Source organism: Streptomyces sp. NBC_00029 (assembly GCF_045160505.1).
In the GTDB taxonomy this organism is placed as follows: Bacteria; Actinomycetota; Actinomycetes; order Streptomycetales; family Streptomycetaceae; genus Streptomyces.
Window position 1 is genome coordinate 5,234,507 of sequence record NZ_CP108292.1, and the last position, 55,727, is coordinate 5,290,233.

Annotated in this window: 55 protein-coding genes (2 of these 55 running past the window's edge); 28 read left to right on the plus strand and 27 right to left on the minus strand. The window is 72.3% G+C overall.

The genetic code is table 11. The features are described 5' to 3' along the window. The 13 genes from OG753_RS24525 to OG753_RS24585 form a co-directional block, all read right to left on the minus strand. Positions 1 to 93: the start of a PAAR domain-containing protein gene (locus OG753_RS24525; protein WP_327263841.1), read on the minus strand. It extends 225 nt beyond the left edge of the window; only the first 93 of its 318 coding nucleotides appear in the window; it begins with the start codon at positions 91 to 93; its stop codon lies beyond the left edge, outside the window. A 78-nt stretch (positions 94 to 171) separates the two neighbouring features. Beyond that, positions 172 to 1,989, minus strand: coding sequence for a VgrG-related protein (locus OG753_RS24530; RefSeq protein WP_405790149.1), 1,818 nt, complete (start codon positions 1,987 to 1,989; stop codon positions 172 to 174). Continuing rightward, a complete protein-coding gene (locus tag OG753_RS24535; RefSeq protein WP_327263843.1) occupies positions 1,986 to 2,711 on the minus strand; it encodes a LysM peptidoglycan-binding domain-containing protein in 726 nt (241 codons plus the stop codon). The genes OG753_RS24530 and OG753_RS24535 overlap by 4 nt, the downstream gene beginning before the upstream one ends. A gap of 77 nt (positions 2,712 to 2,788) precedes the next feature. Next, positions 2,789 to 3,214, minus strand: a complete 426-nt coding sequence (locus OG753_RS24540) for a phage tail protein (protein ID WP_327266887.1) — start codon at positions 3,212 to 3,214, stop codon at positions 2,789 to 2,791. A 34-nt stretch (positions 3,215 to 3,248) separates the two neighbouring features. Further along, positions 3,249 to 6,344: a hypothetical protein gene (locus tag OG753_RS24545; protein ID WP_405790151.1), complete on the minus strand. Its 3,096-nt coding sequence runs from the start codon at positions 6,342 to 6,344 to the stop codon at positions 3,249 to 3,251. 4 nt (positions 6,345 to 6,348) lie between these two features. Beyond that, positions 6,349 to 6,507, minus strand: coding sequence for a DUF6760 family protein (locus OG753_RS24550; protein ID WP_405790153.1), 159 nt, complete (start codon positions 6,505 to 6,507; stop codon positions 6,349 to 6,351). Beyond that, entirely contained in the window at positions 6,504 to 7,001 is a 498-nt protein-coding gene (locus OG753_RS24555; protein WP_327263845.1) for a hypothetical protein, read from the minus strand. The genes OG753_RS24550 and OG753_RS24555 overlap by 4 nt, the downstream gene beginning before the upstream one ends. After that, positions 6,998 to 7,438 (minus strand): phage tail protein, encoded by a 441-nt coding sequence (locus tag OG753_RS24560; RefSeq protein ID WP_030388073.1) that lies wholly within the window; start codon positions 7,436 to 7,438, stop codon positions 6,998 to 7,000. The genes OG753_RS24555 and OG753_RS24560 overlap by 4 nt, the downstream gene beginning before the upstream one ends. Positions 7,439 to 7,476: 38 nt before the next feature. Next, the gene (locus tag OG753_RS24565) at positions 7,477 to 9,039 is read right to left on the minus strand and encodes a phage tail sheath subtilisin-like domain-containing protein (RefSeq protein ID WP_405790154.1); all 1,563 of its coding nucleotides are present in this window, start codon (positions 9,037 to 9,039) and stop codon (positions 7,477 to 7,479) included. A 178-nt stretch (positions 9,040 to 9,217) separates the two neighbouring features. Continuing rightward, positions 9,218 to 11,341: an ATP-binding protein gene (locus OG753_RS24570; RefSeq protein WP_405792791.1), complete on the minus strand. Its 2,124-nt coding sequence runs from the start codon at positions 11,339 to 11,341 to the stop codon at positions 9,218 to 9,220. 116 nt (positions 11,342 to 11,457) lie between these two features. Further along, the gene (locus OG753_RS24575) at positions 11,458 to 12,213 is read right to left on the minus strand and encodes a DUF4255 domain-containing protein (protein ID WP_405790155.1); all 756 of its coding nucleotides are present in this window, start codon (positions 12,211 to 12,213) and stop codon (positions 11,458 to 11,460) included. Further along, the gene (locus OG753_RS24580) at positions 12,210 to 15,395 is read right to left on the minus strand and encodes a hypothetical protein (protein WP_405790156.1); all 3,186 of its coding nucleotides are present in this window, start codon (positions 15,393 to 15,395) and stop codon (positions 12,210 to 12,212) included. The genes OG753_RS24575 and OG753_RS24580 overlap by 4 nt, the downstream gene beginning before the upstream one ends. Before the next feature lie 151 nt (positions 15,396 to 15,546). Next, positions 15,547 to 16,212 (minus strand): response regulator transcription factor, encoded by a 666-nt coding sequence (locus OG753_RS24585; protein WP_327263850.1) that lies wholly within the window; start codon positions 16,210 to 16,212, stop codon positions 15,547 to 15,549. 170 nt (positions 16,213 to 16,382) lie between these two features. On the opposite strand from OG753_RS24585, the gene OG753_RS24590 reads away from it, so the two are divergent. Continuing rightward, positions 16,383 to 17,798: a hydrolytic protein gene (locus tag OG753_RS24590; RefSeq protein WP_405790157.1), complete on the plus strand. Its 1,416-nt coding sequence runs from the start codon at positions 16,383 to 16,385 to the stop codon at positions 17,796 to 17,798. Positions 17,799 to 18,255: 457 nt separating this feature from the next. On the opposite strand, the gene OG753_RS24595 is transcribed toward OG753_RS24590, so the two are convergent. Beyond that, a complete protein-coding gene (locus OG753_RS24595) occupies positions 18,256 to 18,855 on the minus strand; it encodes a hypothetical protein (RefSeq protein ID WP_327263852.1) in 600 nt (199 codons plus the stop codon). A gap of 133 nt (positions 18,856 to 18,988) precedes the next feature. Between OG753_RS24595 and hemL the strand changes: the two genes are divergently transcribed. The 8 genes from hemL (at position 18,989) to OG753_RS24635 (ending at position 27,252) form a co-directional block, all read left to right on the plus strand. Continuing rightward, complete coding sequence (gene hemL / locus OG753_RS24600) at positions 18,989 to 20,311, plus strand: glutamate-1-semialdehyde 2,1-aminomutase (RefSeq protein ID WP_327263853.1); 1,323 nt, start codon at positions 18,989 to 18,991, stop codon at positions 20,309 to 20,311. After that, complete coding sequence (locus OG753_RS24605; RefSeq protein ID WP_327263854.1) at positions 20,308 to 21,006, plus strand: histidine phosphatase family protein; 699 nt, start codon at positions 20,308 to 20,310, stop codon at positions 21,004 to 21,006. Before hemL ends, OG753_RS24605 begins: the two co-directional genes overlap by 4 nt. A gap of 155 nt (positions 21,007 to 21,161) precedes the next feature. Continuing rightward, entirely contained in the window at positions 21,162 to 22,388 is a 1,227-nt protein-coding gene (locus OG753_RS24610; RefSeq protein WP_405792793.1) for a hypothetical protein, read from the plus strand. A gap of 89 nt (positions 22,389 to 22,477) precedes the next feature. Then, positions 22,478 to 23,110, plus strand: coding sequence for a TlpA disulfide reductase family protein (locus OG753_RS24615; RefSeq protein ID WP_327263855.1), 633 nt, complete (start codon positions 22,478 to 22,480; stop codon positions 23,108 to 23,110). Between the two features lie 4 nt (positions 23,111 to 23,114). Beyond that, on the plus strand, positions 23,115 to 23,888 hold the full coding sequence (locus tag OG753_RS24620; protein WP_327263856.1) for a cytochrome c biogenesis protein CcdA: 774 nt from the start codon (positions 23,115 to 23,117) through the stop codon (positions 23,886 to 23,888). A 13-nt stretch (positions 23,889 to 23,901) separates the two neighbouring features. Then, entirely contained in the window at positions 23,902 to 25,614 is a 1,713-nt protein-coding gene (locus tag OG753_RS24625; protein ID WP_405790158.1) for a cytochrome c biogenesis protein ResB, read from the plus strand. After that, on the plus strand, positions 25,611 to 26,723 hold the full coding sequence (gene ccsB / locus OG753_RS24630; RefSeq protein WP_405790159.1) for a c-type cytochrome biogenesis protein CcsB: 1,113 nt from the start codon (positions 25,611 to 25,613) through the stop codon (positions 26,721 to 26,723). The genes OG753_RS24625 and ccsB overlap by 4 nt, the downstream gene beginning before the upstream one ends. Positions 26,724 to 26,748: 25 nt before the next feature. Next, a complete protein-coding gene (locus OG753_RS24635; RefSeq protein ID WP_405790160.1) occupies positions 26,749 to 27,252 on the plus strand; it encodes an SRPBCC domain-containing protein in 504 nt (167 codons plus the stop codon). Positions 27,253 to 27,268: 16 nt separating this feature from the next. Here OG753_RS24635 and OG753_RS24640 read toward each other — a convergent pair whose 3' ends face one another. Continuing rightward, positions 27,269 to 27,733 (minus strand): MarR family winged helix-turn-helix transcriptional regulator, encoded by a 465-nt coding sequence (locus tag OG753_RS24640; RefSeq protein ID WP_383200952.1) that lies wholly within the window; start codon positions 27,731 to 27,733, stop codon positions 27,269 to 27,271. A gap of 112 nt (positions 27,734 to 27,845) precedes the next feature. On the opposite strand from OG753_RS24640, the gene OG753_RS24645 reads away from it, so the two are divergent. Together OG753_RS24645 and OG753_RS24650 are read left to right on the plus strand one after the other, a co-directional pair. After that, a complete protein-coding gene (locus tag OG753_RS24645) occupies positions 27,846 to 28,211 on the plus strand; it encodes a cupin domain-containing protein (protein WP_405790161.1) in 366 nt (121 codons plus the stop codon). 118 nt (positions 28,212 to 28,329) lie between these two features. Further along, positions 28,330 to 28,767, plus strand: coding sequence for a hypothetical protein (locus OG753_RS24650; RefSeq protein ID WP_327263861.1), 438 nt, complete (start codon positions 28,330 to 28,332; stop codon positions 28,765 to 28,767). A 28-nt stretch (positions 28,768 to 28,795) separates the two neighbouring features. On the opposite strand, the gene OG753_RS24655 is transcribed toward OG753_RS24650, so the two are convergent. Next, positions 28,796 to 29,089 (minus strand): PLD nuclease N-terminal domain-containing protein, encoded by a 294-nt coding sequence (locus OG753_RS24655; protein WP_327263862.1) that lies wholly within the window; start codon positions 29,087 to 29,089, stop codon positions 28,796 to 28,798. A 90-nt stretch (positions 29,090 to 29,179) separates the two neighbouring features. Between OG753_RS24655 and OG753_RS24660 the strand changes: the two genes are divergently transcribed. From OG753_RS24660 to mqnP, 3 genes are read left to right on the plus strand one after another with little or no spacing between them, the layout of a single operon-like run. Next, positions 29,180 to 30,634, plus strand: coding sequence for a menaquinone biosynthesis decarboxylase (locus OG753_RS24660; protein ID WP_327263863.1), 1,455 nt, complete (start codon positions 29,180 to 29,182; stop codon positions 30,632 to 30,634). Beyond that, the gene (locus OG753_RS24665) at positions 30,631 to 31,101 is read left to right on the plus strand and encodes a hypothetical protein (RefSeq protein ID WP_327263864.1); all 471 of its coding nucleotides are present in this window, start codon (positions 30,631 to 30,633) and stop codon (positions 31,099 to 31,101) included. The genes OG753_RS24660 and OG753_RS24665 overlap by 4 nt, the downstream gene beginning before the upstream one ends. Next, positions 31,098 to 32,018, plus strand: coding sequence for a menaquinone biosynthesis prenyltransferase MqnP (mqnP, locus tag OG753_RS24670; protein ID WP_327263865.1), 921 nt, complete (start codon positions 31,098 to 31,100; stop codon positions 32,016 to 32,018). Before OG753_RS24665 ends, mqnP begins: the two co-directional genes overlap by 4 nt. On the opposite strand, the gene OG753_RS24675 is transcribed toward mqnP, so the two are convergent. Next, positions 32,015 to 32,611 (minus strand): rhomboid family intramembrane serine protease, encoded by a 597-nt coding sequence (locus OG753_RS24675; protein ID WP_327263866.1) that lies wholly within the window; start codon positions 32,609 to 32,611, stop codon positions 32,015 to 32,017. The two genes, mqnP and OG753_RS24675, sit on opposite strands and share 4 nt — an antisense overlap. Before the next feature lie 90 nt (positions 32,612 to 32,701). Here OG753_RS24675 and OG753_RS24680 point away from each other — a divergent pair, with 90 nt between their 5' ends. Continuing rightward, a complete protein-coding gene (locus tag OG753_RS24680; protein ID WP_405790164.1) occupies positions 32,702 to 33,394 on the plus strand; it encodes a UbiX family flavin prenyltransferase in 693 nt (230 codons plus the stop codon). On the opposite strand, the gene OG753_RS24685 is transcribed toward OG753_RS24680, so the two are convergent. Next, positions 33,391 to 33,528 carry a hypothetical protein gene (locus OG753_RS24685; protein ID WP_189733807.1) on the minus strand — a complete coding sequence of 46 codons (138 nt, stop codon included), beginning with the start codon at positions 33,526 to 33,528 and terminating at the stop codon, positions 33,391 to 33,393. The two genes, OG753_RS24680 and OG753_RS24685, sit on opposite strands and share 4 nt — an antisense overlap. Before the next feature lie 123 nt (positions 33,529 to 33,651). Here OG753_RS24685 and OG753_RS24690 point away from each other — a divergent pair, with 123 nt between their 5' ends. From OG753_RS24690 to OG753_RS24710, 5 genes are all read left to right on the plus strand, one after another. Next, complete coding sequence (locus tag OG753_RS24690; RefSeq protein ID WP_030710106.1) at positions 33,652 to 34,107, plus strand: Lrp/AsnC family transcriptional regulator; 456 nt, start codon at positions 33,652 to 33,654, stop codon at positions 34,105 to 34,107. A gap of 60 nt (positions 34,108 to 34,167) precedes the next feature. Further along, entirely contained in the window at positions 34,168 to 35,331 is a 1,164-nt protein-coding gene (mqnE, locus tag OG753_RS24695) for an aminofutalosine synthase MqnE (protein ID WP_327263868.1), read from the plus strand. Positions 35,332 to 35,431: 100 nt separating this feature from the next. Next, entirely contained in the window at positions 35,432 to 35,956 is a 525-nt protein-coding gene (locus OG753_RS24700) for a GNAT family N-acetyltransferase (RefSeq protein ID WP_327263869.1), read from the plus strand. A 161-nt stretch (positions 35,957 to 36,117) separates the two neighbouring features. Further along, complete coding sequence (locus tag OG753_RS24705; protein WP_327266890.1) at positions 36,118 to 36,390, plus strand: DUF4229 domain-containing protein; 273 nt, start codon at positions 36,118 to 36,120, stop codon at positions 36,388 to 36,390. A 371-nt stretch (positions 36,391 to 36,761) separates the two neighbouring features. Next, a complete protein-coding gene (locus tag OG753_RS24710) occupies positions 36,762 to 38,081 on the plus strand; it encodes a dicarboxylate/amino acid:cation symporter (protein WP_327263870.1) in 1,320 nt (439 codons plus the stop codon). 119 nt (positions 38,082 to 38,200) lie between these two features. Here the strand turns inward: OG753_RS24710 and OG753_RS24715 are convergent, their stop codons facing one another. The 4 genes from OG753_RS24715 to OG753_RS24730 are packed head-to-tail and all read right to left on the minus strand — an operon-like array spanning position 38,201 to position 40,669. Further along, a complete protein-coding gene (locus OG753_RS24715) occupies positions 38,201 to 38,515 on the minus strand; it encodes a hypothetical protein (RefSeq protein ID WP_327263871.1) in 315 nt (104 codons plus the stop codon). Beyond that, complete coding sequence (locus tag OG753_RS24720) at positions 38,512 to 38,832, minus strand: hypothetical protein (RefSeq protein ID WP_405790167.1); 321 nt, start codon at positions 38,830 to 38,832, stop codon at positions 38,512 to 38,514. The genes OG753_RS24715 and OG753_RS24720 overlap by 4 nt, the downstream gene beginning before the upstream one ends. Beyond that, positions 38,829 to 40,229 (minus strand): hypothetical protein, encoded by a 1,401-nt coding sequence (locus OG753_RS24725; RefSeq protein WP_405790168.1) that lies wholly within the window; start codon positions 40,227 to 40,229, stop codon positions 38,829 to 38,831. The genes OG753_RS24720 and OG753_RS24725 overlap by 4 nt, the downstream gene beginning before the upstream one ends. Beyond that, positions 40,226 to 40,669 (minus strand): hypothetical protein, encoded by a 444-nt coding sequence (locus OG753_RS24730; RefSeq protein ID WP_405790170.1) that lies wholly within the window; start codon positions 40,667 to 40,669, stop codon positions 40,226 to 40,228. The genes OG753_RS24725 and OG753_RS24730 overlap by 4 nt, the downstream gene beginning before the upstream one ends. Positions 40,670 to 41,124: 455 nt before the next feature. Here OG753_RS24730 and OG753_RS24735 point away from each other — a divergent pair, with 455 nt between their 5' ends. Next, positions 41,125 to 42,051, plus strand: a complete 927-nt coding sequence (locus OG753_RS24735) for a helix-turn-helix domain-containing protein (RefSeq protein WP_405790172.1) — start codon at positions 41,125 to 41,127, stop codon at positions 42,049 to 42,051. Between the two features lie 49 nt (positions 42,052 to 42,100). On the opposite strand, the gene OG753_RS24740 is transcribed toward OG753_RS24735, so the two are convergent. After that, the gene (locus tag OG753_RS24740) at positions 42,101 to 42,919 is read right to left on the minus strand and encodes a DUF4190 domain-containing protein (protein ID WP_405790174.1); all 819 of its coding nucleotides are present in this window, start codon (positions 42,917 to 42,919) and stop codon (positions 42,101 to 42,103) included. 333 nt (positions 42,920 to 43,252) lie between these two features. Between OG753_RS24740 and OG753_RS24745 the strand changes: the two genes are divergently transcribed. Continuing rightward, on the plus strand, positions 43,253 to 45,226 hold the full coding sequence (locus tag OG753_RS24745) for an AMP-dependent synthetase/ligase (protein ID WP_405792795.1): 1,974 nt from the start codon (positions 43,253 to 43,255) through the stop codon (positions 45,224 to 45,226). A gap of 56 nt (positions 45,227 to 45,282) precedes the next feature. On the opposite strand, the gene OG753_RS24750 is transcribed toward OG753_RS24745, so the two are convergent. Beyond that, on the minus strand, positions 45,283 to 45,879 hold the full coding sequence (locus OG753_RS24750) for a dihydrofolate reductase family protein (protein WP_327263877.1): 597 nt from the start codon (positions 45,877 to 45,879) through the stop codon (positions 45,283 to 45,285). A 409-nt stretch (positions 45,880 to 46,288) separates the two neighbouring features. Here OG753_RS24750 and OG753_RS24755 point away from each other — a divergent pair, with 409 nt between their 5' ends. Further along, complete coding sequence (locus tag OG753_RS24755) at positions 46,289 to 47,977, plus strand: lytic transglycosylase domain-containing protein (RefSeq protein ID WP_405790176.1); 1,689 nt, start codon at positions 46,289 to 46,291, stop codon at positions 47,975 to 47,977. A 181-nt stretch (positions 47,978 to 48,158) separates the two neighbouring features. Here the strand turns inward: OG753_RS24755 and OG753_RS24760 are convergent, their stop codons facing one another. After that, positions 48,159 to 48,362 carry a cold-shock protein gene (locus tag OG753_RS24760; RefSeq protein ID WP_030012116.1) on the minus strand — a complete coding sequence of 68 codons (204 nt, stop codon included), beginning with the start codon at positions 48,360 to 48,362 and terminating at the stop codon, positions 48,159 to 48,161. A gap of 237 nt (positions 48,363 to 48,599) precedes the next feature. Between OG753_RS24760 and OG753_RS24765 the strand changes: the two genes are divergently transcribed. From OG753_RS24765 to OG753_RS24780, 4 genes are all read left to right on the plus strand, one after another. After that, a complete protein-coding gene (locus OG753_RS24765; RefSeq protein ID WP_405790178.1) occupies positions 48,600 to 49,463 on the plus strand; it encodes a menaquinone biosynthetic enzyme MqnA/MqnD family protein in 864 nt (287 codons plus the stop codon). A gap of 204 nt (positions 49,464 to 49,667) precedes the next feature. After that, entirely contained in the window at positions 49,668 to 51,509 is a 1,842-nt protein-coding gene (locus OG753_RS24770; protein WP_327263880.1) for a serine/threonine-protein kinase, read from the plus strand. 78 nt (positions 51,510 to 51,587) lie between these two features. Then, entirely contained in the window at positions 51,588 to 52,787 is a 1,200-nt protein-coding gene (mqnC, locus tag OG753_RS24775; RefSeq protein ID WP_327263881.1) for a cyclic dehypoxanthinyl futalosine synthase, read from the plus strand. A 15-nt stretch (positions 52,788 to 52,802) separates the two neighbouring features. Next, positions 52,803 to 53,453: an imidazolonepropionase-like domain-containing protein gene (locus OG753_RS24780; protein ID WP_327263882.1), complete on the plus strand. Its 651-nt coding sequence runs from the start codon at positions 52,803 to 52,805 to the stop codon at positions 53,451 to 53,453. Here the strand turns inward: OG753_RS24780 and OG753_RS24785 are convergent. Next, positions 53,419 to 53,841 (minus strand): response regulator transcription factor, encoded by a 423-nt coding sequence (locus tag OG753_RS24785; RefSeq protein WP_405790181.1) that lies wholly within the window; start codon positions 53,839 to 53,841, stop codon positions 53,419 to 53,421. The two genes, OG753_RS24780 and OG753_RS24785, sit on opposite strands and share 35 nt — an antisense overlap. Before the next feature lie 47 nt (positions 53,842 to 53,888). Beyond that, positions 53,889 to 54,782 (minus strand): DUF3152 domain-containing protein, encoded by an 894-nt coding sequence (locus OG753_RS24790; protein ID WP_405790183.1) that lies wholly within the window; start codon positions 54,780 to 54,782, stop codon positions 53,889 to 53,891. A 266-nt stretch (positions 54,783 to 55,048) separates the two neighbouring features. On the opposite strand from OG753_RS24790, the gene OG753_RS24795 reads away from it, so the two are divergent. Then, on the plus strand, positions 55,049 to 55,727 hold the 5' portion of the coding sequence (locus OG753_RS24795) for a demethylmenaquinone methyltransferase (RefSeq protein WP_327263885.1). 14 nt of this gene lie beyond the right edge of the window; 679 of the gene's 693 nt are visible here — the first part of the coding sequence; it begins with the start codon at positions 55,049 to 55,051; its stop codon lies beyond the right edge, outside the window.

Sequence of the window (55,727 nt, forward strand, 5' to 3'; positions counted from 1 at the left end):
CACCGTCGCGACCGCCGCGGCGGCGCCGGGCGGCGGCGTGGCGATCCGGCCGGCGTGGTTGGTGGGGTCACCGGTACGGGCTGCGGCTGGCATCGGGGCTCCTGGGCGAGGGGGAAAGGGTCGTGGTGGGCAGGCGTGGTGGGCGGGCGTGGTGGACGGGCCGTGGGGGCCTCAGTTGATCCGGATGAGCCGGGCCTTGAGGACGGCGAGCAGGCCGCCGTTGACGGTGACGTCCGCCGTCCCGGACACCTTCACCGAGCGGCCGCCGATGCTGACCCCGGCGGTGCCGTCGATGTCCACCTGACGGCCGGAGACCTTCACGGTGCCCCGGCCGGCGTCCAGGGTGATGCCGGCCCTGTCCAGGACGACGGAGGTCAGCGGACGCTTGGGCCCCGCGTACACGGTGAGCTCGATACGGTCCCGGCGGTCGTCCATGCGTACTTCCAGCCGCTCGTCCCCGGTCACCAGCCGCAGCCCGGAGGGTCCCGGCGCCGCCGCGTCCAGCAGCTCCACACGGTGCCCCGAACGCGACACCACGGAGCGGCGGTTGACCTTTCCGCTGGTCCTGTCGATCAGCGGGACGTCGTGCGGGGAGGGCTGGTCCACACCGTTGTAGAGCCCGCCGATGACGTACGGGCTGTCGAGCAGGCCCTGTTCGAACCCCACGAGCACCTCGTCGTTGACCTCGGGGCTCACCACACCGCCGCCGCCCTTGCCGCCCCACTGGACGGTGCGCACCCAGTCGGTGACGTACGTGTCGTCCAGCCAGGGGAACTTCAGTCGGACCGCGCCTCGTTCGGAGCCGTTCGGCTCGCGCACGTCCGTCACCACGCCGATCGCGAGCCCCGGGATGCGCGGGCCGCGCCCCGGCGCGTTGGCGCCGGTCACCAGGCCGGCCAGGGAGCGGTCCGGGCTGGAGCTGACCCACACGGTGGTGCGGTAGCCGCCGTGCGGCTCCAGGACGTGCTGCACGGCCGTCGCCGTGTACCGGCCGGAGAAAGCCTGCCCCACGTTGCCGAGGGCCACCGCCTTGCCGGCCCGCAGTAGCGGGTTCCCCTCGGCCACCGCCTCCAGCTCGCCGAAACCGGAGCCGATCCGGTCCGCCGTCGCCTTCGCGACCGCCGTGGTCTCGGCCTGCGTACGGTACGGAGTGTCGGTGACGGCCACGGCCGACTTCCCGAAGCGGGTGGCGAGTGACGGGCTGAGGCCCGGCACCACCGTGTCGCTCACCACCGACGGCTGCTCGGCGACCAGCGGCCGTTTGGTGGTCACGTCCCAGCCGCGCACCTGCACGGTCGAGGAGCCGTCGGCGGCCGACAGCGCGGCCCGCAGGGCGAGCAGGTTCCTCCCGTACTCCAGGACCATCGGATCGCGCACGGCCGACGTCGACGGGGCGGGAGCCCCGGACGCCTTCACGGGCCGGGTGAACTGCAGCAGCCCCTGGTCGTCGACGCGCACCTGCGCGCCGCTCTCGCCCGCGAGGTACTGCAGGAAGTCCCAGTCGGAGACGTTCGCCTGGGACAGCTGCTTGTACGTGACCGGCGCCGCCTCCACCTTCCCGACGGCCAGGCCCGCTCCGGCGGCCACCTTGCGGACGATCGCCGCGGCCGTCATGTTCCGGTACGCCACGACCCTGCGGCCGCGCTGGAGACGGTGCGCCTTGGAGTAGGCGCGGACGACGGTGAACGAGCCGGTGCGGTCCCGGTCGATCTCCAGGGCCGTGACCTCGCCGTTGAACAGCCGCTCCCGCGCCTGGCCCTTCACGGTCGCCACCGACACCCGCAGCGGGGAGCCGATGGTGATGCCGGTGGCGCGCAGGAACTCGTGGTCGGGGTCGCGGTAGGTGAGCACCGCCGTGTCCGGCAGCCCCACGTTCTCGTCGACCACGCAGCTCACCAGCTGGGCCGCCCAGATCTGCGGCAGTTCGCCCGGGGACTCCACGATCGGGTCGGCCGCGAACGACCGGCCGCCGGGTTCGGTTCCGCTCACCGCTGCTCCTCCTCGCCGTGCCGGTCCTGTGTGCCGGGCACCACGATCTCGGTGCCGGGGACGAGGGCCATCGGGTCGTCTATGCCGTTGGCCTCCGCGATGGCCCGCCAGGCCGTCGCGTCGCCGTATTCGCGCCAGGCGAGCATCGCCAGGCTGTCGCCCGCCACCACGATGTGCGTGCTGCGGGCGGTCCGTGAGCCTGAGGTCGGGTTCTGGCCCGGCGGGTCGACACTCGCCTCCTCGATGGACAGCGAGCAGGTGGCGCGCAGCGGTTTGCCGTCCACGTCGAAGAGCGTGTACGACACCGAGAGGTTCGACAGGACCCCGTCGAACGAAGTCGTCCGCGCGCTGCCCCACTCGAAGCGCACCCAGGGGCTCGCCGGCTTCTTGCGGCCGAGGCTGGCCGGGGTCGGCACACACGCCTTCATCAGCTTTTCCACGGCCTGTTCGACCGAGTTGTCGTGGGTGGCGGTCGCGTCGAGGAACACCTCCAGGCTCAGGGTGCGCGGACCGCTGCCCACGAACTCGGGCAGCGCCGACTGGCCGGCCATCCGGGAGGGGGAGCGCCGCCACTCGGTGGTCTTGCCCAGCTGCAGGGTCGACGGGTTGAACTGGAGGTCGAGCTTCGCGATCACCCCGCCCGGCTTGGCCCCGACCGAAGCAGGGGGTTCCTTGAGGGTGAGCTGGGCCCTGGCGCGGCTGGCGCGTGCCGATGAGGCCATGGCGTGGATCCCTTCGGGGGCGGGCGATCGGGGGGCGGCGGGGGCAGCGGGGCAGTGAGGCGGCGCGCGGCGGGTGGTCAGGAGGGCAGCAGCCCCTGGTGCGCGATCTCCAACGTCTCCACCGCCGCGGCGGAGTTGGCGGGGTCGAAGGACGGCCCCTGCCACCGGACCGGGACGATCCCGAACACCTGCCAGCTGATGATCCGGCTCAGATCGGGCCGCAGCGCCACGATCTCCCCGTCCTTGGGCTCGACCCGCCGCAGCGTCTCGTCCAGCCAGCGGCCGATCTTTGCCGTGTCCGTGGTGACGGGCCGGGTGAGGGTGATGTTCGACCAGGTCACGCGGCCCGGCAGCTGCCAGGTGAAGCCGTTGTTGCCGCCCTCCGCGTAGGTCTCCATTTCGACCTCGGCGCCCATGCCGGAGCAGGTGTGGAAGGCGCCCAGGTCGTTGCCGCCGATCGCCAGCCTGAAGAACACGCTGGTGGCGAAGATGTTGTCCGTCATCGGTCCGTCGTCCGTTTCTCGTTCGTACGCGTTCTCAGCGGCGGCCGTCGAAGGGCCGGCCCGCGCGTTCCCGGCCGCGCCGCAACTCGGTGCGCAGCAGGCGGGAGACCGGATCCAGCAGGCGGCGTGCGAGATCGTCCAGGTCGGAGTCGGGCACCTGCGGTGCCGCGTGCCGGCCGGCAGGGGCCGGCTCGGCGGCGCCCCCGGCCGGCCGGGGGCCGCTCCGCGGCCCGGCCACGGTCCCGCCCGGCGCGCGCTGCACCGGCGGCGGAGGCGGAGGTGGCGGCGGCGCGGTGGCGGGGGCTGGGGCGGGGGCTCCGGTGGCCCTGGGGCGCACGACGGGTACGGGCTGCGCAGGCGACGCGGCCGGCGCCGGCTGGACCACGAGCGGCGGTGCGTGCGGGACGGCCACGGGGAGCGGCGCCGCGGCGGCCGCGGGACGCACGGCGCGTACGGCATGCACGGCGGGCGGCGGGGTCGCTCCCGCGGCCCGCCGCACCTGCGGCGGTGCGGCGGCCGGGGAGTACGGAGCGGGCCGGCGGGCCGGCACCACGGGACCGCCCGCCGGGAGGGCGGCGGGGGCGGCAGCACTCCCCATGTCACGGGTACCGAGGGCCAGGGGCCGGGCCGCCAGCAGCTGGAGGGTGCGGTGCGGGGCCGCGCTCCGGCCGGCGACCGGCGGGACGACGACCGGCGGGACGGCGGGCCGGACGAGCGGGGGAGCACCGGCCGCGCCGCCGCCGGCCCGGGGTGCGGCGGGCGCGGCGGGTACGGCGGTACGGGGCTTCGCCGCGCCCTCCGCGCCCAGCAGCGGCGATCCCGGCGCGGCCGCCGGGCGGGATCGGGGCGAGGCGGAAGAGGGCAGCGCCGCGCTCGCCGGGAGCGCGGGCAGCGGTGCCCCCAGGCCGGTGCGCACACGGGGTGCGGTCCGTCCCGGGCCGGACGCGCGGGTTGCACCGGACCCGACGCCGCCCTCGGCAGAAGGCTCCGCCCGGCGCTGCAGGACGGGCATGGCCGGGGTTGCGGTGGCGGGGAGTTCGGAGAGGGGGGCGCCGAGCGGTGCGCGGCCACGCGCGCGCTGCACGGGCGCGGGTTCCCCGCGGCCGGGAGCGGCACGGTCCTGGAGCACGGGCAGCTCGGGTACGGAAGCCGTGGTGGCGGGGTCCGGGCCGGCTGCGGGTCCGGTCCGGCGCTGGACCACGGGCCCGGCGGGAGCGGGCTCTGCCGCCGCGGGGTCCGAGGCCGCCGGGGTGGCAGGGCGCCCGGTGGGGGGCGTGCCGAGGGGCGGCCGGTTCTGCGCGCGCGGCGCGGGTACGTCCGGGCCCGCTGCGGGTTCCGCCCGGCGCTGGACCACGGGCCGGGCCGGAGCGGCCGAGGGCACGGGGGTGGCGGGGGTGGCGGGGGCGCCGCTCCCGGCGGACGACTCCGCCGGGTGCCGGAGCACGGGCAGGGCGGGTGCGGGGGCTGCCGCCGGGTGCTCCGACGGCCGTTCCGTGGAGGGGACTTCGGCTGTCCGGGCGCCGAGCGGCGGACGGTCTTCCGCGCGCTGTACGGAGTGAGTGCGGTCCGCGGCGGGTGCGGATCCGCCGCCGGTGGCGGGGAGTGCTGCCGAGTGCTCCAACGGTCCTGCCTCGGAGCGGGGATCGGTGTCCGGGGAACCGAGCGGCGGACGGCTTTCCGAGCGCGGCACGGACGTCCCGCGCGCGGCATCGGGCTCCGGCCGGCGCTGGACCACGGGCAGGGCCGGGGTGGCGGCGGGAGCCGGCGCGGCGGTGGCGGGGAGGCCGGAGAGGGGGGCGCCGAGCGGTGGACGGCTCTCCGCAGGGCGCTGTGCGGGGGGTGTGGCGCCGCCGTGGTCGGCGGAGGGCTCGGCCTGGCGCTGGACCACGGGCAGGGCGGGAGCGGGTGCGGGCGCTGCTGCCGGGTGCTCCGACGGCCCGGCGGTGGGCGGGCCGCCGAGCGGCGGACGGTTGTCCGCGCGCTGTACGGAGGTCTTGTGGTCGGCGGCGGGTTCCGCCTGGCGCTGGACGACGGGCAGGGCCGGCGTGGGTGCGGGCGCTGCCGCGTGGTCCGACGGCCCTGCGGGGGAGGGGAGTCCGGTGGCCGGGGTCCCGAGCGGCGGATGGGTTTCCGTACGGGGTGCGGGGCCCTCGACCTCGACGGCGGGTTCCGCACGGCGCTGCAGTACGGGCAGGGCCGGGTCGGGACCGGGAGTGGCTGCCGGGTGCGCCGACGGGGCTTCGGTGGGCGGGAGTTCGGTGCGGTGCGCGCCGAGCGGTGCGCGCTGCACGGGCGTCTGCGGCACGGCCGGGGCCGTCCGTACCGGTGCGGGGCGGACGACGGACACGCGGCGCCCGGGCGTGACGGGGACCCGCGCGACGGTCAGCGTACGGCCGACGGAGCGCGGTCGGACCACGGCGGTGCCGGGCGTATCGCGGGCGGGCGGACCTGCGGGGGACGCTCCACGCGTGGTCGCCGACGCGTCGGGCACCACTGCGACACGGCGGACCAGCGGGAAGCGCGCAGGCGTCGGCGCACGGCCGGGCGCGGCAGGGGGAACGGCCCGCTGTGCGACGGGCGCGGCCGCAGAGTGCGCGGACGACGCGTCCCCGTGGGGCGGTGCCGGCGGCGCAGAGGTCGGACCGGGCGCGGCCGGTCCCGACCCCACCGGAGCCGGGGCCGGGGTCACGTCGGGCCGCACCCGGCGCGGGGTCTGCTCAGCGTGCGGGGCGCCCGGCGCCGCCTGTGGTTCCGCGTCGTCCGGTCGGCGCAGCGCCCGCAGCAGCAGTGGGCCCCCGCCGCCGGTGGCGGACCGCGGGCCGGCGGGGCGGGTGACCCCGCGGACGAGGCCCGCCGGGGCGGACGGCAGGACGGCGTGGGCGAGCCCGGTGTCGAACGACGGGTTGCGCCACGCGGCCAGACCGGCCCGGAAGGCGAGCCCGTCGCTGACGCCCATCGCCGCCCGGGACACGGTCAGTGCGGGCGGCGCCGTCACGCGCCAGCCGCCGTCCCAGTCGCCGGGCACGGCCACGTCCCGCCGCGCGGCCGCCGGGGCGGCGGAAACCGGCGCCGCGGCCGGGGCGTCCGGCACGGCGGCGGCACGCCGACGCAGCCTGTCCCGCCATGCCATGTGTTCAACCGCCTTCGTTCACAAGGGTGTTGATACGAGCTATCTCGGAGACCCACTCCTGGCGCTCGCCGTGGGTCAGGTCGAGGATCTCGTCGCGTTGCCAGTGGAAGTGGTAGGCGATGTACGCGATCTCCTCCCTGAGCCGGGGGAGGGCGTACGTCACGATTCCCCCAGGCGCCCACCGGAGAGGTCGACCTCGAAACCGCCTTCGCAGTGCGGGCAGGTGACCGCCGCACGCGTGTGTCCCTCGCTGTTGACGCGCCGGTAGAAGTCCTGGAGGAACGCGACGTCGGTCGCGTACATCCGTTCCACGATCCCGGCGTGCACATCGGTGACGGTGCCGAGCCGGGTGATCACCTGGCTGAGCAGCACCACGCTCAGGTACGCCGGGTTCTCCTTGACCCGCAGGTCGATCAGGGGCCGCAGTTCGTCGCGGGCGGTGGCCAGGCGCATCGAGCCGTGCCGGTGCACCGTGCCCGCTTCGTCGACGTAACCGCGCGGCAGCTCGAACTCGAACTCCGTCCGCAGCCCGTGTTCCTCGCGCGCCGCCGGAGCGGCGGCGGACGGGGGCGCCGCCGCCTGCTCCGGGGCCGCCGCGGGCGCAGTGACCTGGAGGATCTCCTCCAGGCTGCCCGCCGTCACCGTACGGCGCCTCATTCGACGATGATCTCCTCGAACACGATGGTCACGGACTCGGTGGCCGCGGCGGACTCGCCGGCCTTGAGGGAGGGTCCCTCCCACTTGGAGGCCCAGCCCTGCATCAACTGGATGCGGCGGACGGTGGCTCCCGTGGAGTCCTTGATCTCGATGGTGAGGTTCTGTCGTGCGGTGTCGACGGCGCCGTTGTTGAGGGTCTCCTTGATCCACTTGGTGAACTCGCTGCTCTTGTCGAGTCCCCGGGTGATCGTGACCTCGCCCGCCTGGCGTGCGCCGGGCTGCTTGCGGATGATCTGCTTGCCCTCCGCACTGACCTGGCGGACCTCGACGACCTCTTCCTCGACGGTCAGGCCGCTGATCTCCTGGATCGATTCGACCAGGTAGCCGCCGAGCTGGACGCCGAAGATATGGGTGGAAAGAGCATCGCCCTCTGCCATGACTGTCCTTCACCTTTCCTTGCTGCTGCCCCGGAGGGTCACTCGTCGATGAGGCTGGTGCTGTCGGAGAACTGGGCCAGCCGGAACACCACGAACTCCGCGGGCTTGACGGGCGACACGCCGATCTCACAGACCACGCGGCCCTGGTCGATCGACTCCTGCGGGTTGTTGTCCCGGTCGCACTTGACGTAGAACGCCTCCGCCGCGGTGCGGCCGAACAGCGCGCCGCGTCGCCATTCCTCGGTGAGGAACGCGGTGACGTTGCGCCGGATGCTCGACCAGAGCCGGTCGTCGTTCGGCTCGAAGACCACCCACTGGGTGCCCAGGAGGATGGACTCCTCCAGGTAGTTGAAGAGACGGCGCACGTTCAGGTAGCGCCAGGCCGGGTCCGAGGAGAGCGTGCGGGCGCCCCAGATCCGGATGCCCCGGCCGGGGAAGGCCCGTACGCAGTTCACGCCGATCGGGTTGAGCAGGTCCTGCTCGCCCTTGCTCAGGCGCAGTTCCAGGTCCACCGCGCCGCGGATCACCTCGTTGGCGGGGGCCTTGTGCACACCGCGCTCGGCGTCGCTGCGCGCCCACACGCCGGCGACGTGGCCGCTCGGCGGGACGGTCGTGTTGCGCCCGGCGGCCGGGTCGAAGACCCGCACCCAGGGGTAGTAGAGGGTGGCGTAGCGGGAGTCGTAGCCCGCCTCGTCGTTGCGCCAGGTGCGCACCTGCTGCGCGGAGAGCCCGGGCGGGGTGTCCAGGACGGCCACCCGGTCGCCCATCTGCTCGCAGTGCGAGATCACCGCGAGCTGTACGGTGCGCACGCCCTCGGAGTCGATGTCACCGCGCTCGTAGGCGCTCATCAGGTCCGGCACCGCGACCATGGTGATCTCGTCGATGGTCTCCAGGCCGGCGAACCCGGTGCGGGCGGCGGAGTCACCCACGTACTCGGCCGGATCGAGCCGGGCCACGCCGCTGCTGCCGCCGGCCGGGGCGGGCGAGGAGGCGGGGGCGTCGGGCAGGACGACGGTCCCGCCGGCGGGCCGGGTCTGGGTCGCGCCCCGCTGCTCGGTGACCTCGATCAGCTTCGAGGCGCGGGCCTGGGTGACGAGGTAGCCCTTGACGTTCTTGCGGGCGGAGGCCTCGTAGCTCTCGGCGATCTGCTCACCCTGGCGGACGAGGACCTTGAAGCGGTCCTCCGGCGGGTTCTCGCCCTCCGCGTCGGCGATCTCCACGGAGACCCCGGTGACGCCCGGCCGGGCGGCGACCAGGAATCCGCCGAGTTCGGCCGGCTCCGCGGCACGGGTCCGGGGGACCGCACCCGCGGCGGCCGGAGCGGAGGAGTCCCGGGCCGGCCCGCCGATGCGGACGACGTACGCGGCGCCGCCGCCGTTGGCGAAGTACCCGTAGACGGCGTGCGGCAGGTAGGTGCCCTCGGTGAAGCCGCCGAAGTGCTGGGAGTACTGGTCCCAGCTGGTGACCAGCGTCGGCTCGTGGAAGGGGCCGTTCTGGGCGAAGCCCACGAATGCGGCGACGGCGGTGCCGACCCCTTCGATCGGGCGAGCACCGGACTGCACCTCCTCCACGTACACGCCCGGGGTGAGGTACGTCGGCATGCTCGCTCCTTCTGGTCACAGCTGCGCAGTCGCAATCAGGTCTGATCACAGCCTTTCCGGCGGCCGCCGCCCGGGACAAGGGCGTTCGGACCTGGGCGGGGGCAAGTGCGCTGCCCTCCCGGTCGCCCCCGCCGGACCGGCCAGGCACCGGGCGCCGCCCGTCGGCCGCCGCACCGGCTCACACGCCGGTGACCTGGCTCAGGTACGGCCCGAACTCGCCCTCCAGGACCAGCCGGCCGAGCTTGCGGTACTCCTGGGCGACCGCCGTCACCACCTGGCTCATGGTCAGCGGTGCACCCGACGCGGCCGCGAGGTAGGCGGCCGTCACGGCGCAGGACCGGATCGAGCCCCCGGCCAGTTCGAACCGGTCCGCGCAGAAGCCGAGATCGAGGTCCCCGGCCCGGGGCAGCGGATCGCCCAGGCACCGTTCCCACAGGGCCAGGCGCTGGGCGGCGTCGGGCACCGGGAAGTCGGCGACCACGTCGAGGCGGCGGGTGAACGCCTCGTCGAGGTTGGCCCGCAGATTGGTGGTGAGGACGGCGATGCCGTCGAAGGACTCCATCCGCTGGAGCAGGTAGGCCGACTCCATGTTGGCGTGCTTGTCGTGGGCGTCCTTCACCTCCGAGCGCTTGCCGAAGATCGCGTCGGCCTCGTCGAACAGCAGCACCGCGTTGACGGCGGACGCCTCGGTGAAGATCCGCTCCAGGTTCTTCTCGGTCTCGCCGACGTACTTGTCGACGACCGTGGACAGGTCCACCACGTACAGGTCCATGCCCAGGTCGGCGGCCACCACCTCGGCGGACATCGTCTTGCCCGTGCCGGAGGACCCGGCGAACAGGGCGATGACCCCGCGCCCGCGCCCGCCGCCCGGCCGCATGCCCCACTGCCCGAGCACCTGGTCGCGGTGGCGGGCGCGTACGGCCAGTTCGCGCAGCCGGCGGAGGGTGGGGGCGGGCAGCACCAGGTCGTCCCAGCCCACCGCGGGCTCCACCCGGCGGGCGAGGCGGGCGAGCCCCGCACCGTTCTGGGCCCGTACGGCGGCGCGCAGGCCTTCGGGGGAGAGCGGGCCGCCGCCGAGCGCGGCGGTGCGCACCGCGCTGTCGGCAGCGCGCCGCAGCTGCCCGGCGTCGAGGCGGTGCGCGGACACGGACCGGGCGAGCGCGTCGGCGCCGCCGCCGTGCTCCCCGCCGGCCCCCTCCAGCGCGTGCCGCCAGCGGGTGACGTTCCGGTCGGGGGTGGGGGCCTCGACGGTCAGGGTGACGGGGGTGTCGGCCGCCCAGGAGGGTTCCCAGCCGCTCGTTCCGTAGGTGAAGAGGGGGATGCCGCGCAGCGCGGTGCACAGCGTGCGCAGGACGCGGGCCCGCTCGTCGGGTGCGCCGGGCAGTTCCTCCAGCGGACCCAGCAGCACACCGGCGCCCGTGAGGCGGGCCTCGCGGGCGGTGGCGCGGGCGAGTTCGGGCACGGCGCGGGCGTGCTGGGCCAGCGCCGCCGCGTCCAGGGCCAGGGGGTCCGGCCCGGACGCGTACAGCGCGGCGGCGGCCAGGCCCTCCGGGTCGCCGCCGCGGGACCGCAGGTGGACGTGGCGGGAGCCGCTGCCGGCCGCGGCGCGGGCCCGGCGCAGCTCGGCCGGGTCGACGGCCGGGTCGGCGTGGGCCCGGCCGAGCACCACGGCCAGCCGCGGGTCGGGCGAGGCGTCGCCGAGCAGATGGGCCGTGACCCGGTCCGGGACGGTCAGCACCCTGGACAGGGGCGGCCGCTCCGGCTCGGTGACCTCCAGCAGACCGCCCGCGACGAGCGGCGCCGTGGGGGAGAGCCGCAGCCGGGAGGCCGCCGATCCGGTGCGGCCGCACAGTTCGAGGGCGAGGCCGACGGTGGGCCGGCGGCGCGTCAGGTCGTCGTTGAGGTAGCCGTAGAGCCGCTCGAAGCGGGCGTCGAGGTCCGGCGCGATGGCCACCAGGAGCAGGTCCACGTCCAGCGGATCCAGTGCGAAGCGCGCGGAGAGGACGTCGAGCGGCGAGCCGGGGGGTGCTTCGGCCGGTGCGAGCGCGGGCAGGCCGGGGCCGTGCGGCGCGTCCAGGATGCGGGCGACGGCCTCGGGCGTGAGGTACTGGCCCCGGTAGGGGTCGTGCGGGTCGGGGTCGACGGCCCGCCGGAGCGCCACGGCCTGCCGTACCCGCTCCTCGACGAGCCGGAGGCGGGCCCAGAGGTAGGGGAGGGGACCTGGGGCGGGACCTGAGGCGGGGCCGGTGTCCGGGTCCGGGTCTGGGGCTGGGCCGGGAACGAATCCGTCCGCGGCCCCGATGCCGTCCGCCTCCGTGCCGCCCCGCGTGGTGCCGTCCGGCTGCGTGCCGTCCCGCGTCGTGCCGGCCGGCTCCGCGTGCCGTGGGGCGGGCGGTGCCGCCGGGTCGACGGTGTACGTCACGGCTGTCGTTCCCCTCGTCTGCGGCGCGCGGGGACCGCACGCCGCTCCCGGGGCCCGCCGAAGCCCTCGGGACCCGGCTCGCCCCCTTGCGTGTAGCGCAGTCGGCGCGCGCCGTCCTCCTCGCCGGAGGGCCGCTCCCGCCCGCTCTCCGCCCGGCCCGGCGCACCCGGCTCGGTGCCCGACCGGTGCGGTACCGATCGCACGACGAGCCCGTCGGTGACCGGCGGGGCCGTGACCGTGCTGAGGCCCGCCAGCGGCGCCTTCACCCGTAGCCCGAGGGACGGCTTCAGCTCGCCGCCGAGCGCCGACCACACGTCGGAGGCGGCCGGTGCGTCCTTGCCGGTCCCGCCCGCGTCCACGTCCACGAGCAGGCCGAGTTCGGCGAGCGTGCCGGTGAGCAGGCGCGGGGGCAGCGTGTCGGTGTTCACGAGGCAGGTGAGCACCTGGGACAGGAGCCGGTGCTCGTCCTGCGGCCGGCTCGCCCACGCGGTGACCAGGTACGTCAGCTCGAACCAGCGCGGCGGGGTGCGGCGCGCGACGACGAACCCGTCCGCGTCGAACACCTCGCCCGCGCCGCTGCCGCGCCGGACGTGGTCCTCGCGGATGTCGTACAGGAAGACGCAGACCGTGGGCGCGCTGCGGCGCGCCGCCCAGTCACGCGTCGGGGCGTCGAAGACCACCTCGACGCCCGACGCCTCCAGGCCGGACTCCGCCAGCAGCCGGCGGAGCCCCTCGTCGACCTCGTGGATCACCGGCGGCTCACCTCGTCGGGGGGCTGCACCGAGCCGTTGACCACGAGGAAGTCGGTCTGCACCGGCGAGAAGCCGGGGCCGCTCGCGGTGATGATCCGCGGGCCCGTCTGGTCCTTGGCCAGGATCAGCAGCTGGCCGATGAACGTGCCGTCGCGCCGGGGGAGGGTCGGTGCGGCCGCCGCCGTGATGCCCGGCTTCCACGCGAACCGCACGGGCACGCCGGGCGGGAAGTCCTCGCCGCGCACGGAGGTGACGAAGCCGGGCTTGCCGATCGGCGGCACGGCGACGATCCGCGGCTGGAGGACGCGCAGTTGCTGCCGGGCGGTGTTGTCACCGGGGTCGGCGTCCGTGCCGGTCGTGGTCAGGCTGCCGGTCACCTGGGCGGTGAGCGCCTTGTCCGGGCTGAGGACGACCCGCAGGACGGTCCGTGCGCCCGGCGCCAGGTCCGGCAGCACGCACTCCCAGCTCTGGTCGCAGCCCGGCGGCGGTCCGCCGTTCGGTACCCCCTGCGGGAGGCCGATGCGCAGCCGCAGGCCGGTGGCCAGGGCGCTCCGGCCGTTGCGGACGGTGTACGTGACGACGACGCGGCCGCCCACGTAGCCCGGGTTCGGCTGGGCCGTGAGGCCGAGTGCGGGCCCGGCCGGCGGCGCGGGCGGCTCCGGCTGCGGCGCCGGCCGGGTCGTGGGCGGGTTCGTGGGCGGAGTCGGCGGTGCTGGTGTCGGCGTCGGCGGGGTGGGGGTCGGCTTCGGGGGTACGGGTGCTTCGCGCACCGGCACCACGGTCCGCCCGGAGTTGTCGCTCGGGCGGGGGTCGAGCACGGTGCCGGTGACCGACCAGTCCACCGGCTGGTCCCCGGGGGTGACGCCGGTGAGGGTGACGGTCACCGGGACGGTGGCGCCGGGGGGCAGTACGCCCAGGGCGCAGGTCAGCGCCGCCGCGTCGCACGTGGCGCCGGGTGCGGTCAGCGCGGTGACGCCCACGCCGAGCGGGGGCGCGACGGTCAGCCGGGTGCCGGGCGAGGCCGCCGGGCCCTGGTTGACGACGTCGACCCGGACGGTGGCGGATCCGCCGACGGTCAGCGGCGCGGACTTCTCGGGCGCCCGCACCGCGAGGTCGACCGACTGCTGGACGCCGGGCTCCTTCTGACGGCCCGGCAGGCCCGTGACGAGCAGGCCGTGGTCGCCGGAGGCCACGTCCACCAGCTTCAGTTTCTCCGGGCTGTTGGGGGCCCGTGATCCGCGGGCGCTCAGGACCAGGCTCTTGCCGTCGGCGGTCCAGGCGGCGTCGCGGGGCTGGAACGGACCCTTGGCCGTGGGTTCGGGCAGTTCCCGGCCGCAGGCCCCCGGCACGTCACGGGCGGCGTCGGGCAGCAGGACCCGGCAGGCGCCGCCGCCGGCCGCGGAGGCGAGCAGGATGCCGCTGCGCTCGTCGACGCGGCCGCCGCCGTTTTTGCGGTTGAAGGCGATGGTGGCGCCGTCGGGCGAGAACGCCGGGCTGTCGTCGATGACTTCGCAGGCACCGGGGCAGAGGGTGGCGCTCAGGTCGCGCTGGCGGTCCAGGTGGTCCATGGGCACGGTCCAGATGTGCTTGTTGCCGCCGTTGCCGTTGATCACGAGGTTGCGGGTGAAGGCCAGGGTCGTGCCGTCGGGGGACCAGGTGGGCTGGGCGTCGCCGAGCCGGTCCCGGCCGGCGGGCGGGGTGACCTCGCCGCGGATCGCGCCGGTGGTGGCGTCCGCGATCAGGATGCGCGGGATGCCGGTGTCCCCGCCGGTGCCACCGGGCGAGGTCCGGGTGAAGGCCAGGAACCTGCCGTCGGGGGAGAACGCCGGGTCGGTGTCCCAGTCCTTGGGGCCGCGGCCCGCGAGCGGCAGGGCGGCGGCGTGGGTGCCGTCGGCGTCCGCGAGCCAGATCCGTTCGATCCGGCCGGCCTCGCTGTCCTCGAAGCGGGTCAGCACGATCCGGCGCCCGTCGGGCGTGTAGTTCTGCCGCTCGGTCCACGGGTCGAAGCCGGCGGCGGGCCGGAACAGCGGGTCCTTGGCCGGGTCGGTGTTGGTGTCGGCCGCCGGGTCCTCCTTGAGGATGGTCAGGCCGAGGTCGCGGGGGTCGGAGCCGTCCATCCGGGCGTCCTGCAGGGTCACCACGTGGGGTCCGGCCGCCGAGGTCCGCTCGACCACGACTCCGCCGCCGTTCTGCGGACCGAGCCAGGTGGCCGAGCCGACCTCGCGGTCCTCGCTGAGGACCAGCTCGGGCGTGTCCGCCGCGTGTGCGGGCACCCGGAAGACGTGGTCCCAGTCGCCCTTGCAGTCACAGGTGCGGTCCGGGCTGAGGAAGAGCACACCGTTCCCGTCGGGCAGCCACGCTGCCCCGTGGGTGCGCCAGCCCGCCTGGGCGCCCGCCAGCAGCGGACCGTCGGCGCGCCCGTCGGTCCAGCGCAGGCGGGGCCCGGCCGTTCCGGTGGCGGTGTAGGCGATGACGTCCCGGTTCGCCTTGTCGTCCACGGGGTTCCACACCGGCTCGGTGGCCGTGCCGTTGGCGGGATCGGTGACGCGGGTGGCGGCCCCGCCCCGCAGGGGACGTACGTGGACCTGCCGCCCGGCGGTCCGGTCGCCGTCGGAGGAGTACGCGAGACGACCGCCCTCCGGCGAGACCGTGGGGTGCTCCTCGTTCGCGGGAGTGTCGGTCAGCCGGGTGAGGCCGGTGCCGTCGGTGCGCACCAGCCACAGGTCGCGCTGGGTGCCGCCGGATCCGGCGGACTGGGCGGAGTCGAAGACGACGGACCGGCCGTCCGGGGTCAGCCGGGGGTTCGCCGCGTCCAGGCCGCTGGTCAGGCGGCGCACCGAGCCGTTCGCGGAGCGCAGGTAGACCTGCGGGGTCCGCTCGTCGCGGCGGCCGGCGAAGACCAGCTGGTCGCCCAGTGCGGCGGGCTGGGTGTCCAGGTGCGCCGGCCCCTCGCCGAACAGCGGGGTGCTGGACGTGCCGGTCGCCACCCGGCCCAGGCTGCGGTGGCGCGTGCCGGCGTACACGACCCGGCCGTCGCCGGCGTCGGCCGCCTGGGGGCGCGCCTCGGCGTCGCCCGGGCCGGTGGCCGCCGTCACCGCGAGCAGGGGGATCAGCAGCAGCAGCGGCGCGCCGGTCCTCCCCCAGCGGTGTCGACGGCCGCCGGAGCCACCCGTGCGGATCACGGTCCACCTCACAGTCCGGTACGGCATTCACGTATGACTCCGCCACTCTGCGGACCGGCAGGTGCGTACGGCAGGGCCGTGGGGCCGCACCCGGGGGAAGCACCCGGTGCGCTTTCGGGCAGTGGGGTGCGCCGCCGGTCCCGCCGGACGGTCAGATCAGCCCGTTGCGCAGCGCGTAGCCGACCGCGTGCGTGCGATTGCGCAGGTGCAGCCGCGTGATGATCTCGTGCAGCACGTTCTTGACGGTCCGTTCGGAGTACGAGGTCTTGCGCGCGATCTCCGCGGTGTCCAGGCCCTCCGACACCAGGCGCAGCATGTCGGCCTCGCGCGCGGTCAGGGTGGACAGGGACACGGCGTGCGGGTCGAGGGTCGAACGCTGCAGGCTGCCCACGTGGTCGAGGAGCTTCGCGAGCAGGTCGCCGGGCAGCACGCCCTCGCCGTTGGCTATCGCCAGGACCAGCCCCAGGAGCCGGTCCTGGTCGGCCTCGCTGCGGCGCAGTACCGCGGTGACCCCGCACTCGATGGCGCGCTGCAGGGCGTCCCCGGACTCGAACGTACCGACCACGAGCCCGGTGCGCGTAGTGGAGTCGTGCCGCAGCCGGTACAGCAGGGCGGCCGTCTCGTCGTCCACGCTGTCCACGGCGACGAGCGACACCTGCGCGCCGTCGGTGACGTCGACGAGTTGGATCTCGGGGCGCTGGCGCAGCTGGTGGACGACCCCGACGTGCAGGATCGGGTCCGGTGCGTACACGGCCACGGTGACCCGATCACCGGCGCCGGATGAGGGGACGGGTCCGTTGTTGTCAGGGTGGGCCATTGGCGTTGTACCTGTTCCATGATGCGTATGTGGGGTTACGGATGGAGAGGAATGATCAACAGGAGGTTGGGCACTCGTAGTTGATGAGCGTCTTCGGGGGCATCCGGGTTGCCCGGGGCGTTGCCCCCGTGTCCGTGGAGGTGGCGGGGGCGGCGGCATAGCGTCGCGGTGTGATATCCCCAGCAGCCCCTTCAAGTCCTGGCGCGCCCGGCCTCGACCTCCCGCCGGTGTCGGTGACGCCGGGCGGTACCGCATCCACCGGCCTCACCGTCCGCAACGACAGCGACATCGTCGAGGCGTACCGCCTGGAGGTCGTCGGCGACTGTGCTGCCTGGACCACGGTGGAACCCGAGCGCGTCTCCCTGTACCCCGGCACCTCGGAAACGGTGACGATCCGTCTGGCACCGCCCCGCTCACCACAGGTACGGGCGGGGGACATGCCGCTCGCCGTGCGCGTGCTGCCGACGGAGCAGCCCGAGGCCGTGCGGGTCCCCGAGACCACCGTGCACATCGAGGAGTTCCGCGAGCTGCGGGCTGAGAGCGCTCCCAGACGCCGCCGCGGCTGGCTGCGGGGACGCTATCGACTGGCCGTGCGCAACGAGGGCAACTCCCCGGTGAGGCTGGGCTTCACGCCCGCCCAGCCGGGAGAGGAGCTGAAGTTCGCCTTCGCCCCCGACGAACTGAAGCTGGAGCCGGGGGAGTCGGCGGAAGCGGTGCTGCGGGTCCGCACCGGCACGCCGGTGTGGTTCGGGGCCCCGGTGACCTGGCCGTTCACCGTCACCGTGGCCGAGGCCGCGGCCGGCGGGGCCGGTACCGGCGCCGACGAGGACGAGGACGGCAAGAAGACCGGGGAGAGCAAGGAGGCCGGGGAGGGCAGAGAGGGCGGGGAGCGGCCGGAGCCGGATCCCGTCCGGGCGCCGCTGGAAGCGGAGTTCGTCCAGATTCCGATCTTCCCGACGTGGCTGCTCGCGGTCCTGGCCGCGCTGCTCGCGCTGCTGCTCGCCTGGTTCCTGCTGGTGCGTCCGGCCGTGCGCAGTACGGCGAAGGAGGCCGCCGAGGAGGCCCAGAAGAAGCCGGCGCCCAGCGCGGACCTGAACGGGCAGACCCCGGTCACCGGCGACGGCAAGCAGCCGGGCGCGGGCGGCAGGGGCACCCAGCCCGGTGCGGGCGGTACCGCCCCGGGGGGCGGTACCGGCGGTGGCACCGGAGGCGGCGGTGCCGGGACCGGAGGACAGCAGAGCTCGGCGACCATCGACCTGCAGACCGGGAGCGGCCAGACCAAGACCGGCACGTACGCGGTACCCGCGGGCAAGGCCTTCGGGATCACGGACATCGTTGTCGCGAACTTCCAGGGCGACGAAGGGGTGGTGACCATCGACTTCGGCGACCGCAAGATCACGACGATCGCGCTGGAGACCTTCCGCAACCAGGACTACCACTGGGTCACCCCCATCAGCATCACCGCGAGCCAGACTGTGACCGTTCAGGTGACCTGTGCGAAGCCAGGCACGCCGGCCACCGGCCGTCAGGCGCAGGAGTGTCACGAGGTGCTCAACGTGAGCGGCGTGCTGAGCGACCTCCGGTGACCCGAGCGGCACGGACATAGTCGGTCAGGTTGTACGCCGGGGCAAAGAGGGCCTTTGCCCCGGCGTCCGGAAATCGGTACTCCAGAGGATCGATCGGGCGTTCCCCTCGCAACCGCACGCTTTCGTTTCGACAGTGCCTGGAACGGTTAACCGGGGTAAGAGCGACACCGGTTGACCGAGCGCCGAACATGGCTTGAATCGGTCTGTGTCCTACCGGCCGGTCAATGCGTGGGGACTCCCACCGCCGGACCGGCGTCCCCGCCGGCTTTCCGGGGCGGCGCGGTCCTCGGGCGGCGGCGGGCACTCGCGCTCATCGCGGGCCTCGGCCTCCCACGGCACGATCACTCGGGCGGGCCCGTGCGAGCCCGTGCGCGAGGGGAGCGGGAGCGGACCCGTACGTACGTCATGGAGATCGGCGCCGGGCCGGCCGGCCGCGCCGCCCGCGGCGAAACGTCGGTCAGGGCCAGACCAGGCAGTACGGCTGGTGACCGGCCTCGTGCAGGCGGTGACTGAAATCCTGCCACTCGTGGAGCAGCTGGTAGACGTTGAAGGCGTCGCTCGGGCCGCCGCGGTCCGGGACCGTGGACCAGATGAAGGCCGCCGCGCCCACCGATTCCTCGCCGATCCCGCGCAGCGGGTCGACCACCGTCATGGGGAGCTTGACCACCGCGTAGTCGGGGTGGAGGACGACCAGCTCCAGCGGGGGCACCTTGTGGAGGGGTATGCCCTCGATGCCGGTCAGGACCATCGCGGCCACCGTCTCCGGCTTGATCTTGGTGAAGAGTCCGCCCATGCCGAGCTCGTCGCCGCCGAGCTCCTCCGGCCGCATCGTGACCGGGACCCGGGCCGCGGTGGCGCCGTCGGGGGCGCCGAAGTACTTGTAGGTCACTCCCATGCCGCGGCCCTTGGGCAGGTCGTCGGACGAGGACGCGGGCCCGGGGACGGCATCGGCCGCCTCCGTTCCGCGGCGGCGGTGCTTGCCCCGGCGGCGGGCCTCGCGGGCGCGCTGCGGATCGAGGCCGTCCGTTCCCTCGCCCGGTCCACCACCGCGTTGCATATCTCCACCCGACTGATCTTGCTTGCCACGGCCCCGCGGCCCCCGCCACGCAGCCTGATCATCATGGCAGTGACCTCCCCCGCGGCGACGCGGTGAAACGCCCGTCCGCAAGTCTGTCGCGGCCTCTGAGACCATGGCTGGTGTGAGCTACCCGTACCCGTATGAAGCCCCAGTTTCGCAGACGCTCTTCGAGCGCGCCTCCCTCGTGACCCCCGGCGGCGTGAACTCTCCCGTGCGCGCCTTCCGCGCCGTGGGCGGTACGCCCCGGTTCATGGTGTCCGGGACCGGTCCGTACCTCACCGACGCCGACGGTCGCGAGTACGTCGACCTCGTGTGCTCGTGGGGACCGATGATCCTCGGCCATTCGCACCCCGAGGTGATCGAGGCCGTCCAGGCGGCCGTCGCCCGTGGTACGTCCTTCGGTACGCCCGGTGAGGGCGAGGTGGCGCTGGCGGAGGAGATCGTCGCGCGCATCCGGCCCGTGGAGCAGGTGCGCCTGGTCTCCTCCGGCACCGAGGCGACCATGTCGGCGATCCGGCTGGCCCGCGGCTTCACCGGTCGCGCCAAGGTCGTGAAGTTCGCTGGCTGCTACCACGGTCACGTGGACGCGCTGCTGGCCGCCGCCGGTTCCGGTCTGGCGACCTTCGCGCTGCCGGACACCCCCGGTGTGACGGGCGCGCAGGCCGGCGACACGATCGTCCTCCCCTACAACGACCTCGAATCGGTACGGGCGGCCTTCGCCGCGCACCCCGGCGAGATCGCCTGCGTGATCACCGAGGCCGCGCCCGGCAACATGGGCGTGGTCACCCCCGCCGACGGCTTCAACCAGGGCCTCGCGGACCTGTGCCGGGAGAACGGCGCGCTCTACATCTCCGACGAGGTCATGACCGGCTTCCGGACCTCCCGCGCCGGCTGGTACGGCGTCGACGGGGTCGAGCCCGACCTGATGACCTTCGGCAAGGTCATGGGCGGCGGCTTCCCCGCCGCGGCCTTCGGCGGCCGCGCCGACGTGATGGGCCACCTGGCGCCCGCGGGCCCGGTCTACCAGGCCGGCACGCTCTCCGGTAACCCCATCGCCACCGCCGCCGGCCTCGCGCAGCTGCGCCTGCTCGACGCGGCCGCGTACGAGAAGGTCGACGCGGTCTCGAAGGAGATCCAGGGCCTGGTCACCGGAGCGCTCGCCAAGGAGGGCGTGGCCCACCGGCTGCAGACCGCCTCCAACATGTTCTCCGTCTTCTTCACCGAGGACGAGGTGCGCAACTACGACGACGCGAAGAAGCAGGAGAGCTTCCGCTTCAACGGGTTCTTCCACTCGATGCTGGCGCAGGGCGTCTACCTGCCGCCGTCCGCCTTCGAGTCCTGGTTCGTGTCCACCGCCCACGACGAGAAGGCGATCGAGCGCATCGCGGCGGCACTGCCGGCCGCTGCCCGAGCCGCCGCGGAGGCCACCGCATGAGCAGCAGCGCCACGCCCGCCACTTCCGACCTGACCGTCGTGCACCTGGTGCGCCACGGTGAGGTGCACAACCCCGAGGGCGTGCTCTACGGGCGCCGTGACGGCTACCACCTCTCCGAGCTGGGCCGGCAGATGGCGGACCGGGTCGCCGAGCACCTCAAGGGCCGGGACATCGCCTACGTCGTGTCCTCCCCGCTGGAGCGGGCGCAGGAGACGGCCGAGCCGATCGCCAAGGTCCACGGCCTGGACCTGGCGACCGACCGGCGGCTGCTGGAGGCGGAGAACGTCTTCGAGGGCAAGACCTTCGGCGTCGGTGACGGCGCGCTGCGCAAGCCCGGCAACTGGAAGCACCTGACGAACCCGTTCAAGCCCTCCTGGGGCGAGCCGTACGTCGAGCAGGTGGTCCGGATGATGAGCGCGCTGGAGGCGGCGCGCGACGCGGCCCGCGGCCGCGAGGCGGTGGCGGTCAGCCACCAGCTGCCGATCTGGATCGTGCGCAGCTTCGCGGAGAAGCGCCGGCTGTGGCACGACCCGCGGCGCCGGCAGTGCACGCTCGCCTCGATGACGTCCTTCACCTTCCAGGGCGACAAGCTCGTGTCGGTGGGCTACAGCGAGCCGGCGCGGGATCTGGTCCCGGCCCATCTGCTGGCCGGAGCCAAGCCGGTGAAGGGCGCGTCCAAGGCGTTCGGAGCTTGATCGACGGACTGTTACAGGCCGTTACGGGGGCACTCAACTAAAGAGAAGTTGTGCGGGAATCACCGTGTCAGCACACATGCCCGATCTGATTGTCCGTTTATATGGACTTCGGGTCGGTTTGAGTGATCGACAGTGGGGACGGTGACATGCGCGACATCAGGGGAGTCAGCCGGAGGGGGTTGCTGGGACTGGGACTTGGTGCGGCCGCCGCGATGGGAATCGCGGGCTGCGGCTCATCGGACAAGCCCGGTTCCGGCGCTCCCGGACCCGTCGGGAATCCGAAGCCCGGTCAGAAGCCGGTGTCCAGGCCCATCGGTGACGGTTCCACCGCCGACACCGGCCCGCAGCCGAACCAGCCGGACGCGCCCGTCCCGCTCCAGCCGGGCGAGACCCCGCCGCAGTTCGTGGTCTTCAGCTGGGACGGCGCGGGCGAGATCGGCAACGGACTCTTCCCGCGCTTCCTCAAGCTCGCCAGGGACCACGGTGCGGGCATGACCTTCTTCCTCTCCGGCATCTATCTGCTGCCCGAGTCGAAGCGGCACCTCTACCGGCCGCCGAACAACCCCGTCGGGGCCTCGGACATCGGCTACCTCAAGGACGAGAACATCCGCGCCACCCTCCGCTGCGTCCGCGAGGCCTGGCTCGACGGGCACGAGATAGGCACCCACTTCAACGGCCACTTCTGTGCCGGTTCCGGCTCGGTCGGCAAGTGGACCCAGGGGGACTGGCAGAGCGAGATCGACCAGGCCGTGTCGTTCGTCACCCAGTGGCGCACCAACACCGGATTCACCGATCTCGACCCGCTGCCCTTCGACTACGCCAAGGAGCTGAAGGGTGCCCGCACCCCCTGCCTCCTGGGCCGGGACACCCTGCTGCCGACGGCCCAGCGGCTGGGCTGGCGCTACGACTCCAGCTCGCCCGGCGGTCTGCAGGTCTGGCCGGTGCGCAGGTCCGGCATCTGGGACCTGCCGCTGCAGTCCCTGCCCTTCCCCGGGCACTCCTTCGAAGTCCTGTCGATGGACTACAACATCCTCGCCAACCAGTCGAAGAGCACCACGAAGGGCGTGCCCGCCAACTACCCGGGCTGGCGCACCCAGGCCACGGCCACCTACCTCGGCGGCTTCCGCCGGGCCTACGAGACCAACCGGGCACCCCTCTTCATCGGCAACCACTTCGAGGAATGGAACGGCGGCATCTACATGGACGCCGTCGAGGAGGCCCTCAAGGGCATGGCGGACAAAAGGGATGTACGGCTCGTATCCTTCCGGCAGTTCACCGACTGGCTGGAGGTCCAGGACCCCAAGGTCCTCGCCAGGCTCCGGGGTCTCGCCCCGGGCCAGTCGCCGGCCGGCGGCTGGAGCGCGTACCTGACCGCCGCCTGACGGGTCCGTGGAACATCGCCTGACCAGGTCATTGACATCCCTCCGGGGGGCGCGGGAATTCCGCGAATTGCTCATGCGAAACTTTTCACATGAGCCTTAGCCGCGCCCCCCGACGCCGCCGCTCGACCGGCGGCCGTGCCACCCTGCTGACCGCGGTGACCCTCGCGGGCGCCCTCACGCTCTCGGCGTGCTCGGGTTCCGACGGCGGCAAGCCCGCCAGCGGGTCCGGCGGCAACTACGTCACGGGCGCGACCGGCATCTCCACCGTCTCCAGGGCGGAGCGCACCGAGGCCCCCAAGCTCGACGGCGAGACGGTCGACGGCAAGACCCTCGACACCACCACCCTCAAGGGCAAGGTGGTCGTCCTCAACGTGTGGGGCTCCTGGTGCCCGCCGTGCAGGGCCGAGGCCCCGAGCTTCGCGAAGGTCTCCAAGGAGCTCGCCGACGCCGGCAAGGACGTCGCCTTCGTGGGCATCAACACCCGCGACAACGAGCAGCAGCAGGCGAAGGCCTTCGAGGAGACCTACGGGATCACCTACCCGAGCCTCTTCGACCCCGCGGGGAAGCTGATGCTCCGATTCCCCAAGGGCACGCTCAACCCGAACGCCATCCCCTCCACGATCGTCCTCGACAAGGAGGGCAAGATCGCCGCCCGCACCCTGGTCGCGGTCACGGAGGAGCAGCTGCGATCGATGATCGACCCGCTCCTCGCGGAGCAGTGACCCTGTGATCGGCCACGTCCTCGCCGCGGAAGTCACCGGCGTGAACGAGACGGTCCTGAACGGCGCGCTGCTGCTCGCGCTGCCGATCTCGCTGCTCGCGGGCCTCGTCTCGTTCTTCTCGCCCTGCGTGCTGCCCCTGGTCCCCGGCTACCTCTCCTACGTGACCGGGGTCAGCGGAGCCGACCTCGCCGAGGCCCGGCGGGGCCGGATGCTGGCGGGCGCGAGTCTGTTCATCGCCGGATTCACCGCCGTCTTCGTCTCCACCGGCGCGCTCTTCGGCTACTTCGGCGCCGAGCTGCAGGAGAACAAGGAGATCATCTCCCGGGTCCTGGGCGGCCTGGTGATCGTGCTCGGCCTCTTCTTCATGGGGGCGATCCCGGGTCTGACGATGCGGGAGTTCCGCTTCCACCGGAAGCCGACGGCCGGTCTGGTCGGCGCGCCCCTGCTCGGTGTCCTCTTCGGCGTCGGCTGGACCCCTTGCATGGGCCCGACCCTCGCCGCCGTCAACACCCTCTCCATCGACCAGGCGAGCGCCGGCCGCGGCGCGCTGCTGACCGTCGTCTACTGCCTGGGCCTCGGCCTGCCCTTCATCGCCGCCGCGATCGCCTTCCGCAAGGCGCTCGGTGCGTTCGGCTGGGTGAAGAAGCACTATGCATGGGTGATGCGCATCGGTGGCGGCATGCTGATCCTCACCGGCCTGCTGCTCGTCACAGGTTTGTGGGACAGCATCATCAGCGACATGCAGAGCTGGACCCAAAGCTTCACGGTGGGGATCTGAGGACTAAAGGCACATGAGTACGACAGACAAAGCGAGCACCGACCCGTCCGCCGCGGCGGACCCCACCGACGCCGCGGCAGGTGCGCAGCTGTCCACCGCGCCGCTGGAGGACAGCCCGGGCGGGCCGGCCGTCGGCATCGGCGTGATCGGCTGGGTCCGCTGGTTCTGGCGGCAGCTCACCTCCATGCGGGTGGCGCTGATCCTGCTCTTCCTGCTGTCCCTGGGCGCCATCCCCGGCTCCCTCGTCCCGCAGACCAACGTCGACGCGATGAAGGTCGTCGCATGGAAGCGCGAGCACGCCTCCTACGTGGACGTCGCCGAGGCCCTCCAGCTCTTCGACGTCTACAGCTCGGTGTGGTTCTCCGCGATCTACCTGCTGCTCTTCATCTCGCTCATCGGCTGCATCGTGCCGCGCTCCTGGCAGTTCGTCGGCCAGCTCCGCGGCCGTCCGCCGGGCGCCCCCCGACGTCTGGACCGGCTCCCCGCGCACACCACCTGGCGCACCGGGAAGACCCCGGACGAGGTCCTGTCGTACGCGAGGACCGTGCTGCGCGGCAGCCGTTTCCGCACCGAGGCCGGCACCGGCCACGTCGCGGCGGAGAAGGGCTACCTCCGCGAGGCCGGGAACCTGGTCTTCCACGTCGCGCTGATCGTGATGCTGGTCGCCTTCGCCTGGGGCCAGTACTTCAAGTCCGAGGGCGGCAAGCTGGTCCTGCGCGGCAGCGGCTTCTCGAACACGCTCACCCAGTACGACGACTTCAAGTCCGGCGCCCTCTTCGACCCGGACGACCTGCCGCCCTTCAGCTTCACGCTGGACCGGTTCGACGCGACGTACGAGATGACCGGCCCGCAGCGGGGCACCCCGCGCGACTTCAAGGCGTACGTCACCTTCTCGGACGGCGCCCACGGCACTCCGCAGAAGCGTGAGATCCAGGTCAACGAGCCCCTTGAGGTCGACGGCTCCAAGGTCTACCTGCTCGGCCACGGCTACGCGCCGATCGTCTCGGTGACCGACCCCACCGGCAAGGTGATCTTCAAGGACGCCGTGCCGGTGCTCCCGCAGGACGCCAACCTCACCTCCACCGGAGCCGTCAAGGTCACCGACGGCTACAAGGACAAGGACGGGAAGAAGGAGCAGCTCGGCTTCAACGCCGTCTTCGTGCCGAGCTTCGCCGGCGAGGGCATGGGCACGATGTTCTCGCAGTTCCCGGCCCTCCTGAACCCGCAGCTCATGCTCAACGCCTTCCACGGCAGCCTCGGCGTGGACTCGGGACTGCCGCAGAACGTCTACCGGCTCGAAACCGCCAAGATGGTGCCCTTCAAGGACGAGTCGGGCCAGCAGTTCAAGCAGAAGCTGGCGCTCGGCGACACGATGACCCTGCCGAACGGGGCGGGCACCGTGAAGTTCGAGGGCATCGAGCGGTGGGCCACCTTCTCCGTCACCCACCAGCCCGGCAGCGGCCTCGCCCTCGCGGGCGCGATCGCCGCCATCGCGGGCCTGGCAGGATCGCTGTTCATCCAGCGCCGCCGGATCTGGGTCCGCGCGGTCACCGGCAAGGACGGCGTGACCGTCGTCGAGATGGCCGGCCTGGGCCGCAGCGAGTCCACCCGGCTCCCGCAGGAACTGGCGGAGCTCGCCGCCAAGCTGCACCAGGAGGCGCCGACCGCGCCTGCTGCAATGGCCGAACCACGTGTTGAAGAAACCCCTGAAGGAGAGCGCGGATGACGCCGCTCGCAGCCGCAGCCAACGAGAACCTGGCTGAGATCAGCAACTACCTGATCTATTCGTCGATGGCGGTCTACACGCTCGCCTTCTTCGCGCACATCGCCGAGTGGACCTTCGGCAGCCGCAGCAAGGTGGCCCGTACGGCCGCCGCGCTGACCGCGGCCAAGGAGGCCGGAGCGGCCGGAGCGGCCGGAGCGGCCGGAGCCGCCCCCGCCGTGCAGGTCCGGGGCACGGCCGGGGCCACCGCGGTCCTCGACCAGCCCAAGGTCACCACCCGCTCCGCCACGGGCATCCGCGACGTACCGGACGGCCCCGGTGCCGCCGGCGGCACCGTGCAGGGCGACCTGTACGGACGGATCGCGGTCTCGCTGACCGCGCTCGCCTTCCTCGTCGAGGCGGCCGGGGTCGTCGCACGGGCCATGTCGGTGCAGCGGGCCCCCTGGGGCAACATGTACGAGTTCTCGATCACCTTCTCCACGGTGGCCGTCGGCGCGTACCTGGTGCTGCTCGCCCTCAAGAAGAACGTCCGCTGGCTCGGCCTGATCCTGGTCACCACCGTCCTGCTGGACCTCGGCATCGCGGTGACCTGGCTCTACACCGAGAGCGACCAGCTGGTCCCGGCCCTGCACTCGTACTGGCTGTGGATCCACGTCTCCACGGCGATCTTCTGCGGCGCGGTCTTCTACATCGGCGCCGCGGGCGCGGTCCTCTACCTCTTCCGGGACGGGTACGAGGGAGCCCTGGAGGCGGGCCGCACGCCGGGGAAGTTCCGCAGCTCGATCATGGAGCGGCTGCCCTCGGCGGCCTCGCTCGACAAGTTCTCGTACCGCATCAACGCGGCCGTCTTCCCGCTGTGGACCTTCACGATCATCGCGGGCGCGATCTGGGCGGGCGACGCCTGGGGCCGCTATTGGGGCTGGGACCCCAAGGAGGTCTGGTCCTTCGTGACCTGGGTGGCCTACGCCTGCTACCTGCACGCCCGCGCCACCGCCGGCTGGAAGGGCCGCAAGGCCGCGTACCTCGCGCTCTTCGCCTTCGCCTGCTGGATCTGGAACTACTACGGCGTGAACATCCTGCTCAGCGGCAAGCACTCGTACGCGGGCGTCTGACCGGCGGGAGTGGGACGCTGGTGGCATGTCTCTCGTGAGCCGTGCCACCAGCGAGCAGCGCGCCGAGGACCACTGGCTGCTCCGCCTCGAGGTGCACCTGCCGTGCGCCTACGAGGCCCTGTGGCCCGCCCTGACCACCGCGGACGGGCTGCGCGGCTGGCTGGCCGAGGCGGACGTGCTGGAGCGCAGGCTCGGCGGGGCGGTCACACTGCGCCGGCCGGACGACGGGACCGTGGCCACCGGGCGGGTGACCGCCTGGGACGTGGAGCGGGTCGCCGAATACACGGTCGGCGGGTACGGGCGGATCCGCTTCCACCTGGAGCCGGTCGGGACCGATTCGACGGTGATCCGGTTCGTGAACGAGTTCCGCGGGCCGGAGGCCGGGCGACTCGACCACCTGGCGGGCTGGCACGAGCACTTCGAGCTGCTGGACTCGGCGCTGGCCGGGCGGCCGGCGGACTGGGCGGCCCGGACGGACACCCGCCGGGCGGCGCTGCGCGAGGCGTACGCCTCCCTCGCCCGTACGTAGGGGCCGCGGGCTCCTCTCACCACACCGGGCGCAGCGGCGGCAGTCCGCCCTCCCCGTGGAAGGTGCGCACGACGTCCCCGAGGCCCTGGCGCAGGGCGGTGAGGTCGGTGCCGCGGCCGAGTTCGGCCTCCAGCTCGTGCAGGATCCGGCCCGCGACGGCGAGGTGGTCATGGGCCGCCGGGGCCAGGACCACCAGCTTGCGGCGGCCGCCCTCGGGATGCGGCTCGCGGCGGACGTAGCCGCGCTTCTCCAGGTCGTCGACGATCTGTCCGGCGGCCTGTTTGGTCACCCCCAGCCGCTCGGCGAGCTCGGTGGCGGTGGCGCCGGGGCCCCTGAGGGCCTGGAAGGCCATGCCGTGCACCGGTCGCAGGTCCGGGTATCCGGCCTCTGCGACGCGCCGGGTGAACTCGCCCAGCAGCATCTGGAAGCCCAGGCCGAGCAGGAACAGCAGCTCGACGCCCTCGTTCTCGTCTCTCTTCACGCAAATATGGTGACACGGCCGGGTCAAGCTGCTTTACTCACTCGAAGTAAAGCAGCTTTACTTGCATGTTCCGAGACGGACGACGACGAGAACACGAGGACCCGCCTTGCACGTGATCAGCCCTGCCCCCGAGAACGTCACCACCACCCCCAACGCCACCATGACCGGCTTCGCCGCCCCCAGCCGCGGCAGCTCCGAGCTCAGCAGCTGGCACGTGGCCATGCCCGCCGGGGCCACCGGCCCCGAACACTCCGTCAGCCGCGAGCAGGTGTGGATCCTCACCGCCGGCTCCCTGGAGGTCACCTGCGACGGCCGCACCGAGAAGGTCACCGCCGGCGGGACCCTCGTCCTTCCCCCGGACACACTGCGCCGCATCCACGCCGGCGAGACCTTCGAGGCCCACGTCGTGATGCGCTCGGACGGCGTGGTGACGGTCCCGGGGGAGGAGGGCACCCGCATCCTGCCGTGGGCCCGGTAGCCGCCGGGGGTTGTCAAGCCACGGGAGTCAGGGGCGTGACGGGGTGCGGCCGCCGGGGCGCAATGGAGGCACGGCCCCGCCCGGTCGGGCCGGCCGATCCTCAGCAAGGAGCCCCGTCATGGCCCGCACCCGTACCCGCACCGGGTGGTTCGCCCTCGCCACCGTGTCGGCCCTCGCCGCGGGAGCGGTCTCGCTCTCGTCCGGCGCCTCCGCCGACACGCCGGGCCCCGCTCCGGCCCCGAAGCCGACGCCGACCGCTCCTGCTCCGCAGCCGACCCCGACCGCTCCCGCCCCGCGGCCGAGTCCCACCGCCCCCGCCCCGCGGCCGACCTCGACCGTTCCGCCGGGGCCGAAAGTGCCGTGGGCGGACATCCAGGACCTCTACGGCCGCAAACCGGGGCCGCGCCCCGGCACTCCCTGGGTGGGCCGGCCGTACGCGGACATCGGGGACCTGCGCCCCGGGCCCCGACCCAGCAATCCGTCCGGCCTCTTCGGCCAGGGCGGAGGAGGCTCCAAGGACTTCGGGAAGAGCCCCTGGTACTTCTACGTCGGCTGAGGCTCCGCCCGGCCGTCCGCAGGAGCCTTCAGTCCTGGTCCTTGTCCTTCTTCTCCTGCTCGTCGCGCAGCGACTTCAGGAACTCCGGGTTGTCGTCGGGCGCCACCCACTGCGCCCGGCGCGCCCGGCCGCCGCCCGACGCCCCCCGCTGCCTGCCCGCGAACAGCCACACCACCGGGCCCACGATGGAGAACAGCAGGATGATGATCACCCAGACCACCTTGGGGAGGTGCTTGACCTCCTGCTCCGGGGTGTTCAGGCAGTCGATGAAGGCATAGATGGTCAGCGCGAGGATCAGCAGGAACGGCAGATAGCGCAGCACGGTGTGGGACCGACTCCCAGTCAGTGACGGGGGGCCCACGTCGGGCCCCGGTGACGCCTCCAGGGTAGTTGGTGACGGATACTGACCCCTATGGCTTACGACGATCTCCGCTCGCTGCTCCGGGCTCTGGAGCGGGAGGGCGACCTCAAGCGCATCAAGGCCGAAGTCGACCCGTACCTGGAAGTCGGGGAGATCGTCGACAGAGTGAACAAGGCAGGGGGCCCGGCCCTGCTGTTCGAGAACGTCAAGGGTTCGGCGATGCCGCTGGCCATGAACGTCTTCGGCACCGACCGCCGCCTGCTCAAGGCCCTCGGCCTCAAGTCGTACGGCGAGATCAGCGAGAAGATCGGCGGCCTGCTCAAGCCCGAGCTCCCGCAGGGCTTCATCGGGGTCCGCGAGGCCTTCGGCAAGCTCGGCTCGATGGTCCACGTGCCGCCGAAGAAGATCAAGGGTGAGGCGCCCGTCCAGGAGGTCGTCCTCACCGGCGACGACGTGGACCTGGACCGGCTCCCGGCCCTCTTCACCTGGCCCAAGGACGGCGGGGACTTCTTCAACCTCGGCCTGACCCACACCAAGCACCCCGAGACCGGCGTCCGCAACCTCGGCCTCTACCGGCTCCAGCGCCACGACAAGCGCACCATCGGCATGCACTGGCAGATCCACAAGGACAGCCGCAACCACTACGCCGTGGCCGCGGCCAAGGGCGAACGGCTGCCGGTCGCCATCGCCTTCGGCTGCCCGCCCGCGGTGACGTACGCGTCCACCGCGCCGCTGCCGGGCGACATCGACGAGTACCTCTTCGCCGGCTTCGTCGCGGGCAAGCGGATCGAGATGGTCGACTGCAAGACGGTCCCGCTCCAGGTCCCCGCCAACGCCGAGGTCGTCATCGAGGGCTGGCTGGAGCCCGGCGAGATGCTGCCGGAGGGCCCGTTCGGCGACCACACCGGCTTCTACACCCCGCAGGAACCCTTCCCGGCCCTGAAGATCGACTGCGTGACGATGCGCAAGCGTCCGCTCATCCAGTCGATCGTGGTCGGCCGGCCGCCGACCGAGGACGGCCCGCTCGGCCGCGCGACGGAGCGGTTCTTCCTTCCGCTCCTCAAGATCATCGTGCCGGACATCGTGGACTACCACCTCCCCGAATCGGGAGGCTTCCACAACTGCGCGATCGTCTCGATCGACAAGAAGTACCCGAAGCACGCCCAGAAGGTCATGCACGCCATCTGGGGCGCCCACATGATGTCGCTGACCAAGCTGATCATCGTGGTCGACAAGGACTGCGACGTCCACGACCTGCACGAGGTCTCCTGGCGGGCCCTGGGCAACACCGACTACTCCCGCGACCTCACCGTCGTCGAGGGCCCGGTGGACCACCTGGACCACGCCTCGTACCAGCAGTTCTGGGGCGGCAAGGCGGGCATCGACGCGACGAAGAAGCTGCCCGAGGAGGGCTACACCCGCGACGGCGGCTGGCCCGACATGGTGGAGTCCGACCCGGCGACGGCCGCCCTGGTGGACCGCCGCTGGAAGGAGTACGGACTGTGAGCCCCATCGCCGTGGGCGGCCCCGAGTTCTTCATCGGCACCTCGGAGCGGTACGTCGCCCTGATGCGCCCGGAGATCGACCCGACGCAGCCCGGTGTGCTCCTCGCCGCCGAGCAGGCGGGCGTCAGCCCCGAGGAATTCGCGGGGTCCGGCGACACCTGGGCCCTGATGTTCGACGTGGACGGGGAGGGCGGCGGTTTCGAGCTGCCCGGCGCACGGGACACCGAGGCGGACGGCTTCGCGGAGCAGCTCCAGCAGGCCCTGGCGGCCGGGGAGCCGTTCACCGCGGAGGCCGGGAACTTCCTGCTCCTCGACGCCCGCCCGTCCGGGGGCGACTGGGAGGTCACCGCACGCGTCACCCCGCCCGAGGGGCACGACGACGACACCGTCCGGACCCTGGAGCTGGGCGCCCTCCCGGCGGCGGAGCTCACGGCCGACCTCGAAGAGTTCCGCAGGAGCCTCGCATGACCTCCGCCGCCGAAGCCCTTCAGGGACCCGGCCCCGCCCCGCAGGCAGGGAAGGTCAAGGCCTTCCTTCGGCTCGTGCTGATCGAGCACTCGGTCTTCGCGCTGCCCTTCGCCTACATCGCGGCGTTCACCGCCATGTTCCAGCTCGACCGGCGCGTCCACTGGGGCGTCCTGCTGCTCGTCACCATCTGCATGGTGGGGCTGCGGACCTTCGCGATGGCGGCCAACCGGATCATCGACCGCGAGATCGACGCCCGCAACCCGCGCACGGCGAGCCGTGAGCTGGTCACCGGCGCGGTGTCGGTCCGCGCGGCCTGGACCGGCGCCGGTATCGCGCTGCTGGTCTTCCTCGGCTCGGCGGCGCTGCTGAACCCGCTGTGCCTGGCGCTCGCGCCGGTCGCCGTGATCCCGATGGTGGTCTACCCGTACGGCAAGCGGTTCACGAACTTCCCGCACGCCATCCTGGGCCTGGCCCAGGCGATGGGCCCGGTCGGGGCCTGGCTGGCCGTGACCGGCGAGTGGTCCTGGGACGCGGTGCTCCTGGGCCTGGCGGTCGGCGTGTGGATCGGCGGCTTCGACCTGATCTTCGCCTGCCAGGACGTGGCCGCCGACCGGGCGGAGGGCGTCAAGTCCGTCCCGGCCCGCTTCGGCGTCCCGGCCGCCCTCTGGGGCGCGCGCGGCGCGCACGTCGTGACCACGGCCCTGCTGGCCTGGTACGCACTCGCCACGGACGCGGGCGCGCTGTTCTGGGCCGGCCTGGCGGTGGTCGTCGCGGCCTTCCTCTACGAGCACACGATCGTCAAGCCGCACGACCTGTCCCGCCTGAACCGCGCCTTCTTCACGGTCAACGGCTTCATCGGGATCGCCCTGTTCGTGTGCGCCCTGGGCGATCTGGCCGTACGGGGCCTGAGCCTCTAGCCGGCGGCCGGTGCGCGGCGCGGGAGGGCGAAGGCCGCCGCCGCGCCTGCCAGGAGGCCGAAGAGGTGGCCCTGCCAGCTGACTCCCGAGTCCGTCGGCAGGATGCCCAGGAAGATGGTGCTGCCCCAGACGGCGGCGATCACCACTGCCACCACCACGCCCAGCGGACGCCGTTCCACGAAGCCGCGGACCAGCAGGTAGCCGAAGAGGCCGAAGATCAGGCCCGAGGCGCCCGCCGTGATGGTGTCCGAGGGGGAGACCAGCCAGACGCCGAGACCGTCCACGACGGCGACGGCCGCGCACACGGCGAGGAAGCGGCGGATGCCGCTGAGGGCCGCCACGAAGCCGAGGGTCAGCAGCGGGACGGTGTTGGCCGCCACATGGTCGAAGCCGAAGTGGAGGAAGGGCGCGAGCGGTATCCCGGTGAGCCCGTCCGGCTCGCGGGCGATGATCCCGTACCCGTCCAGCGCATGGCCGGTGGCCGCGTCCACCAGCTCGATCAGCCACAGCAGTGCCACCCAGCCCGCCATCAGCTTTCCGGCCGCCTTGGCCCGGTCGAGCTGCGTCCAGCCCGCTTCCGCCGTCGTGCTCATCTTCCTCGTCCCCCTCGCCACGTCCCGTCACGGGAACGTCCGGACACCTTACTGAGTGCCCATCGGCGGTGGCCGGATAGTCTCGGAGGTATGACTGAGCGCAAGCGCACCCCGTGGGTGGTCGGGGTTTCCGGGGCGTCCGGGACGCCGTACGCGGCGGCGGTGCTCCGCGGGCTGCTCGCCGCGGGCGAGAGTGTCGACCTGGTGGTGAGCCGCGCCTCGCGTCTCACTCTGCTGGACGAGACCGGGATCGCCTTCCGCGACGCGCACTGGCGCGAGGACCTCGCGGAGTGGCTGGCCCGTGGCGCCGACGGCAAACCGGGGACCTTCGAGGCCCCGGCGGCCGACGCGGACATCCGGTACTGGGGTGCGGGAGACCTGGCGGCGGGCCCGAGTTCGGGCTCGTACCCGGTCAAGGGGATGCTCATCGTCCCCGCGTCCACGGCCTGCGTGGCGGGGGTGGCGCTCGGACTGTCGAAGGACCTGCTCCAGCGCGTGGCGAGCGTGACGCTCAAGGAGCGGCGCCGGCTGGTGGTCGCGGTGCGGGAGACCCCGCTGAACGGTCAGACACTGCGGCATCTGGTGGCGCTGGACGAGGCGGGCGCGATCGTGCTGCCCGCCTCTCCGGCGTTCTATACGGGTGCGACGCACATCCAGGATCTGGTGGACTTCGTCGCGGGGCGGGTGCTGGACGCGGCAGGTGTGCCGCACCGGCTGTACCGCCGTTGGGAGGGGGAGCTGGGAGGCTCCCGTACTCCCCGGGGGGCAAGCGCCGGTGACTAGGCCTTCTTCTTACGGCCGAGCGGCTTGCGGGCCTTGTCGACGCGGTGGGCCGCGGCGGGCTGGTGGGCACGGGATCGGTTGGCCAGCTCCTGGAGCTCCCGCATGTGTGCGTAGGCCATCTCGATCGTGAACACGGTGAACCACTCCTGAAGATCGTCATTGATCAGCGATAAGATTTCACAGGGTGTTGACCCTGTGTGCCTTAGATTCTATACCTAGACTTGCAGGATCGCCGAATAATGGAAGGCTCCACGTAAATGGACACGGTGGACAGGCAGCTCATCCAGGCACTCCGGGAAAACGGTCGTGCCTCGTACGCGGAGCTGGGCCGTCTCGTGGGCCTCTCCGGCCCCAGCGTCACCGACCGCATCAACCGACTGGAGACGGCCGGGGTCATCACCGGCTACCGCGCGACGGTGGACTCGCGTTCGCTCGGCCTCGGCGTCACGGCGCTGATCGGGCTCTCCATGTCCGACGCCGCGGACCACGAGGACGTGGCCCGGCGGCTGCGCGACCTCAACGAGATCGAGGACTGCTGGTTCATCGCCGGCGACGACTCCTTCATGCTGAAGGTGCGCGCCAACGACGTGGACGGCCTGGAGAAGATCATCCGCAGGCTCTCCGGAACCAAGGGCGTCTCGCGCACCCGTACCACCATCGTGCTCTCCACCAAGTGGGAGAACCGGGTCGGGGAGCTGCCCGAGGAAGCCTGAGAGTACGGTGGGGCAGGGTTCGCAGGACAGGCAGAGGCATCTAGAGGAGGCGACCGGTACATGGACGCTGGGCTCAAGCGTGAGCTGGAGGAGAAGGTCCGCTCCGGCGAGCGGCTGACCCGTGAGGACGGTATCGCCCTCTACGAGTCGGACGACCTGGCCTGGCTGGGCGGCCTCGCCCACGAGGTGCGCACGCGCAAGAACGGTGACGTCGTCCACTTCAACGTCAACCGGCACCTCAACATGACGAACGTGTGCACCGCCTCGTGCGCGTACTGCTCGTTCCAGCGCAAGCCGGGCGAGAAGGACGCGTACACGATGCGCATCGAGGAGGCCGTGCGCCTGGCCAAGGCCATGGAGAACGACAACCTCACCGAGCTGCACATCGTCAACGGCCTGCACCCGAACCTGCCGTGGCGCTACTACCCGCGCTCGCTCTCCGAGCTGAAGAAGGCGCTGCCGAACGTCTCGCTGAAGGCGTTCACGGCGACCGAGATCCACCACTTCGAGACGATCTCCGGTCTCACGGCGTCCGAGATCCTGGACGAGCTGATCGAGGCGGGCCTGGAGTCGCTCACCGGCGGCGGCGCGGAGATCTTCGACTGGGAGGTCCGGCAGCACATCGTCGACCACCGCACCCACTGGGAAGACTGGTCGCGCATCCACCGGCTGGCGCACGAGAAGGGTCTCAAGACCCCCGCGACCATGCTGTACGGGCACATCGAGGAGCCGCGCCACCGCGTGGACCACGTGCTGCGGCTGCGCGAGCTGCAGGACGAGACCGGCGGCTTCCAGGTCTTCATCCCGCTGCGCTACCAGCACGACTTCGTGGACATGAAGGACGGCAAGGTACGCAACAAGCTCCAGGCGCGTACGACGATGGCGACCGGCGCCGAGGCGCTGAAGACCTTCGCCGTCTCGCGACTGCTCTTCGACAACGTGCCGCACGTCAAGGTGTTCTGGGTGATGCACGGCGTGCAGACCGCCCAGCTCGCGCTGCAGCACGGTGCGGACGACATGGACGGCTCGGTCGTCGAGTACAAGATCACGCACGACGCGGACAACTACGGCACCCCGAACAAGCTGGGCCGTGACGATCTGCTGGACCTGATCCGCGAAGCGGGCTTCCGTCCGGTCGAGCGCAACACGCGCTACGAGATCATCCGCGAGTACCCCGGCCCGGACGCAGACCTGCGCGAGACCCCGCAGGCGATGCGCGTCTGACAGCCCGGTCCGGCCTCTTCCGGTCAGTCGAACCCCGGCCCCTGGGCCGGGGTTCGGCGTTTTCTGGACGCGCCGATTGGGTAATGGATAAACTCGCCATATGACCCTTACTTTCACCCTGGACCCGGTCGTCGACCCTGCCCTGCGTGATGGAATCCTGGCGCTGTGGGCCGACGTCTCCAACGCGGGCGGCGCCGTGGGCTTCGTGCCCCCGGTCACCTCCGACGAGGTCCGCCCCGCGCTGGACAAGCACCTCGCCGGCGTCGCCGGCGGGAGCTGCCGGCTGCTCGTCGGGCACGACGGGGACGGGGCGGTCGCCGCGACCGCCTTCCTCGTCCACAACTCGCACGCGCTCCAGCTCCACTGGCTGTGGGCCTACACGGTGATGGTCCATCCGCGCCACCAGGGCAAGGGGTACGGGCGCGAACTGATGGCCGCCACGGAGGCCGCGGCCCGTTCCCTCGGGAACATCGACGCCGTCCGTCTCACCTGCCGCGGCGGCCTGGGCCTGGAGCACTTCTACGCCTCCTGCGGCTACAAGGAGGTCGGCCGCGTCCCCGGCGCGATCCGGGTGGCCCCGGGCGACGACCGCGACGACATCGTGATGCTGCTGCCGCTGCACTGACCGGCGGCCGCACCCGCTGCCGCACCCGCCGCCGTACCCCGGAGGGCCGCGGCGGGGTGGCGGCGTGCTTCACTGGACGGGCATCAGCCGCCGCAGACCACGACGAGAGAGAAGGGGTCACCGTGTCCCTCAAGCCGAGCGCAACGATCCGCTACACCGCGATGCGCCTGGGCATCTTCGTCGGATGCCTCGTCGCCGTCGCCGGCCTCGTCCGGCTGGGCTGGGTGCCCGCCGGGCTCGGGGACGCCAACGTGGCCTGGGTCGTGCTGCTCGCCCTCGTGATCTCGGCCCCGCTCTCCTTCGTCCTCCTGCGCAAGCAGCGCGACGAGATGTCCCAGCAGATCTCCGGTCGCGTCGCGGGTGCGAAGCAGAAGCTCGCCGCGAACCGCAGCCAGGAGGACCAGGCCGACGACGCGGCGCGCGTGAGCTCGTAACGCCCCAGTTGGCTTCATCACACATCGAACCGCCCCAGCACCGGGTATACCGCCCGTAATGCTGGGGCGTTCGCGTTTTCCCGGTCTGCGCAAGGGGGCCTCTTGCGCCGCTGTCTCAAAGCACCCCTTTGAGATTCTCAAAGGAGAAGTGTTAGCGTGTTCAACATGTTGACCACAGTTGCGCACCCCATGATCACGAGCGTTCCGCTCGTGATGCGCCTGCACGTCGACCTCTGCCGCCGCGCGTCCGCGGCCTGTTGCTGTTGAGCTGAATCGATACAGCAGCCGTCCCGGCCGGCCCTTCCGGCTGCTGCCGCACCGCTTCGCCACCGCAGTACTTCCCCCCTGTCTTCGTGCGTCACCTCCGGAGAGTGTCCGTGTCCGCGACCCCCCAGGCCCCTGCCAAGGCCTCGTTCAAGTTCCCCTTCTGGGCCCAGATCGTCGCCGGTCTCGCCCTCGGCGTCCTCTTCGGCTGGATAGCCCGCAGCCAGGACGTCAGCTGGCTCGCCACCACCCTGGAGAAGACCGGCGACATCTTCATCCAGCTGCTGAAGCTGGCCATCGCCCCGCTCGTCTTCTTCGCGATCCTGGTGTCGATCACCAACCTGCGGAAGGTGAACAACGCGGCACGGCTCGCCAGTCGCACGCTGCTCTGGTTCATGATCACGTCGCTGATCGCGGTCGGCATCGGCATCGGCATCGGCCTGCTGACCGACCCGGGTTCCGGTACCGGCCTCACCGCCGCGGACGGCAAGGACCCCAAGCGGACCGGCTCCTGGATCGACTTCCTGACCGGGATCGTCCCGACGGACATCGTCACGCCCTTCACCGAGCTGAAGGTCCTGCAGATCGTCTTCCTGGCCGTCGTCGCCGGTATCGCCGCCCTCCAGCTCGGCGCCAAGGCCAAGCCGGTCCTGGACCTCGCGGAGTCCGCCCTGGAGCTGCTCCAGAAGGCCCTGTGGTGGGTCATCCGGCTGGCTCCGATCGGCACCATCGGCCTCATCGGCACCGCGATCGCCACGTACGGCTGGGACCTGATCGGCAAGTACGCGACCTTCACCGCCGACGTCTACATCGGCTGCGCCATCGTCATGTTCGGCGTGTACCCGCTGCTCCTCGCGACGGTCGCCAAGGTCAGCCCGCTGCAGTTCTTCAAGGGCGCCTGGCCCGCCATCCAGCTCGCCTTCGTCTCCCGCTCCTCGGTCGGCACCATGCCGGTCACCCAGAAGGTCACCGAGCGCCTCGGCGTCCCGAAGGAGTACGCCTCCTTCGCCGTCCCGTTCGGCGCCACCACCAAGATGGACGGCTGCGCCGCGATCTACCCGGCACTCGCCGCCATCTTCATCGCGCAGATCTTCGACGTGCAGCTGGGCATCAAGGAGTACCTGCTCATCGTCTTCGTCTCGGTCATCGGCTCGGCCGCCACGGCCGGCCTGACGGGCGCCACCGTCATGCTGACGCTGACCCTCTCCACGCTGGGCCTGCCGCTCGCGGGCGTCGGCCTGCTGCTGGCGATCGACCCGATCCTGGACATGATCCGCACCGCCACCAACGTGGCCGGCCAGGCCCTGGTCCCGGTCATCGTCTCGGCCCGCGAGGGAATCCTGGACAAGGAGGCCTACGCCTCCGCCTCGGCCTCACTGCTGGACGAGCCGGCCCCGGCCACCGAGCAGGTCGTGGTCGCGGCCTGACCCGCCCCGCACCCGCACCGCACCGTGTGCGCCGCAGCCCCCGCCCTCGTCCCCGGGCGGGGGCTGCGGCGTTCGCAGGGCCTTCCGCCCCCGCCCTCGGAGTCCGGCCGTCGGAGCCGTCAGACCGTCTGCGCGCGGAAGTACGCGACCGTCGCCAGAAGGAACGGTGCGGCGAACCACCACCGGCCCATCGTCCGGCGGAACAGCGGGGTGATGGTGACCAGCAGTCCTACGAGGCACAGCACCAGGGAGCAGCCGGACATGAAGCGGACGGTGTCGCGCATCACCTCGTCGCCGGGCTCCGCCCGCAGCGTCAGGGCGGCGTAGCAGGTGAACACCGCGGGGACGTAGCCGAGGGCGAGCGGTATCCCGAGGACCCACTGCAGGCAGCCGCGGTCCTCGGGCAGGTCGATGTTCTCGCGGGGGAGCCTCATCCGAGCGTCGCGCCGCGGACGTACGCGATCAGCCCGAGGACGATGGGCGGGGCGAACCACCACAGGCCCATGGTCCGGCGCACGCTCGGGACGAGGGTGATGAGCAGGCCCAGGGTGCTCAGGGACACGGAGATGAAGCACATCGCGGAGACGCCCTCGTAGCCCTGGTGGTCCCACTCGGCCCGGGGTCCGGCGAAGAGGGCCGCCCACACGGCGACGGCGTTGAGCAGGTGGATGATCCCGAGCGGGACACCCAGTACCCATCGCAGGCAGCCCCGGTCCTCGGGCAGGTCGATGCTCTCCCGGGGATACGTCATCGCATGGCGTCCTTCGCTCGGCCGAGGTCCCCGACGAACCGGTCACCGTAGCCCTGGGCCTTGGGGAGGTCCCAGTAGGGCCCTCCGTTGTAGCGCGCGGCGATCTCCCGCATCTGGGCCTCCGTCATCCGGTCGGCGGGCACGTCGGCGAGACCGCTCTCCGCCTTGATCTGCGCCAGGTGTCCGGCGGCTATGAAGGCATTCTGCTTGGGGTCCTGCAGGGCCTCTTCGACCAGGGTCCGCTGGTGGTCGGTGAGGTTCGCCGGGTCGTAGCCGAGCACTTCGGCACCGCGCCGCAGCTGGATGGCGATCGGCCCGTAGGAGGTCTCGTCCGGATTCCCGCCGAGACGCCACGGAAGGTTCTCGGGGGTGACCGGGCTCAGGCCCCAGGGAGCCGCGGCCTGTTCGCGGATCGTGCCGGTCACGTCGTCCAGCAGGCCGGGCTGATAGCCGCCGATCTCCTGCCAGGCCACGCCCGCGACCAGCTCTTCCGGCAGGCCCGCGTTCCTGGCCGCCGCCCGCAGGACCTCCTTGTTCCGGGAGATCCAGTCCGCGTGCATCTCGTCCGTGACGAGGGGGATCCAGTAGTTGTCGGCGGCGTCCGGCAGCCCCGCGACCCGCATCCGGATGTCGCGGAGCTGCGGGGAGACCGGGGTGTCCGGCCCCACCGGACCCGTCATCTCCTTCTTCGGGCCACTGCCCGGCAGATGGGTCAGGGGGTTGGTGCGGGCCTCAGCCGCCTCGCGGCGGATGTCGGCCATGGCCGCGTAGAGGTCGACCCCGCCCGCCCCGCCCTTCAGCCTGAACTCGGGCAGCAGCTCGTACGCCTGCTTGAGCGCGTGGACGCAGGAGCTGCGCGCTTCCTGCTCGGTGGTCCCGGCCAGCCGGAAGTTGCCGCCGGCGTCGTCGTGGAGGCGGTCCGCCTCCTCGCGGATGTCGTCCACGTCCATCGTGAGCTCGGCGAGACCGTCGAGGAAGCCGGTCGTCGCCCGCATGTCCTCCCACTGGCGCATCGGCTCCGCCTCCTGGGCGGTGCGGGTGACCGCGGTGCCCTTCGTGGCGATCAGGGCGGCCAGCTTGCGCTCGGAGCCCCGGCCGTTCGAGTAGTGGGACTTGGCGGTCGTCAGGGCCGCCGCGTACGCGTGCAGGGCGCTCGCGGCCCTGTCGTACCCCTCGGCGATGTGCTGCACGAGCTGCCGGGCCTCGGAGAGGCGCGAGGTGTACGTGTGGCTGCCGTCGCTGTGCCATTCGGTGCCGGTCTCGGCCCGCCGGGCGGGCTCCTCGGCCTGGACGAGCAGATCGCGCAGGCGCTTGAACTCGGCGGCGTTGCGTTCCACCAGGGCCGGGTTGCACTCCTCCAGGAACTGGACGTCCTTGCGGTGGCTGAGCCCGCTCACTTGGCCTCCGGTTTCACGTACTGCCCCGATTCGAGGAGGCTGCCGAGGAAGGAGCGGGCGGTGTCGTCGTCCACCTGCGCGAAGCCGGTGCCGGCCGTCTTGAGGCGGGTGGCCAGGGCGGCGAGCAGGCTGACCGTGTCCTTGAACTGGTCGTCGGCGAAGCGGGCGAAGCGCAGGACCTCCGTGGAGACGTCGGCATGGGCCCTTGGGGCGCGTGCCATGGTGCTCGCGTCTCCGTCGGGCCGGCCCTCGTGGAGGAGCGCGGCGATCTCGATCAGCAGGTTGGCGTTGCCGTTGATGGAGGCGGCCCCGGCCACCAGGCTCCCGGCCGGGCTCGCGGGCGCGCCGCCGTCGGGGGGTGCCTGATTGAGCCGCATCACGGGTGACTGCTGTGCGAGGGCGGCGGCCTTGTGCTGAGCCCACTCCGCGTCGAACGACATGTATCCCCTGGGGAGTTGATAACTGGACATGGCCAGAATCAGCTGGTCATGTCCATGCTAATACGGGGATTTCCGCATGGGCCCTCGGCGGCGCCGATATGGACCGGAGACGCGGAAGGCGTTCGTACGGTTCCGCCGGCCGCCGGGACCGGGTCGCGGGAATCCGCGACGCGGGGCTCCTGCCGCCCCGGGACATCGGACGGGAACCGGGTCGCGGGATACCGGGATCCGGTGCGCCTGGACGCGTAAAGACCCAAAGAACCGGGGGAAATGACCAACCGACCAACCCCACCGGCCGGCGTCGCCCGGACGGGTGAATCGTGCCAACTGGGCTGGATTTACTACTGGTTGGCTGGCATATGCTCGCCCCGACAACCGCAGACATGAGACGGCCCCCGGTGGGACTGCAATCCCGGCCGAGGGCCTGACCATCTTAGGAAGTGGCTCGCTTCCCCATGGCTCTTCAGCACCCTAGCGCGGTCTCGCGCGCCTCGTCCCGAGTTCCCTCAGGGACCCCCCGATCCGGTGTCATCCACGTCAACGTGCGCCACGCGAGTCACTACACGGTGGTCGGCAACCACCTCCTCCAGCACCGCGAACTGTCGGCGACGGCGATCGGGGTCGCGGCCCACATCCAGTCGCTGCCCGACGGGGCCCCGATCGGCGTCAAGGCGCTGACCGCGCGGTTCCCGGAGGGCGAGATCCGGATCGGTTCCGCGCTGCGGGAGCTGGAGAGGCACGGCTATCTCCAACGCCGGCGCGAGCGGCTGCAGACCGGGCGGGTGGTGACCCGGACGTACTCGTACAACAGGCCGGAGGCCGCCCCGGACGAGCCGCCGCTGCCGCCACCTCCGCCCCAGCCACCTCTGGAGCCGGAGCCGGAGCCGGAGCCGGGCCTGGAGCCGCAGTCGGGGCCGGGCCTGGAGTCGGAGCCGGGGCCGGACCTGGAGCCGGGTCCGCAGCCCGAGCCTGTCGCCCCGGCGGAGGTGGCCGGGCCGGGCCCGCACCCCGGTGCGCTCGAACTGCTCGCCGGGCTACGGCGCCACGACCCGCGGCTCCTGCTCTCCGAGCGCGACGTACGGCGCCTCGCGCCGGACGCCTCCGCCTGGCTGGAGCGCGGGATCGCCCCCGACGCGGTCGCGCGGGCCGTGTCCGCGGACCTCCCCGACCAGATGCGCAACCCCGCGGCCGTCGTCGCGTACCGCCTCACCAGGCTGCTCCCGCCCCGGCTGCCCCCGGCCCCGGTGGCCCCGCCGGTCCGGGATGCCGAAGCGCCGCACCCGCTCCAGAACTGCGACGGCTGCGACCGCGCGTTCCGTGCGCCGTACCCGCGCCGCTGCCGCGACTGCCCGCCGGCCGACCCGGGCGCGGATGCGGCCTGAAGGGGCGGGACCCGGCCGACGCCCCTGAGGCGGGCCCGGCCGGTGCGGGTCAGGAGCCCGCGGCGCGGATCGAGCCCGTGGTGGGGCCGCTCGGGTCGCCCACGAAGCAGGTGACCTCGCGGTCGCCCCGGATCCAGGTGGTGGCCTGCGGGTAGTAGTAGTACACCTCGAGCTTGTCCGAGACCTTCGCGTCCTTGCCCAGGTACGTGGTGAGCGCGGTGCCCCCGCACTTCTCCTCGGCGATGGACACGACCTTCTCCTCGCCCGGGTACAGCCCGCCCTCCAGGTCGAAGACGGAGTACGCCTCGCCCTTGTGCGGCTGGTCGCAGGGCACGATGCGCACCGAGAGGGCGGCCTGGCTGCCGTCCTCGGCGTTGTACTTCGACAGGTCGTCGCTCGTGTTGAAGCAGTCCCCCGCCTTGATGTCGCTCACGCCGCCGGCGACCGGGGCGGTGACCTGGCCGCCGGTGTCGCGCTTCTTCGTGGTGTCGTCGTCCAGCGCGCCGGAGAGGCCGAGGGCGATGAAGATGCCGTAGAACGCGATGGTCGCGCCGTGGATGACGATCGCCGCGATGGCGAGGCCCTTGCCCTTCTCACCACGGGACTTGATCTGGGAGAGGGCGACGAAACCGAGGATCAGCGGGACCAGCGGGATCGCGCAGACGATCGACATGACGAACGCCACGATGGCCAGCGGGTTGGTCTTCTGCGACTGCTGCGGGTACCAGCCCGGCTGTCCCGGCTGGCCGTACGGCGGCTGACCGGGCTGCTGCCCCGGCTGGCCGTACGGGCCCGGCTGGCCGTACGGGCCGGGCTGGGGCTGGCCGTACGGACCGGGGGACGACGGAGGCTGCGGTGGTATGGACATGCGTGTGGAGCTCCTTGCTCAGAGGGTGAGACGCGTCAACGGCCCGGCAGTCGCAACGCACCGACACGTGCCCGTCCGTGGTCTTTACGCCGCCCCTACGCTACCTGCCGGTGCGGCGCCGGCCGGGACGGGTTCCGTCCGTGCGGCGGACGGCCGCGCTCGGGCCGAACGCGCTCCCGCAGCCCGCCCGGCGGTCGACCGATTCCACCGTGTGCCGGTGCGGGCCGGCGGGTCGCCCGGCCGTGGGCCCCGCGATTTCACCGACTGCGTCGTGGCCACCGCCGCGTCCGGGGTGTGGGGCGGTGGCGTGGAGCGTCGGTGAAGAACCCCTCCATGGTCTGGCCGGGCCGGTTGCCGCTCCGTAGATTACCGGCGGTAACGCTTGCGCCGAGCCGAGGAGAGATCACCGTGGCATCCGAGTTGAGGCTGGTCAGGCCCGTAGAGCCGGTGGAACCCGTCAAGACCGTGATCGACGGAGTGGTCCGTGAGGTACGGGTGCCCGCGCTGGTCGGACCGCCGGACCGGGGGTCCCTCGGGGACCTCCCGTTCCACAACGCCTGGGAGGCGCCCGGCGAGGCGGTGCTCGCCCGCAAGGACCGCGACGGCGTCTGGCGCGACGTCACGGCCGCACAATTCGCGGCCGAGGTGCTCGCCGTGGCCAAGGGCCTGATCGCCGAAGGGCTCCGCGAGGGCGACCGGCTCGCCATCATGGCCCGTACCACCTACGAATGGACCCTGCTCGACTTCGCCGGATGGGCCGCCGGGCTGGTCACCGTACCGATCTACCCGACCTCCTCGGCCCTCCAGGCGCGCTGGATCATCCAGGACTCCGGGGCCGTGGCCTGCGCCGTCGAGGACACCGCCCAGGCCCGGCTGATCAGCGCCGAGCGCGGCAACCTGCCCTGGCTGACGCACCTGTGGGAATTCGACACCGGAGCGATCGCCCGGCTGGTCAAGGTCGGGGAACGCATCCCGGACGCGGTGGTGCACAACCGGCGGGCCGCCCGCACGCCGGACTCCGTCGCCACCCTCATCTACACCTCCGGCACCACCGGGCAGCCCAAGGGCTGCGTGATCACCCACGCCAACTTCTACGCCCAGGTCGACAACGCGGTGGAGCTGTTGCACCCCGTCTTCACATCCGTCAGCAAGGACCCCGCCTCCACCCTGCTGTTCCTGCCGCTCAGCCATGTCTTCGGGCGGATGGTGGCCATCGGCTGCATGCGGGCCCGCGTCAAGCTCGGGCACGCGCCCAGCATCCGTACCGAGGACCTCCTCGCCGACCTCGCGGGCTTCCGGCCCACCTTCCTCCTGGCCATCCCGTACGTGCTGGAGAAGGTCTACAACACCGCCCGGGCCACCGCGGAGAGAATGGGCCGGGCCTCCTCCTTCGACCGGGCCGCCCGCATCGCGCGGCGCTTCGGCGAGACCGTCGAGGGCAAGGCCCCCGGCCTCGTGCTGCGCCTCGCCCGCTCCCTGTACGACCCGCTCGTCTACCGCCGGATCCGCGCCGCGCTCGGCGGCCGCGTCCGCTACATCCTGAGCGGCGGATCACCGCTCGGCCGACGGCTCGCGGCCTTCTACACCGGCGCCGGCATCGAGGTCTTCGAGGGCTACGGGCTGACGGAGACCACCGGCGCGAGCACCGTGACCCCGCCGCAGCGGCCCCGCCTGGGCACCGTCGGCTGGCCGCTGCCGGGCACGGCCGTACGGATCGCGGACGACGGAGAGGTGCTGCTGGGCGGCCGCCACGTCTTCGCCGGCTACTGGAACGCCGCGCAGGCGGCCCCGTACGGGAGCTGGCTTGCCACCGGCGACATCGGCGAGCTCGACGCCGACGGCTACCTCACCATCACCGGCCGCAAGAAGGACCTGATCATCACCTCCGGCGGCAAGAACGTCGCTCCCGCACCGCTGGAGGACTGGCTGCGGGCCCACCCGCTGGTCGGCCAGTGCATGGTCGTCGGCGACAACCGGCCCTACATCACCGCGCTGATCACGCTGGAACCCGACGGGCTGCAGCACTGGCGCCAGATGCACAAGAAGCAGAACGTGCCGATCCGTGAGCTCGTGCAGGACGAGGAACTCCGGGCGGACCTGCAGCGGGCGGTGGACGAGGCGAACCGGCTGGTCTCGCGCGCCGAGTCGATCCGCCGCTTCGCCGTCCTCCCGCGCGATTTCACCGAGGCGCGCGGCCACCTGACGCCGTCGCTGAAGCTCAGGCGCGGCGCGATCGCCCGTGACTACGCGGACCGGATCCAGGAGCTGTACCGGGGGCCGCGGGAGGACTGGGCGGGGGAGGGCTGAGCGCGTGAGGAGCGAGCGCGCGAGGAGTGAGCGCCGCGATGCCGCCTGCAGGCCGTCTACTTCCCGGCGGCCGGGCGGTAGGTGCACACGTGCACGCCGGCCGGGCTGATGGCCGTGGAGACCAGTTCGAGGGTGCGCAGGCCGCCGTCCGCGGGGAAGATCGACTTGCCGCCGCCGAGCAGCACCGGCATGACCATCAGCCGGAGTTCGTCGACCAGGCCCTCGCTCAGCAGGGTGCGTACGAGGGTGGGGCTGCCCATGACCACGAGGTCGCCGCCCTCGGCCCCGTGCAGCTCGCGGATGCGGTCGACCGCCTTCTCGCCCGCGATCAGCGTGGTGTTGTTCCATGCGAGGTCGGACTCGCCCAGGGTCCGCGATACGACGTACTTCGGGAGGGAGTTCATCCGGTCGGCGAACGGATCGCCCGCTCGGCCGGGCCACGCCGCGGCCATCGTCTGCCACGTGCGGCGTCCGAACAGCAGTGCTCCGGCGTTCTCCATCGCCCCGGTGAAGGAGCCGCCCACCACCTCCGGGTCGAAGAACGGGTGCGACCAGCCGCCGTGGGCGAACTCGCCGTCGTTGTCCTCGCCCTGACCGCCCGGGGCCTGTACGACGCCGTCCAGACTGATGAACTCGGTGATGACGATGCGCATGGGAGTCGTTCCTCTTCCTCGGTCCGGTGTGTACGCAAGGCAGACCGCAGCGCCCCCTGGAACTCATCGTCCCCGGCGGGGTTTTCTTCAGCGATCTTCAGTGATCCGGATCACATGCCGGTGATTCCAGGGGTACCGTATCCGGCCATGGCGGGATCTGCTCCCACCTTCGGCTGTCTTCGGTCGTCGTCCATGAGGCGTGTCGGAACCATGGCTCATCGGGGTAATTCGGGCAGGGAGTTGGGCATTCTGTTCGTTCGGCCGCGAGACCCCGGTGAAGCCGAGACGAATGGTGCGCCACATCTCCCGGCGGGACGGCGAGTCGCCTTCGAATAACTGATAGACAGTGGATATTCACGGCTGGACCAGCCGTAGACCTTTGACGGCTCCTTGGGGGGATCGCCGCACTGTGAAGCCGCTTCACCGTCACCTCGTCAACACCTCGCGCAAGGTCCTGTGCACGGCCGCGCTCGCGGCCAGCCTGACCACCGCCGCGGTCGTGACCAGCCCGTCGACCGCCGACGCGGGAGAGTCCGAGCCCACTCCGGACAGTCCGCAGGCCGCCGACCGCGGTGACGCCCGGCTGGACCTGCCCGACATCGTCGCCGACCCGCCGCCGGCCGGGGCCGGCGCGCAGGAGGGGGCCAGCGGGATACCCGCGACCGCCCTCGACGCCTACAACCGCGCCGAGGTGTCGGTGGCCGCGGCGCTCCCCGGCTGCAAGCTGCCCTGGCAGCTGCTCGCGGGCATCGGCCGGGTCGAGTCCGTCCACGCCTCGGGCTACGGCCTCAAGGCCGACGGCTACACCGAGAAGCCCATCCGCGGCCCCCGCCTGGACGGCAACGGCTTCGCCGAGATCCGGGACACGGACAAGGGGGAGTGGGACGCGGACGCGGTGTACGACCGCGCCGTCGGCCCGATGCAGTTCATCCCCTCCACCTGGAAGACCTGGGGTGCCGACGGCAACGGCGACTCCAAGCGCGACCCGAACAACATCTACGACGCGGCGCTGGGCGCGGGTCTCTACCTCTGCGCGGGCGACCGTGACCTGTCGGTCGCGGCCAAGCTCGACTCGGCGATCCTCAGCTACAACAACTCCCGCGAGTACGTGAACACCGTGCTCGGCTTCATGCGGCAGTACCAGAACGGTGGCGCCGCCGAGGTGCCGAACCCGCCCGCCGGGAACTACCCGACGCAGCCGCCCGGCACCACCCTGCCCACGCCGTCGCACGTGCCGACCCCCACGACGAAGCCGACACCGACCCCCACGCCCACTCCGACTCCGACTCCGAAGCCCACTCCGACGCCGGAGCAGCCGAAGCCGCCCGCCGCACGCCTGGCGGAGCTCACGGTCATCGGTGGTCCCGGCCTCACGGCCGAGGCGGGGGCGGCCTTCGCGGAGGTCCCGCGGGTCAAGGTGCTCCTCAGTGACGGCAAGCCCGCCGTCAACCAGGAGGTCATCTTCGCGGTCGAGAAGGACACCACCGGCGGCACCCGCTTCAGCACCGCCGACTCCCTGGTGGTCAAGGCGGGCGCCGACGGCATCGCCGCCGCGCCCGGGCTGAAGGCGGGCTCCAAGGCCGGCACCTTCACGCTCCGCGCCTCGGCCTACGACGCGCAGGGCGGGTTCACCCAGAACTTCGACGGCAAGGTCACCGTGACGGTCGCGGACAAGCTGGCCCGTGCCGGCGACGCGAAGCCGCTGGAGACGGTCGCCGGTACGAGCGTCAAGGACGTGGAGGTCTTCGCGACCTCCGCCGGGAAGGCCGTCGCGGGTACGGAGACCGTGGCCGACCTGGTCGTGAAGGACGCTGACGGCAAGTGGGTGCCGGTGGACCCGGCGACCGCGAAGGGCCCGTACTTCAAGGACGAGGCCGGCAAGAAGGTCTTCGGCCGGCTGCTGCCGAAGTCGGGAGCCGACGGCAAGATCGTCCTGCCGGAGCTGTTCACGACGGACGTGGTCCCGGGGACCTACTTCGTGCGTCTGACGACCAAGGAGAACGTGACCCTGGTCCTGGAGCTCAAGATCACGGCTCCGGTCACGACCCCGGCCCCCGCGCCGGACCCGGCCCCCGCGAAGACGGCGGCCCGCCCCTGAGGCAGCCCGCCCGACAGCACAGTGGCCCCCGGCACCGTTCCCACGGTGCCGGGGGCCACTCGCTTTCCCCCGCCCTTCGGGAGGGGGAAAGGCAGGAGCCCTGCCGGATCTGCTCGCGCAGAGGGGACAGGGCTCCTTGGGTACTGCTTTTCCAACCCGCGATGAGAGTTGGCCCAGGCGACTAGGCCGGGGTGACGTTCTCCGCCTGCGGGCCCTTCGGACCCTGCGTGACGTCGAAGTTCACCGTCTGGTTCTCCTCGAGGGAGCGGAAGCCAGAGGCGTTGATCGCGGAGTAGTGGACGAAGACATCCGGGCCGCCGCCGTCCTGGGCGATGAAGCCGAAGCCCTTTTCAGCGTTGAACCACTTCACGGTTCCGGTAGCCATGAGCCCTCCTATGGGCCAAAGGGTCGCCCTGCTCCAGAACCTGCTAAGAAGTCTGAAAACTACAAAAGCCTGCGGGTCACATTCTCCGCAGGCCTCGTACTGCAAGGGAAACCAAACTGCAACTTGCGTCGAGCCTAGCACGCACCCTGCGGCCGAGACCAGAGGGAAAGATCACGTCACCCGGACGTTTGAGACCCGCCGCAAGGCTGACGCAGACCCGGGGACTAGTCTCGCGATGTGGACGTCTATCGCAGCCGGCCCCGCGTCGGCCACATTCAGTTCCTGAACTGCCTGCCCCTCTACTGGGGGCTGGCCAGAACCGGCACTCTGCTGGACCTGGAGCTGACCAAGGACTCCCCCGAGAAGCTCAGTGAGCGCCTCGTCCAGGGAGACCTGGACATCGCCCCGATCACCCTCGTGGAGTTCCTCCGCAACGCCGACCAGCTCGTCGCCTTCCCCGACATCGCGGTCGGCTGCGACGGTCCGGTGATGTCCTGCGTGATCGTCTCGCAGGTCCCCCTGGAGCAGCTCGACGGAGCCCGCGTCGCACTCGGCTCCACCTCCCGTACGTCCGTACGCCTCGCCCAGCTGCTGCTTTCCGAGCAGTACGGGGTACGGCCCGACTACTACACCTGCCCGCCCGACCTGAGCGTGATGATGCAGGAGGCGGACGCGGCCGTACTGATCGGGGACGCCGCGCTGCGCGCATCCCTGCACGACGCGCCCCGGCTCGGGCTGACCGTGCACGACCTCGGGCACATGTGGAAGGAGTGGACCGGGCTGCCCTTCGTCTTCGCCGTCTGGGCCGCCCGCAAGGACTACCTCGCCCGCGAGCCCGCCGTCGTGCGGGAGGTCCACGAAGCCTTCCTCTCCTCCCGGGACGTCTCCCTGGAAGAGGTCACCAAGGTGGCCGAGCAGGCCGCCCGCTGGGAGGCCTTCGACGCGGAGCTGCTGGAGCGGTACTTCACGACGCTCGACTTCCGCTTCGGCCCCGAGCAACTGGCCGGCGTACGTGAATTCGCACGCCGTACGGGACCGTCGACCGGGTATCCCGCGGATGTCGCGGTGGAGCTGCTGAGCGCGGTGGTCCAGGAGTGCTGACCGGCTTTGCCCGGCGGTAGTCCAAACATCGGGCGGGCGAATGTGCGGTTTACCGGGAATTCCGTCCTTTTTGCATTTCCTGCCCGGGGCGGGAAATGCAAAAGGGTGACCGCGCCCGTTCCCCCGCCCCGGCACGCCACCGCCTAGGCTGCTGCTCGGCGGGCGGCACAAGGCGCCCGGGAACACGGGGAATTGGGGGACGCGATGCAGCCGCTCGAAGCCGGTGAGCCGCGGACCATCGGCGCGTACCGGCTGCTGGGCCGGCTCGGTGCGGGTGGCATGGGCCGGGTCTACCTGGGGCGCAGCGCGGGCGGCCGGACCGTAGCGGTCAAGATCGTGCACCCGCACTTCGCCACCGACGAGGAATTCCGGGCCCGGTTCCGCCGTGAGGTCGAGGCGGCCCGCCGGGTGGGCGGCGAGTGGACCGCGCCGGTGCTGGACGCGGACCCCGAGGCCCCGGTGCCGTGGGTGGCCACCGGCTATGTGGCCGGGCCCTCCCTGGACCGCGCGCTGGCCGGGCACGGTCCGCTTCCCGAGGCCTCGGTACGGGCCGTCGGCGCGGGGCTGGCCCGCGCCCTGGTGGCGGTGCACGGCCTGGGCCTCGTACACCGGGACGTGAAGCCGTCGAACGTGATGCTCACCCTCGACGGGCCGCGGCTGATCGACTTCGGGATCGCGCGGGCCACGGACGGCACCGCCTCGCTCACCTCCACCGGGGTCTCCGTCGGCTCGCCCGGCTACATGTCCCCCGAGCAGATCCTCGGCAAGGGGATCACCGGGGCGGCCGACGTGTTCTCGCTCGGCGCGGTCATGGCCTTCGCGGCGACCGGGCGGCCCCCCTTCACCGGGGACAACTCGGCGACCCTCCTCTACAAGGTGGTCCACGAGCCGCCCGAGCTCGGCGCGGTCCCGGCCGGGGAGCTGCGCGAGCTGATCGGGGCCTGCCTGGCCAAGGCGCCCGCGGACCGGCCCGCCCCCGAGGCGATCGCGGCGGCCCTCGGCGGTGCACTGGGCGCCCCCGGCTGGCTCCCCGGGCCGCTGGTGGAGGAGGCCAGCCGGGCCGCGGTGGCCCTGCTGGACCTCGACGCGGACACCTCCGGCGGCGGGTACGACGCGTCGGCGGGCCGCGGCTACGGGGTGCCCCACTCGCCGTACGCGGACACCCCGTCCGGGCCGGTGCCGTTCACGGCCTCCTCGTACGGCGGCCCCGTCGGCGGCGGCTTCGGGCCGCCCGACCCCGCGTACGGCGGTCCGGGAACGGGCGGCGGCTCGCCCTACGGCGCAGCGGAGGGCGGCTCCGGCTCCGCCGGTACGGCGGGCGGCGCGCCCGCCGGAGCGGCGACCGCGGGCCCGGCCGGTGGAGCCGGTCCGTACGGAACCCCCGGCCCGGGCACCGGCGGCGCGGGGCTGCCGGGTCAGCGGACCGACCCGGAGGGCCAGGGACGGCAGGTCACCGTCAGGGCCGCCGGGCGCCGGTTCAGCTGCACCGTGGTCCTGGCCGCGGCGGCCGTGCTCGCGGTGTTGTCCGGCGGGCTGTACTGGATGGACGTGCTGCCGGGCCAGGGCAGCAAGGAGCGGGACCTGGCCGACGCCGGGCCGCGCCCCTCCGCCTCCGCGCCCGCCCCGGCGGGCTCCGCCCCGGCCCCGACGGGGAGCGGGAGCGCGGCGCCGCCCAAGGGCACCCGCCAGGACGTCCCCAAGGAGCTCGTCGGCACCTGGAAGGGCTCGGTCACCACCGCCCGCCTCGGTCTCTCCACGGAGTTCGAGATCACCATCAAGGCGGGCAGGGTCGGCGAGGTCGTCGGCCGGGACAAGTCGGTCCTGGCCGTCCTGGGCACCGACTGCAGCGGCGACTGGAAGCTGTCCTCCGCCACCGACCGCTCGCTGGTCCTGGACACCTCGGGCGGCCCCAACCCGGCCCCCGGCGTCTGTTCCAACGGCTCGGCCGACGAGCGCTTCAGCCTCAACCCGGACGGGACGCTGCACTACAAGTCGGGCGACACCCCGGCCGGAAACCCCGAGGGCGACCTCAGGCGCAGCCCCTGAAATGTGCCGGTCGGCCCTGGCGTAGGCTGGATCGGTCCGGACCTTGACACAGACACACCGCCGAAAGGTGACGCACCGGTGACCGACCAGGCCGTTCTCCAGTCAGTCCTCGACCGCGCAGCCGCGGGGGGCCGGATCACCAAGGAAGAGGCGCTCGACCTCTACCGCCACGCGCCGCTGCACGCGCTCGGCCAGGCGGCCGACGCGGTGCGCCGCCGCCGCTACGCCGGTACCGAGCACATCGCGACGTACATCATCGAGCGCAACATCAACTACACCAACGTCTGCGTCACGGCGTGCAAGTTCTGCGCCTTCTACGCGGCCCCCAAGGACGCGAAGAAGGGCTGGTCCCGCGACCTCGACGACATCCTGCGCCGCTGCGCGGAGACCGTCGAGCTCGGTGGTACGCAGATCATGTTCCAGGGCGGGCACCACCCGGACTACGGCGTCGAGTACTACGAGCACCACTTCTCCGCCATCAAGAAGGACTTCCCGCAGCTGGTCATCCACTCCCTCGGCGCGTCCGAGGTCGAGCACATGGCCCGCATCTCGGGCGTCTCGGCGGAGGAGGCCATCAAGCGCATCCACGCGGCCGGTCTCGACTCCTTCGCGGGCGCCGGCGCCGAACTGCTGCCGGAGCGGCCGCGCACGGCGATCGCCCCGCTCAAGGAGTCCGGCGAGCGCTGGCTGGAGATCATGGAGATCGCCCACAAGCTGGGCGTGGAGTCCACCTCCACCATGCTGATGGGCACCGGCGAGACCAACGCCGAGCGCATCGAGCACATCGCGATGATCCGGGACACGCAGGACCGTACGGGCGGCTTCCGCGCCTTCATCCCGTACACCTACCAGCCCGAGAACAACCGCCTCAAGGGCCGCACCCAGGCGACGATCTTCGAGTACCTGCGCATGATCGCGATCGCGCGCCTCTTCCTCGACAACATCGCCCACATCCAGGGCTCCTGGCTGACCGTCGGCAAGGAGGCGGGCCAGCTCTCGCTGCACTACGGCGCCGACGACCTCGGTTCGATCATGCTGGAGGAGAACGTCGTCTCCTCGGCCGGGGCCAAGCACCGCTCCAACCGCCAGGAGATCATCGACCTGATCCGCAAGTCGGGCCGCACCCCGGCGCAGCGCGCGACGACGTACGAGCACCTGCTGGTGCACGACGACCCGGCGAACGACCCGGTCGACGAGCGCGTGGTCTCGCACATCTCCTCGACCGCCCTCGAAGGCGGCACGGCGCACCCCGAACTGAAGCTCATCTCCACGAACTGACGAAGCCCGCCGACGATGCTGACGCTGCACACCGCCGAGCTCCTCGTCCCCGGGCGGGACTTCGGATCCGCGCCGCTGCCCGGCGGTGCGGTCCTCGTCGACGGCGACCGGATAGCCCGCGTGGGGCCGTACGAGGAGGTCGCCGCGGCCCACCCGCACGCCCGGACCCGCCGCTGGCCCGGGGTGATCACCCCGGGGCTGGTGGTGCGCGGGGCTGACGAGCTGCTGGAGCGCACGTACTACCCGGACGACCCGTACGAGGTCACCGAGCTAGGCGCCGACCCGATCAGGGGCGAGGCCGCGCTGGACGCGCTGAAGATGACCGAGCCGCGGTGGGGCAACAGCGCCCGGCGGGGCACGCAGCGGCTGCTGGCCCGCGGGGTGGTGGCGGTCTGCGGCCGGTTCACGATCCCGGCGGTGCGCACGGCGGTGTCCCGGTCCGGGCTCACGATCCTGCCGCCGGCGGCCTACGAGGGGCTGCCCGCCCTGGATCCCTTCGCCGGGCGGTCCGCGGCCGCGGAGGCCTTCCACGGGGTCCTGGAGGCGGGGGTGCCGGCACGCTTCGCGGTCTTCGCGGTGGCGGACGAGGCCGAACTGCTCGCGCGGGGCGCGACCACGTGCGTGGCCACCGTCATCGGCGGCCGGCTGCTCCACCGCCGTCGCTGAGACCGCTCTGCACGCAGCAGGCGGCGGCGGACGCGCGCCGGGTGTCCTCCCGGGCGAGGGCGGCCAGCAGGCAGGCCTGGAGGCGGCTGATGCCGCCCAGCTTCGCCCGTATGTTCACGACGTGGAACTTGACGGTGCTGACGGAGAGTTGGAGCTCGACGGCGAGTTCCCGGTTGGACGCGCCGGTGGCCAGGCAGAGGAACACGGCCGATTCCTGCTCGGTCAGCTGGGCATCGGCGGGCCGGTCCGCGGCGGGCCGGTCCGCCGCCGGTCTGTCCCCGCCCGGCCCGTCCCCGCCCGGCACGTCCTCGCGCGGTGCCTCCCCCTGCGCGCCCGGCTCCTCGTACGAGGGAAACCACGTGGGGACGCTGAAGCTGACGACGCGCACATGATCTCCTAGCCCCGGCCGACCAGCCCTGTCGGCCGGCTCTCCCCCTATAGGACGGACGGACCGGACAGGTAGGTTCCATTCGCGTCGTACGGCCAGGCATTGGACTTGCAGCCGTTGAGTCCCTTGATCTGCTGCATCATCGCCGGAGCGGGCTGGCCGGCGCCCGGGCAGGACTCGTGCCCGCGGCCGAGCTCGTGCCCGACCTCGTGGTTGATGATCAGGGCCCGGTACTCCTCGGGCGAGCCGCTGAACTGCGGCGAACCCTCCTGCCAGCGCTTGAGGTTGACCACGACGGTGTGCCCCGTGCTGCAGTTGGTCTCACCGATGAGCTCGGGCGTGACCACGTCGCAGAGGCTGTCGGTGGTCTTCGGCGTCGCGATCTTGACGGTGAAGTCGACCGGCTGGCCCGCCGCGACGAGCTGGAAGGCGTACTTCGGGTCCTTGGTCCAGCCGCGCGGGTCCCCGAGGATCGCCTCGACCGACCGGGCGGCCGCCTCCGGGTCGACCCCGCTGCCCTCCTCGACCTCGATCCGCCAGCGGCGCGGGGTCCCCTTGCCCTGCACGGTGCCGGCGGTGGAGGAGGCCTTGAAGACACCCGGCCGGGCCTGTGTCGCCGAGGCGGACGGCGAGGGCGAGGCCGAAGGCGTCTGCGGGGCCGGGGTGGAGGGCTGGGCGGAGGGTGATTTCTGGCCACCCTGCGGGACCGGGTCCGCGGATCCGTCGGCGGACTCCGCGTCTGTCGGGTCCGGTGAGGCCGCGGTCCGGCCCGCGGCGGTCTTCGCGCCGTCGTCCTGGGGCAGCAGCGTGTACGCGGTCGCCGCGACCAGTGCCGCCGAGCCGAGGAGGATCGTGCGCCGCAGCCGCCTGCGCCGCTCGGCCCGGCGCCTGGCGCGCGGGCCGCTGCGGCTGGAGCGACCGGTGGAATGGCCTGCCGGCATCGTGAAGCCCTCTGTTCGCGGCGGCCACTGCCGGACCGGCCGCGATCGGGGCGCCCATCCGGTGGGTGACCCTCACCGGGCCGCACTGTGTCAGTCAACTTCGCCGCGGGGGCGCGGCGTAACTGTCCTTCGGAACAGTTTCCGCCATCCGCCCTGCGGCGGTCACAGCGGGTGGCGGTGGAGCCCCCGCGGCCCGGAGGGGGCGTGGCCTGAGAGGATGGGGGCGTACCCGCCGATCCGCATCGCACACCGAGGGGCGAACGCCAGTGACAAGGGCTTCCCTGGACAAGCAGCCGCACGAAGTCGCCTCCATGTTCGACGGCATCGCGGCGAAATACGACCTCACCAACGACGTCATCTCGCTCGGCCAGGCCCGGCTGTGGCGCAAGGAGGTCGCCAAGGCGGTCGGCGCGCGTCCCGGGCACGTGGTGCTCGACCTGGCCGCCGGAACCGCCACCTCCTCGCTGCCCTTCGCCGCCACCGGCGCGTACGTCGTCCCCTGCGACTTCTCCCTGGGCATGCTCATGGAGGGCAAGAAGCGGCACGCGTGGCTGCCGCTGACCGCCGGTGACGCGACGAAGCTGCCGTTCCGGGACGACGTCTTCGACACCGTCACGATCTCCTTCGGGCTGCGCAACGTCCAGGACACCGACGCCGCCCTGCGCGAGCTGTACCGGGTGACCAAGCCCGGCGGGCAGGTCGTCATCTGCGAGTTCTCGCAGCCGACCTGGGCGCCGCTGCGCACGGTCTACATGGAGTACCTGATGCGGGCGCTGCCGCCGGTGGCCCGCACGGTGGTGTCCGACCCGGACCCGTACGTGTACCTCGCCGAGTCCATCCGCGAATGGCCCGACCAGCCGGCGCTGGCCGCCCTGCTGCAGAAGGCCGGCTGGTCCAAGGTCGCCTGGCGCAACCTCAGCGGCGGCATCGTCGCGCTGCACAGAG

Excerpts from the sequence above, each read along its gene's own strand:
- OG753_RS24690 (WP_030710106.1), top strand. The coding sequence starts at position 33,652 with ATGGACACGGTGGACAGGCAGCTCATCCAGGCACTCCGGGAAAACGGT.
- mqnP (WP_327263865.1), top strand. The coding sequence starts at position 31,098 with ATGACCTCCGCCGCCGAAGCCCTTCAGGGACCCGGCCCCGCCCCGCAG.
- OG753_RS24745 (WP_405792795.1), top strand. The coding sequence starts at position 43,253 with ATGGTCTGGCCGGGCCGGTTGCCGCTCCGTAGATTACCGGCGGTAACG.
- OG753_RS24565 (WP_405790154.1), bottom strand. The coding sequence starts at position 9,039 with ATGCCGACGTACCTCACCCCGGGCGTGTACGTGGAGGAGGTGCAGTCC.
- OG753_RS24605 (WP_327263854.1), top strand. The coding sequence starts at position 20,308 with ATGAGCAGCAGCGCCACGCCCGCCACTTCCGACCTGACCGTCGTGCAC.
- OG753_RS24715 (WP_327263871.1), bottom strand. The coding sequence starts at position 38,515 with ATGAGGCTCCCCCGCGAGAACATCGACCTGCCCGAGGACCGCGGCTGC.
- OG753_RS24700 (WP_327263869.1), top strand. The coding sequence starts at position 35,432 with ATGACCCTTACTTTCACCCTGGACCCGGTCGTCGACCCTGCCCTGCGT.
- OG753_RS24750 (WP_327263877.1), bottom strand. The coding sequence starts at position 45,879 with ATGCGCATCGTCATCACCGAGTTCATCAGTCTGGACGGCGTCGTACAG.
- OG753_RS24625 (WP_405790158.1), top strand. The coding sequence starts at position 23,902 with ATGAGTACGACAGACAAAGCGAGCACCGACCCGTCCGCCGCGGCGGAC.
- mqnE (WP_327263868.1), top strand. The coding sequence starts at position 34,168 with ATGGACGCTGGGCTCAAGCGTGAGCTGGAGGAGAAGGTCCGCTCCGGC.
- OG753_RS24790 (WP_405790183.1), bottom strand. The coding sequence starts at position 54,782 with ATGCCGGCAGGCCATTCCACCGGTCGCTCCAGCCGCAGCGGCCCGCGC.
- OG753_RS24740 (WP_405790174.1), bottom strand. The coding sequence starts at position 42,919 with ATGTCCATACCACCGCAGCCTCCGTCGTCCCCCGGTCCGTACGGCCAG.
- OG753_RS24720 (WP_405790167.1), bottom strand. The coding sequence starts at position 38,832 with ATGACGTATCCCCGGGAGAGCATCGACCTGCCCGAGGACCGGGGCTGC.
- OG753_RS24560 (WP_030388073.1), bottom strand. The coding sequence starts at position 7,438 with ATGGCAGAGGGCGATGCTCTTTCCACCCATATCTTCGGCGTCCAGCTC.
- OG753_RS24675 (WP_327263866.1), bottom strand. The coding sequence starts at position 32,611 with ATGAGCACGACGGCGGAAGCGGGCTGGACGCAGCTCGACCGGGCCAAG.
- ccsB (WP_405790159.1), top strand. The coding sequence starts at position 25,611 with ATGACGCCGCTCGCAGCCGCAGCCAACGAGAACCTGGCTGAGATCAGC.
- OG753_RS24705 (WP_327266890.1), top strand. The coding sequence starts at position 36,118 with ATGCGCCTGGGCATCTTCGTCGGATGCCTCGTCGCCGTCGCCGGCCTC.
- OG753_RS24635 (WP_405790160.1), top strand. The coding sequence starts at position 26,749 with ATGTCTCTCGTGAGCCGTGCCACCAGCGAGCAGCGCGCCGAGGACCAC.
- OG753_RS24735 (WP_405790172.1), top strand. The coding sequence starts at position 41,125 with ATGGCTCTTCAGCACCCTAGCGCGGTCTCGCGCGCCTCGTCCCGAGTT.
- hemL (WP_327263853.1), top strand. The coding sequence starts at position 18,989 with ATGGCTGGTGTGAGCTACCCGTACCCGTATGAAGCCCCAGTTTCGCAG.
- OG753_RS24615 (WP_327263855.1), top strand. The coding sequence starts at position 22,478 with ATGAGCCTTAGCCGCGCCCCCCGACGCCGCCGCTCGACCGGCGGCCGT.
- OG753_RS24760 (WP_030012116.1), bottom strand. The coding sequence starts at position 48,362 with ATGGCTACCGGAACCGTGAAGTGGTTCAACGCTGAAAAGGGCTTCGGC.
- OG753_RS24780 (WP_327263882.1), top strand. The coding sequence starts at position 52,803 with ATGCTGACGCTGCACACCGCCGAGCTCCTCGTCCCCGGGCGGGACTTC.
- OG753_RS24660 (WP_327263863.1), top strand. The coding sequence starts at position 29,180 with ATGGCTTACGACGATCTCCGCTCGCTGCTCCGGGCTCTGGAGCGGGAG.
- OG753_RS24540 (WP_327266887.1), bottom strand. The coding sequence starts at position 3,214 with ATGACGGACAACATCTTCGCCACCAGCGTGTTCTTCAGGCTGGCGATC.
- OG753_RS24680 (WP_405790164.1), top strand. The coding sequence starts at position 32,702 with ATGACTGAGCGCAAGCGCACCCCGTGGGTGGTCGGGGTTTCCGGGGCG.
- OG753_RS24535 (WP_327263843.1), bottom strand. The coding sequence starts at position 2,711 with ATGGCCTCATCGGCACGCGCCAGCCGCGCCAGGGCCCAGCTCACCCTC.
- OG753_RS24595 (WP_327263852.1), bottom strand. The coding sequence starts at position 18,855 with ATGCAACGCGGTGGTGGACCGGGCGAGGGAACGGACGGCCTCGATCCG.
- OG753_RS24730 (WP_405790170.1), bottom strand. The coding sequence starts at position 40,669 with ATGTCGTTCGACGCGGAGTGGGCTCAGCACAAGGCCGCCGCCCTCGCA.
- OG753_RS24770 (WP_327263880.1), top strand. The coding sequence starts at position 49,668 with ATGCAGCCGCTCGAAGCCGGTGAGCCGCGGACCATCGGCGCGTACCGG.
- OG753_RS24545 (WP_405790151.1), bottom strand. The coding sequence starts at position 6,344 with ATGGCATGGCGGGACAGGCTGCGTCGGCGTGCCGCCGCCGTGCCGGAC.
- OG753_RS24585 (WP_327263850.1), bottom strand. The coding sequence starts at position 16,212 with ATGGCCCACCCTGACAACAACGGACCCGTCCCCTCATCCGGCGCCGGT.
- OG753_RS24555 (WP_327263845.1), bottom strand. The coding sequence starts at position 7,001 with ATGAGGCGCCGTACGGTGACGGCGGGCAGCCTGGAGGAGATCCTCCAG.
- OG753_RS24650 (WP_327263861.1), top strand. The coding sequence starts at position 28,330 with ATGGCCCGCACCCGTACCCGCACCGGGTGGTTCGCCCTCGCCACCGTG.